The 57,671-nt window shown below is 69.5% G+C and carries 51 protein-coding genes and 1 pseudogene (1 of these 52 running past the window's edge); 26 read left to right on the top strand and 26 right to left on the bottom strand.

Features of this window, described 5'->3' with window-relative positions:
• Positions 1-1,557, top strand: partial view of a serine/threonine-protein kinase gene (locus PT931_RS29855; protein ID WP_456249052.1) — the 3' portion only. Its footprint begins 120 nt before the window's first position; only the last 1,557 of its 1,677 coding nucleotides appear in the window; its start codon lies off the left edge, out of view; the stop codon is at positions 1,555-1,557.
• A 162-nt stretch (positions 1,558-1,719) separates the two neighbouring features.
• Here the strand turns inward: PT931_RS29855 and PT931_RS29850 are convergent, their stop codons facing one another.
• The 3 genes from PT931_RS29850 to PT931_RS29840 all read right to left on the bottom strand — a co-directional run bounded on the left by PT931_RS29850 (position 1,720) and on the right by PT931_RS29840 (position 5,137).
• Positions 1,720-2,871, bottom strand: a complete 1,152-nt coding sequence (locus PT931_RS29850; protein WP_456249051.1) for an agmatine deiminase family protein — start codon at positions 2,869-2,871, stop codon at positions 1,720-1,722.
• Positions 2,872-3,357: 486 nt separating this feature from the next.
• Positions 3,358-3,960, bottom strand: coding sequence for a TetR/AcrR family transcriptional regulator (locus PT931_RS29845; RefSeq protein ID WP_456249050.1), 603 nt, complete (start codon positions 3,958-3,960; stop codon positions 3,358-3,360).
• A gap of 133 nt (positions 3,961-4,093) precedes the next feature.
• Positions 4,094-5,137 (bottom strand): agmatine deiminase family protein, encoded by a 1,044-nt coding sequence (locus tag PT931_RS29840; RefSeq protein WP_456249049.1) that lies wholly within the window; start codon positions 5,135-5,137, stop codon positions 4,094-4,096.
• Positions 5,138-5,218: 81 nt separating this feature from the next.
• On the opposite strand from PT931_RS29840, the gene PT931_RS29835 reads away from it, so the two are divergent.
• Together PT931_RS29835 and PT931_RS29830 are read left to right on the top strand one after the other, a co-directional pair.
• Positions 5,219-5,848: a DUF3885 domain-containing protein gene (locus PT931_RS29835; protein WP_456249048.1), complete on the top strand. Its 630-nt coding sequence runs from the start codon at positions 5,219-5,221 to the stop codon at positions 5,846-5,848.
• A gap of 6 nt (positions 5,849-5,854) precedes the next feature.
• The gene (locus PT931_RS29830; protein WP_456249047.1) at positions 5,855-7,210 is read left to right on the top strand and encodes an NAD-binding protein; all 1,356 of its coding nucleotides are present in this window, start codon (positions 5,855-5,857) and stop codon (positions 7,208-7,210) included.
• Between the two features lie 180 nt (positions 7,211-7,390).
• On the opposite strand, the gene PT931_RS29825 is transcribed toward PT931_RS29830, so the two are convergent.
• Entirely contained in the window at positions 7,391-8,221 is an 831-nt protein-coding gene (locus PT931_RS29825) for a hypothetical protein (protein WP_456249046.1), read from the bottom strand.
• A gap of 255 nt (positions 8,222-8,476) precedes the next feature.
• On the opposite strand from PT931_RS29825, the gene PT931_RS29820 reads away from it, so the two are divergent.
• Positions 8,477-8,971, top strand: coding sequence for a hypothetical protein (locus PT931_RS29820; RefSeq protein ID WP_456249045.1), 495 nt, complete (start codon positions 8,477-8,479; stop codon positions 8,969-8,971).
• A gap of 95 nt (positions 8,972-9,066) precedes the next feature.
• Here PT931_RS29820 and PT931_RS29815 read toward each other — a convergent pair whose 3' ends face one another.
• The 4 genes from PT931_RS29815 to PT931_RS29800 all read right to left on the bottom strand — a co-directional run bounded on the left by PT931_RS29815 (position 9,067) and on the right by PT931_RS29800 (position 17,923).
• The gene (locus PT931_RS29815; RefSeq protein WP_456249044.1) at positions 9,067-10,005 is read right to left on the bottom strand and encodes a phosphorothioated DNA-binding restriction endonuclease; all 939 of its coding nucleotides are present in this window, start codon (positions 10,003-10,005) and stop codon (positions 9,067-9,069) included.
• 1,230 nt (positions 10,006-11,235) lie between these two features.
• Positions 11,236-12,309: a hypothetical protein gene (locus tag PT931_RS29810; RefSeq protein ID WP_456249043.1), complete on the bottom strand. Its 1,074-nt coding sequence runs from the start codon at positions 12,307-12,309 to the stop codon at positions 11,236-11,238.
• Positions 12,310-12,634: 325 nt separating this feature from the next.
• Positions 12,635-16,135, bottom strand: a complete 3,501-nt coding sequence (locus tag PT931_RS29805) for an NACHT domain-containing protein (RefSeq protein ID WP_456249042.1) — start codon at positions 16,133-16,135, stop codon at positions 12,635-12,637.
• Between the two features lie 303 nt (positions 16,136-16,438).
• A complete protein-coding gene (locus tag PT931_RS29800) occupies positions 16,439-17,923 on the bottom strand; it encodes a hypothetical protein (protein WP_456249041.1) in 1,485 nt (494 codons plus the stop codon).
• Between the two features lie 801 nt (positions 17,924-18,724).
• Here PT931_RS29800 and PT931_RS29795 point away from each other — a divergent pair.
• Positions 18,725-19,045 (top strand): hypothetical protein, encoded by a 321-nt coding sequence (locus PT931_RS29795; RefSeq protein ID WP_456249040.1) that lies wholly within the window; start codon positions 18,725-18,727, stop codon positions 19,043-19,045.
• A gap of 1,414 nt (positions 19,046-20,459) precedes the next feature.
• Here the strand turns inward: PT931_RS29795 and PT931_RS29790 are convergent.
• Positions 20,460-20,942, bottom strand: a complete 483-nt coding sequence (locus PT931_RS29790) for an Hsp20/alpha crystallin family protein (protein ID WP_456249039.1) — start codon at positions 20,940-20,942, stop codon at positions 20,460-20,462.
• Positions 20,943-22,414: 1,472 nt separating this feature from the next.
• On the opposite strand from PT931_RS29790, the gene PT931_RS29785 reads away from it, so the two are divergent.
• The 3 genes from PT931_RS29785 to PT931_RS29775 all read left to right on the top strand — a co-directional run bounded on the left by PT931_RS29785 (position 22,415) and on the right by PT931_RS29775 (position 24,925).
• Entirely contained in the window at positions 22,415-22,669 is a 255-nt protein-coding gene (locus PT931_RS29785) for a helix-turn-helix domain-containing protein (RefSeq protein WP_456249337.1), read from the top strand.
• A 137-nt stretch (positions 22,670-22,806) separates the two neighbouring features.
• A complete protein-coding gene (locus PT931_RS29780) occupies positions 22,807-23,145 on the top strand; it encodes an STAS domain-containing protein (RefSeq protein WP_456249038.1) in 339 nt (112 codons plus the stop codon).
• A gap of 484 nt (positions 23,146-23,629) precedes the next feature.
• Positions 23,630-24,925, top strand: a complete 1,296-nt coding sequence (locus PT931_RS29775) for an ice-binding family protein (RefSeq protein ID WP_456249037.1) — start codon at positions 23,630-23,632, stop codon at positions 24,923-24,925.
• Between the two features lie 157 nt (positions 24,926-25,082).
• On the opposite strand, the gene PT931_RS29770 is transcribed toward PT931_RS29775, so the two are convergent.
• The 8 genes from PT931_RS29770 to PT931_RS29735 all read right to left on the bottom strand — a co-directional run bounded on the left by PT931_RS29770 (position 25,083) and on the right by PT931_RS29735 (position 31,939).
• Positions 25,083-26,399: a PP2C family protein-serine/threonine phosphatase gene (locus PT931_RS29770; protein WP_456249036.1), complete on the bottom strand. Its 1,317-nt coding sequence runs from the start codon at positions 26,397-26,399 to the stop codon at positions 25,083-25,085.
• The gene (locus tag PT931_RS29765; RefSeq protein WP_456249336.1) at positions 26,396-26,911 is read right to left on the bottom strand and encodes a sigma-70 domain-containing protein; all 516 of its coding nucleotides are present in this window, start codon (positions 26,909-26,911) and stop codon (positions 26,396-26,398) included. The genes PT931_RS29770 and PT931_RS29765 overlap by 4 nt, the downstream gene beginning before the upstream one ends.
• Positions 26,912-27,340: 429 nt before the next feature.
• Complete coding sequence (locus PT931_RS29760; protein WP_456249335.1) at positions 27,341-27,805, bottom strand: ANTAR domain-containing protein; 465 nt, start codon at positions 27,803-27,805, stop codon at positions 27,341-27,343.
• A 330-nt stretch (positions 27,806-28,135) separates the two neighbouring features.
• A complete protein-coding gene (locus PT931_RS29755; protein ID WP_456249035.1) occupies positions 28,136-28,864 on the bottom strand; it encodes a GAF domain-containing protein in 729 nt (242 codons plus the stop codon).
• Between the two features lie 214 nt (positions 28,865-29,078).
• Positions 29,079-29,351, bottom strand: a complete 273-nt coding sequence (locus tag PT931_RS29750; RefSeq protein WP_456249034.1) for a GlsB/YeaQ/YmgE family stress response membrane protein — start codon at positions 29,349-29,351, stop codon at positions 29,079-29,081.
• 44 nt (positions 29,352-29,395) lie between these two features.
• Positions 29,396-29,566 (bottom strand): CsbD family protein, encoded by a 171-nt coding sequence (locus PT931_RS29745; RefSeq protein WP_456249033.1) that lies wholly within the window; start codon positions 29,564-29,566, stop codon positions 29,396-29,398.
• 179 nt (positions 29,567-29,745) lie between these two features.
• A complete protein-coding gene (locus tag PT931_RS29740) occupies positions 29,746-30,987 on the bottom strand; it encodes a metal-dependent hydrolase (RefSeq protein ID WP_456249032.1) in 1,242 nt (413 codons plus the stop codon).
• A gap of 226 nt (positions 30,988-31,213) precedes the next feature.
• Complete coding sequence (locus PT931_RS29735) at positions 31,214-31,939, bottom strand: TetR/AcrR family transcriptional regulator (RefSeq protein ID WP_456249031.1); 726 nt, start codon at positions 31,937-31,939, stop codon at positions 31,214-31,216.
• A 90-nt stretch (positions 31,940-32,029) separates the two neighbouring features.
• On the opposite strand from PT931_RS29735, the gene PT931_RS29730 reads away from it, so the two are divergent.
• Complete coding sequence (locus PT931_RS29730; protein WP_456249030.1) at positions 32,030-33,109, top strand: alpha/beta fold hydrolase; 1,080 nt, start codon at positions 32,030-32,032, stop codon at positions 33,107-33,109.
• A gap of 105 nt (positions 33,110-33,214) precedes the next feature.
• On the top strand, positions 33,215-33,682 hold the full coding sequence (locus tag PT931_RS29725; RefSeq protein ID WP_456249029.1) for a cupin domain-containing protein: 468 nt from the start codon (positions 33,215-33,217) through the stop codon (positions 33,680-33,682).
• Here the strand turns inward: PT931_RS29725 and PT931_RS29720 are convergent, their stop codons facing one another.
• Together PT931_RS29720 and PT931_RS29715 are read right to left on the bottom strand one after the other, a co-directional pair.
• On the bottom strand, positions 33,683-33,964 hold the full coding sequence (locus PT931_RS29720; RefSeq protein WP_456249334.1) for an amidohydrolase family protein: 282 nt from the start codon (positions 33,962-33,964) through the stop codon (positions 33,683-33,685).
• Between the two features lie 45 nt (positions 33,965-34,009).
• Positions 34,010-34,303 carry a SemiSWEET family sugar transporter gene (locus tag PT931_RS29715; protein WP_456249028.1) on the bottom strand — a complete coding sequence of 98 codons (294 nt, stop codon included), beginning with the start codon at positions 34,301-34,303 and terminating at the stop codon, positions 34,010-34,012.
• Positions 34,304-34,597: 294 nt separating this feature from the next.
• Between PT931_RS29715 and PT931_RS29710 the strand changes: the two genes are divergently transcribed.
• Genes PT931_RS29710 through PT931_RS29700 form a run of 3 tightly spaced genes read left to right on the top strand, consistent with a single transcriptional unit; the run spans position 34,598 to position 36,396 of the window.
• Complete coding sequence (locus tag PT931_RS29710) at positions 34,598-34,990, top strand: AI-2E family transporter (protein WP_456249027.1); 393 nt, start codon at positions 34,598-34,600, stop codon at positions 34,988-34,990.
• Between the two features lie 21 nt (positions 34,991-35,011).
• Complete coding sequence (locus tag PT931_RS29705; RefSeq protein WP_456249026.1) at positions 35,012-36,037, top strand: iron-containing redox enzyme family protein; 1,026 nt, start codon at positions 35,012-35,014, stop codon at positions 36,035-36,037.
• Positions 36,034-36,396, top strand: coding sequence for a CDGSH iron-sulfur domain-containing protein (locus PT931_RS29700; protein WP_456249025.1), 363 nt, complete (start codon positions 36,034-36,036; stop codon positions 36,394-36,396). The genes PT931_RS29705 and PT931_RS29700 overlap by 4 nt, the downstream gene beginning before the upstream one ends.
• 128 nt (positions 36,397-36,524) lie before the next feature.
• Here the strand turns inward: PT931_RS29700 and PT931_RS29695 are convergent, their stop codons facing one another.
• Positions 36,525-39,689 (bottom strand): S41 family peptidase, encoded by a 3,165-nt coding sequence (locus tag PT931_RS29695; RefSeq protein ID WP_456249024.1) that lies wholly within the window; start codon positions 39,687-39,689, stop codon positions 36,525-36,527.
• A 530-nt stretch (positions 39,690-40,219) separates the two neighbouring features.
• Here PT931_RS29695 and PT931_RS29690 point away from each other — a divergent pair.
• The 4 genes and pseudogenes from PT931_RS29690 to PT931_RS29675 all read left to right on the top strand — a co-directional run.
• Positions 40,220-40,399 (top strand): CsbD family protein, encoded by a 180-nt coding sequence (locus tag PT931_RS29690; RefSeq protein ID WP_456249023.1) that lies wholly within the window; start codon positions 40,220-40,222, stop codon positions 40,397-40,399.
• A gap of 264 nt (positions 40,400-40,663) precedes the next feature.
• Positions 40,664-41,041 (top strand): PRC-barrel domain-containing protein, encoded by a 378-nt coding sequence (locus PT931_RS29685; protein WP_456249022.1) that lies wholly within the window; start codon positions 40,664-40,666, stop codon positions 41,039-41,041.
• Between the two features lie 232 nt (positions 41,042-41,273).
• Positions 41,274-41,495, top strand: coding sequence for a DUF6458 family protein (locus PT931_RS29680; protein ID WP_456249021.1), 222 nt, complete (start codon positions 41,274-41,276; stop codon positions 41,493-41,495).
• A gap of 70 nt (positions 41,496-41,565) precedes the next feature.
• Positions 41,566-41,727: pseudogene (locus PT931_RS29675) on the top strand (DUF2625 family protein); the annotation flags it as partial.
• 18 nt (positions 41,728-41,745) lie between these two features.
• Here the strand turns inward: PT931_RS29675 and PT931_RS29670 are convergent.
• Complete coding sequence (locus PT931_RS29670; protein ID WP_456249020.1) at positions 41,746-42,912, bottom strand: hypothetical protein; 1,167 nt, start codon at positions 42,910-42,912, stop codon at positions 41,746-41,748.
• Positions 42,913-43,038: 126 nt separating this feature from the next.
• Between PT931_RS29670 and PT931_RS29665 the strand changes: the two genes are divergently transcribed.
• A complete protein-coding gene (locus PT931_RS29665; RefSeq protein WP_456249019.1) occupies positions 43,039-44,010 on the top strand; it encodes a LuxR C-terminal-related transcriptional regulator in 972 nt (323 codons plus the stop codon).
• 57 nt (positions 44,011-44,067) lie between these two features.
• Complete coding sequence (locus tag PT931_RS29660) at positions 44,068-44,913, top strand: alpha/beta fold hydrolase (protein WP_456249018.1); 846 nt, start codon at positions 44,068-44,070, stop codon at positions 44,911-44,913.
• A gap of 171 nt (positions 44,914-45,084) precedes the next feature.
• On the opposite strand, the gene PT931_RS29655 is transcribed toward PT931_RS29660, so the two are convergent.
• From PT931_RS29655 to PT931_RS29645, 3 genes are all read right to left on the bottom strand, one after another.
• On the bottom strand, positions 45,085-45,831 hold the full coding sequence (locus PT931_RS29655; RefSeq protein ID WP_456249017.1) for an SDR family NAD(P)-dependent oxidoreductase: 747 nt from the start codon (positions 45,829-45,831) through the stop codon (positions 45,085-45,087).
• A 316-nt stretch (positions 45,832-46,147) separates the two neighbouring features.
• Entirely contained in the window at positions 46,148-47,119 is a 972-nt protein-coding gene (locus PT931_RS29650) for an ROK family protein (protein ID WP_456249016.1), read from the bottom strand.
• Between the two features lie 42 nt (positions 47,120-47,161).
• A complete protein-coding gene (locus PT931_RS29645; protein WP_456249015.1) occupies positions 47,162-48,709 on the bottom strand; it encodes an ROK family protein in 1,548 nt (515 codons plus the stop codon).
• Between the two features lie 109 nt (positions 48,710-48,818).
• Here PT931_RS29645 and PT931_RS29640 point away from each other — a divergent pair, with 109 nt between their 5' ends.
• On the top strand, positions 48,819-49,559 hold the full coding sequence (locus PT931_RS29640) for a hypothetical protein (RefSeq protein ID WP_456249014.1): 741 nt from the start codon (positions 48,819-48,821) through the stop codon (positions 49,557-49,559).
• On the opposite strand, the gene PT931_RS29635 is transcribed toward PT931_RS29640, so the two are convergent.
• The gene (locus tag PT931_RS29635) at positions 49,504-49,809 is read right to left on the bottom strand and encodes a hypothetical protein (RefSeq protein ID WP_456249013.1); all 306 of its coding nucleotides are present in this window, start codon (positions 49,807-49,809) and stop codon (positions 49,504-49,506) included. The two genes, PT931_RS29640 and PT931_RS29635, sit on opposite strands and share 56 nt — an antisense overlap.
• Before the next feature lie 144 nt (positions 49,810-49,953).
• Positions 49,954-50,652, bottom strand: coding sequence for a flavodoxin family protein (locus tag PT931_RS29630; protein WP_456249012.1), 699 nt, complete (start codon positions 50,650-50,652; stop codon positions 49,954-49,956).
• Between the two features lie 488 nt (positions 50,653-51,140).
• Here PT931_RS29630 and PT931_RS29625 point away from each other — a divergent pair, with 488 nt between their 5' ends.
• The 6 genes from PT931_RS29625 (at position 51,141) to PT931_RS29600 (ending at position 57,546) form a co-directional block, all read left to right on the top strand.
• Positions 51,141-51,689 (top strand): TetR/AcrR family transcriptional regulator, encoded by a 549-nt coding sequence (locus tag PT931_RS29625; RefSeq protein ID WP_456249011.1) that lies wholly within the window; start codon positions 51,141-51,143, stop codon positions 51,687-51,689.
• A gap of 80 nt (positions 51,690-51,769) precedes the next feature.
• Positions 51,770-53,230: an MFS transporter gene (locus PT931_RS29620; protein ID WP_456249010.1), complete on the top strand. Its 1,461-nt coding sequence runs from the start codon at positions 51,770-51,772 to the stop codon at positions 53,228-53,230.
• Complete coding sequence (locus PT931_RS29615) at positions 53,227-54,576, top strand: carotenoid oxygenase family protein (protein ID WP_456249009.1); 1,350 nt, start codon at positions 53,227-53,229, stop codon at positions 54,574-54,576. Before PT931_RS29620 ends, PT931_RS29615 begins: the two co-directional genes overlap by 4 nt.
• On the top strand, positions 54,576-55,010 hold the full coding sequence (locus PT931_RS29610; protein WP_456249008.1) for an SRPBCC family protein: 435 nt from the start codon (positions 54,576-54,578) through the stop codon (positions 55,008-55,010). The genes PT931_RS29615 and PT931_RS29610 overlap by 1 nt, the downstream gene beginning before the upstream one ends.
• A 249-nt stretch (positions 55,011-55,259) precedes the next feature.
• Positions 55,260-56,492: an FAD-dependent oxidoreductase gene (locus PT931_RS29605; protein ID WP_456249007.1), complete on the top strand. Its 1,233-nt coding sequence runs from the start codon at positions 55,260-55,262 to the stop codon at positions 56,490-56,492.
• Positions 56,493-56,631: 139 nt separating this feature from the next.
• Positions 56,632-57,546, top strand: a complete 915-nt coding sequence (locus PT931_RS29600; protein ID WP_456249006.1) for a zinc metalloprotease — start codon at positions 56,632-56,634, stop codon at positions 57,544-57,546.
• The last annotated feature ends 125 nt before the right edge of the window (positions 57,547-57,671 follow it).

Genomic DNA, 57,671 nt, shown 5'->3' with positions numbered 1-57,671 from the left:
ATGGGGCGGGTGTACCTGGCGTACACCCCGGGTGGGCGGCCGGTGGCCCTGAAGACGGTGCGCCCGGAGTTCGCCGAGGACCCGGACTTCCGGGCCCGGTTCGCGCACGAGGTCGCCAACGCCCGACGCGTCCACGGCCTCTACACGGCACAGGTGCTCGACTCCGGCACGGACGCCGACGTGCCCTGGGTGGCCACCGCGTACGTGCCTGGCCCGTCGGTACAGCAGGTCGTGCGCGACCACGGGGCACTGCCGACGCGCACGGTGCTGCTGCTGATGGGCGGCATCGCGGAGGCCTTGCAGGCCGTCCACCGCGCCGGGGTGGTGCACCGCGACCTCAAACCCGCCAACGTGCTGATCGCCGCCGACGGCCCGCGCGTCATCGACTTCGGGATCGCCCGTGCGGCCGACACGGTCGCGCTCACCGGCACCGGGCTCCTGATCGGCTCTCCCGCGTACATGGCCCCCGAACAGGTCCTCAATCTGCCCGTCTCGCCCGCCGCAGACATCTTCGCCCTCGGCGCGCTGGCCGGGTTCGCAGCCGGCGGGACACCGCCGTTCTCCGGTGGACCGGACAGTGCGGCACTGTACCGGGTGGTGCACGAGCCGCCCGACCTCCACCGGGTGCCCGGAGCGTTGCGCGGGCTGCTGGCACGGTGCCTGGCCAAGCATCCGGGGGACCGGCCGACGCCTGCCGAGATCATCGACATCGCGCGCAGCCACCCGGAGGTGGGCGGACACCTGCGGTTCGGCGATGACTGGCTGCCTGCGCGGGTCAGCGCCGACGTCACCCGGCGCGCGGACCCACCACCGCACCTTCCGACCGTGGTCTCACCCGCGCCGACCGCGAGTGCACCGACCAGGGTGCCCGTGCCGCACGCGACCGCCCGGATGCCCGCGGGCCGATGGGGTGCGCGACCTGCGGAGCCGCGCCGGGCGGACCGGGCAGTGATGACCTCCGGGTCCGGCCGTCGCCGGAAGAACTCCTCGTGGAAGGCCATGATCCTGGTGGCGGCGGTCACCGCCGTGGTCGGCGCGGTCGGCGGTGTCGTACTGACCGATAGCCTGGACCGGTTCCTCGACGGCCCGGGGACGACCGCTCCCCCTGATACGTTGGCCCCTCTGTCGACCAGGAGCGCCCCGTCACCGGGTGGCGAATCCGCCGCGGCGCCGCCCACCGCGGCCGGATACACCGCCGTGTACACCGGTGTGACGCTGTCCTCCCCTGACGACTCCTACGACTTCGACATCGGGACCGGCACGCTGACCCCCGCGGAGTCGACCCAGTGGGCGCTGGGACACACCGGCGGCGAGTTCCTGGCCCCTGACGCCAGCGACGCGTACATCGCCGGCCATAGCCAGTTGAGTGTCGCGGAGTGTTCCGCCGCTGTCGGGCAGCGTCCCGTCACGACGCTCGCGTTCATCGATCTGCCGCCCGGTCGGGCGTTCTGCGTGCGGTCGCGGACCACCCGCGACATCGTCGTGGTGCGGGTGGTCGAGGCGAGCGCCGGTGGCCCCGTGACCGTCTCGATGGACTACTACCGCGCCGCCGGCTGACCGACTGACCCGAGGCGGGCCACGGTACCTCGAGGCACGGCGTCTCGGCGAGACCTGGCGCTGGCTCGGCACCGGGTCGCCCGGACAGGTCACCGAACGGGTGCCGTTGCCGTCCGTCCGTCCCTTCCGCGCGCGGCCCCGCGCCGAAGGGACGGACACTCGCTACGCCAGCGGCTCCTGCATGGTGACGCAGTGCCCGCCGCCGCCGCCCTCGCCGTGGAGCTGGTCGAGGTTGAGCTGGATGACGGTCTTGCCGGGGAACGCCGCGCCGATCGCGGCCTTCGCCGCCGCGTCCTTGGCGGTGTCGCCGAACTGGGCCGTGATGACGGTGCTGTTGGTCTCGACCCAGTTGACGTAGGAGTTGAGGAAGGTGTCCCAGCGGCTGCGCGGCCAGCGGGGCAGCGTGTCCGGGTTCTGCAGGGTCAGTACCTGGAGGCGGCGGCCCTTCGCGTCGGTCGCGTTGACGAGGGTGTTGTGGATCGCGCGGGCGTTCGTGGCCCACGGGCCGGTCGCCCCTGGTGCGGGCAGCTGCGCCATGACGACGCCGGGCCGGACGAACCGGGCCGTCGCGTCGATGTGGTCGTCGGTGATGTCGTTCGGGTCGAGGTAGCCCGGGCACCAGATCATCTTCGTGGCGCCGAACATGTACAGGAGTTCGGCCTCGATCTCCGCGCGGGACCAGCCGGGGTTGCGGTTGGAGTTCACCCAGCAGGTCTCGGTGGCGAAGAGCGTGCCGTCGCCGTCGTACTCGAGCCCGCCGCCCTCGCCCGTGACGTACGACGGGGTGAACGGGGACACGCCGGCGTAGGACGCGGCGCGCTGGGCGACGTACTTGTCCTTGGTGACCGTCTGTTTGCCGCCCCAGCCGTTGAAGTTCAGGCCGATGGCGTCGCGCCCGCCCGCGCCGTTGAGCCGGAACAGCGGGCCGGAGTCGCGCATCCAGCAGTCGTTGACCGGGATCGAGCTGATCACGGTGACCGTCGAACCGCACGCGCTGCGGGCCTTAGAGGCGTTCGTCGTGCCGTCGGCGCACATGACGACCGGCTCGTACTTGGCGATCTCCTTGGCGAGCTTCGCGATGTCACCCTGGATCTTGGTCAGCAGCGTGCTGCCCCAGATCGAGGTGCTCGACGGCCAGGACATCCAGGTGCGCTTGTGGGGGGCGTGTTCTCCGGGGACGACGAACGTCCCGGCGGCTGCCAGTCGACCGGAGTGCGCCGGCCGACCCGCGGATGCCGGGCGTCCGGAGAACAGTGCGTCGCCGGCGACCCCGGCCACGACACCGGCGGCGGCCGTCGCGCCCACAGCGGTCATGAACGACCTTCTGCTGAAGCCGGGGCTGGGGTCCCGTTCTGAGTTGACCATCCGTCTCTCCTCTTGGGCGTCCCGCTCCGCCTGAGGGGTAGCTTCTAGGACGCCGTACTAGATTGAGTATCATGAGTGCCCCGGCCTGCGTCAATGCCAATCTTGGTTGACAACCTAGAATTTCGGGGAGAGCCAGAAGCTGGTAAGAATCCTTCGAGAAACTGGGATCGAGGTACGGTGCCGCAGCGGACCGAAGAGGTCCGGGAACCAGGTGGGTGCGGCGGGTCCGGGGCGCAGGATCAAGCCCTGCCGCCCTGGCGGACCCAGGAAGAGCACTGACGGGTACCCATCCGCGCGCGTTCCGCCGGGACGTCGTGAACGAGCCACGGCCGGAGAAGTTCGCGCATGCCACCGACAGGGTCAGGGCCGGACGGCCACGACCCGGGGACCGGACCCTCGTCGCGCTCGGGTCACCGACAGAGGTGAGGCCGCCCTCTACTCCGCGCGCACCCCGAGCAGCGTCCGGGCCGCCCCGCGAACCAGTCGGAGCAGGTCGACCCGGGTGAACCCTGGCGCCCCGAGCGTGAGCTTGATCGACAGCCCGTCGATCATGGCAGACAACGACACGGCCACCGCGACGTGGTCCGCGGCGACGAAGGCTCCGCGCCCGACCCCGTACCCGATGACGTCCACCAGGATGTCCCGCCACCGCGCGTCCAGCTCGTCCAGGACCTTGGCGACCTCCCCGTCGAGGGCCGCCTCGAGCCACACCTGCAGCCACAGGACCCAGCCGGGATCGCGGATGCCCTGGGCGGCGGACAGTTCGACGAGCCGGTCGAGCCGGTCCCACGGATCGCTGATGTCGGCCAGCTGGCGGGCGGCCTCGGCCGCGAGTTCCTCCTCGCTGGCCCGGATCGCCCGCATGAGCATGTCGATCTTGGACGGGAAGTAGTAGGTGACGTGACCGGGGCTCATCCCGGCCCGTTCCGCGACGTCGGCGACCCGGACGTTGGCCAGGCCCCGCTCGGCGATCACCTGGGCCGCCGCCCTGATGACGAGCTCCTCGCGCTCCTTGCCCTTCGAACGTCGTGCGGTCACCGGCACCTCTCCTCCAAGACAGTTTCACATCCTAGGACCGGCCCGGCCGGATGCCGCAGGCCCGCCGGGACCGTCACCGCGGGTCACCCGACACCGGGGCCCTACCCACACGTCTCCGCGCTCCGGCCACCCGTCACCGCAGGGCGGAGATGTCCACGCCCTCCGGCACCTGCTGCGTGATGCAGTGCGGCCCGCCGCCGCCGAGCGCGATGGTCGCCCCGGGCACCGCGACGATCTCCCGTCCCGGGTACACCTCGGCGAGGGTTTTGAGGGCTGCCTCGTCCGTGCCGTCGCCGTTCACCGGCACGATCACCGCGCCGTTGGCCAGGTAGTGGTTGGCGTAGGACACGGAAGCGTCGGGGCCCGGGTCGAGCAGGCTGACCCGGAAGGTGCGCCCCGCGGCGTCCGGCGTCGAGCGCAGGGCCGCCAGGTTGTCCCGCGAACGGGCGTACTCCGAGGCTTCAACGGCCGCCGGCGCCTCCAGCAGCACATGCCCGGGCCCGACCAGTTGCGCCACCCCGTCGATGTGGCCGTCCGTGCCTTCGGGGCCGACGTCGAAACTGTGCCCGAACGGCAGCCAGACGACCGTGCTGGCCCCGAGGTAGTCGCACAGGCCGCGCTCGATGTCGTACCTGTCAAGCTCCGGATTGCGGTTGGGGTTGAGCAGGCACTGCTCGGTCGTCAGCACTGTGCCCTCGCCGTCGACGTAGAACGCGCCGCCTTCCAGGACGAACGGAGCGTGGAACACCCGCAGGCCGAGGCGTTCGCCGATCCGGGTGGCCAGGCGCGCGTCGTCGTCATGGGGGTGCCAGCGCCCGCCCCAGGCGTTGAACCCGAACTGCACGACCGCGACCTCACCGGCGGGGTCGCGCACGAACACGGGTCCACTGTCCCGGCTCCACGAGTCGTTGATCGGGATCTCCACCGGAGAGATGTCGGCGGTTCCGCACCGGTCACGGACCTCGGAGGCCGTGCCGGGCTGGCAGACCATCACGACGGGCTCGAAGTCGGCGATGGCACGGGCCACCGCCGCGTAGTCCCCCTTCACCTTGTCGAGACTCTCGCCCCACAGCTCCGGTCTGGCCGGCCAGGCCATGAGGCAGGCGGCGTGCCGCGCCCACTCCGGTGGCATCCGGAAACCCGCCTCAGCGGGCGTGATCTTCGGGTTCTGGACCATCGTGCGTCTCCCTTGCCTCGGCATCGCGGTCACTATATCTTGGATGACAACCAAGAAAGTCGCCACAAGCTAGGGGACGCCATGAACCTGGGACCAGCGGCACGGCCACCGGCCCCCGGCCAGGGCATCGAGCCCGCGACGCTCACGGAACAATGGGCCGCGCGATGGCCGGAGTGCGCGCCCGTGCCCACCCGGCTCAGGCCCGCGTACCCGGATCGATGGGTCAGGTTCCGCACCCTCCCGGAGGGCCGACGCTGTCCGGACACCGAGGAGGAGTACGCGACGGCCCTCTACCGGCACAACACCACGCTGGGCGACCTGGCTGCGGGCGGTCAGGTGCTCGTGATGACCGCCGGCTACTCCGAGACGCTTCCGCCCCGCCCCGGCGACCGCGAGCCGGCGATCGAGGCCCTGCACCCGGACGGCGTGTACTGGACGAGCGTGCTCCTCGCGGACCGGCGCACGGGATACGAGATCCACCAGCACCTGTACGCGAGCCGGATCAGCTGGTCGCCCGGTTGCCTGGACCCCCTGCTGCGCAAGGTCGCCGACGACCTGTCCGCCACCGTCCTCGTGGCGGACTCCGAACTTCGTTGGCTGTACCACCCGTTCGCCGGGGGGATGGACGTGATCATGCCGACGCACGGGCAGCGGGACGCGCTGGCCGCCCGCCACACCGCGTGGATGTCCCCCAGCGCCCCGGGCCGGTAGCCGCGCATGCCCCCACCGACCGGCGCCGACCTCCGCCCCTTCGTCGTCATCGGCACGACGGTCGTCGCCAAACGCGTCTGCGGCACCCTCGCGAGCCTGGGCGAGGAGGTCCTGCACCTCGCCGATCCCACCGAGGACGACCTGCGCGCCGCGACCGCGCGCCGACCACGCGGCGTAGCGATCCTGGTCCACGACGACGTCGCGTGTCTCCGGTACGCCCTGACCGTGGCGCACATGCGACCACAGGTCCGACTCGTCGTGTCGATCTTCGACCGCACGGTCGCCGACCAGCTCAGGCGCGTCATGCCCGCCTGCGTCGTCGCCTCCCCCGCCGACGTGGCCGCCCCCACCCTGGCCGCCGCGTGCCTGAACACCGACCTGCTCGCCGTGTGGGGGTCCGAGACCGGCCCGACCGGGGTGCGCAGGACCGGCGACGAGCTCACCGTGACCGGCTACCCCCTGCCGGGCCGGTGGCGTACCCGGCTGGGCCGTCTGCGCGGGCAGCTCCGGCCGCACGACAGCGGATCCCGGATGCTGCTCGCCGGCCTCGCCGGTCTGGCGTGCGTGCTGTCGGCGGACTGGCTCTGGCTGCTCCTGCGCCACCACCTCGACCCCGTCACCGCCCTGTACGAGGCCGTCCGCGTGGTGGCAACCGTCGGCCCGGCCTCAGACCCCGGGGCCTCCACCCGCTACCGGCTCTTCGCGTCGGCCGCCATGCTGGCCACGATCGGCTTCACTGCGGTCTTCACGGCCGGCATCGTGCACCGCGCCCTCAACGGCAGAACCTTCGGGCTCATCGGACACCGCGCACCACCCGTCGACGGGCACGTCGTGGTAGTCGGCATGGGCCAAGTCGGTCTCCGGCTGTGCCTGGCGCTGAAACACCTCGGGATCGGCGTCGTCGCCGTGGAACGCGATCCCGACGCCGACAACCTGAGAATCGCCAAACAGAGCCGCATCCCGGTACTGGTAGCGCACGGCAGCGACCGCCGGGTACTGACCCGCCTCCGCCTGCACCGGGCCATCGCATTGGCCGTCGTCGGCTCCGACGAGCTGGACAACATCGCCGTCGCCCTGACCGGGCTCGCCGTCGCGCCCCACGTCCGGGTCGTCCTACGCGCCGGCGACAGCGAGGCGATGGCCGAGACCCGGTCGCTGTTCCGCATCGCCGAGATCCGGGACGTCACCGCCATGTCCGCCACGTTCGTGGTGCTGGCCCTGCGGCGTGTGGACCCGGTCAACCTGTGCAGCGACGGCCTGCACGTCTACGCCCAACTCGGCGGCGCCGACTTCACCGAGTGCACCTCAGGGGTGGCCACCGCGTGCCGACACCTCGAACTCGCCCCTGGACCCACCACATGACATCCCCACCGTCCTTGCCCGCACCCACGGGGTGACACTCAGCGCGCTCCTGCAGGACCACATTGGCCCTTGCCTCGGTTCGGCCTCCGGGGCCCCTTCCGCCGTACCCGAAGGAGTGACACCGCTACCCACCCTCCGGCAGGAAGCCATGCAGCGGAGTCGTACATGCCGACCCGCGTGTCAGGCGGTCTTTGTCCAGGCCCCGCATCCTTCGCTGACAAACCCCTCGCCGGAACGGATCGTCACCGTGACGCCTTGGGGCGCGAAAGTCACGAAGTCGTTAGCGATGACACCCCCGCCGGACGTCGTCCGCTCCCAGTAACAGTCCTTCGCCTCCGGTGCGGTCTTGTACGTTCCCGGGGCGATGATCTTTCCGACGACATACGTCCCGTCACGAAACGACGTCAGTGGGCCGGCCGTCGGGTAGCTACCGGTCTTCGCGCGCGCCAGGATCGGGGCATGCTGCGGGCAGACGTACTGGACGGTCAGGTCGATGATCTGAGCATTGCGCGTGCCCTTACCCACCTCTTCGTTCTCAACCAGGTACTGCTCGGCAGTGCGTCCAGGGAATCCGCCCTCCGGATTTGCCGGCACCCCGCCGTCGGTGAGGTGCCGGCAGACTCCTCGCGCTGATCCGAGCAAGGAGTACTCATCGAGGCGTGCACCCGTGGACTGGATGTCGAGGCCAGCCTTGGTGATCTCAGTGAGGAACTTGCGTTCCATCTCCACCTGGGTCGGCGGAGGCGGCGTGTAGGTGGTGACGGGCGGGAACGTCAGGTCAGTGCGCGGGATCGTTGGAGGTTGCGGTGAGTACGTCACCTCGGCAGTCACCGACGGCGACACCAAAGGCAGGGGTTGGGCGACATCGACAGGCTCAGGCACTCCGCCGGGGAGACTGAGTGCGACTGTCGTCGCGACCACAACGGCTACTACGGATGCTGCCAGGATGACGACGGTCTTCCTGCTCTTGAAGGCTGCCCGGGCAATCTCTGCAGCCTGCGTCTTATCCATGGAAGCAGACGCTACGGACGCCCATCACCGACGGTTCCGCCGCGACAACAATCCGACACCGGTACTCTCCTGTCGCGACTCGCTGTACAACCTGCATACAAACCCGGCACTCTCCTCGAACAACTCGGAGAGCCAGGCCCGTGAAACCTTGACGGAGGCGATGCCTCTGAAAGACAGTGCTGTTGCCGCACAGCGGTTCGGGCGGACCCGTAGATCAGGGCCCGCTGCCACGCGCCTGCCGACCATAATCGACATATGTCTGCTCATGACGAGATGCGCTCAGCCCGGCAACTCGCCAGCCAGGCTCACATCGTCGCACGCTCCTCCGGAAGGGAACCGCTCCGCGAGGTCCTCCAGTGGATCAGCCGCGGACGGCTGGGCAAGCGCCAGGGACGGCCCGTGCCGCCCGACCTGGGCACACCCTGGCAAGACACCCTCTCCGGCGAACGCCCCGGCTGGAGGGAACGTTCCGCTCACCTCGAAGGCGACGTCGCATTCGCCGTGGACTACCAGGTGTGCCGACGATGCAGGATCGGCTGGGTCGAACAGCCCTACACCATCCCGCAGTACCAACGCTGCGGGCTCGCTTCAGCGGGCCTCGCCGCACTGCGGGCCGAGCATCCGGGGGTGTCCTGGCATACGCTCGGCGGGCACTTCCGCGACTCCCGGGACTTCTGGGCCGCTGCCGGGACCGGCGTGGCAGGTGGATACCGGCAGCGCCACACATGCGAGCACATCCAGAACAGTTGAAGACTCCCACGAGCGCACTATTGCTCGCTCGATGGAGCGAGAATGGATCCTCTCGGCAGGCTGGGCGGTGTCGGGTGCCTGACGCTGTGGATCCGTCAGACGGTCAACGGCTGGCCTTTGAACACCTGCTCGCGGTGCCAGGTGAGATGCGGGTCGGCGGGGTGTGGTGTTCCTGGGCGGCCCTGGATCGCCTGGCCATGCAGACCGTAGACGGACTTTCCTGCTGGAGTGCGGGCTGTGAAGGTCATCGACACGCAGATATTCAGGTTGGTGTCGATCCCGAGCACGCCCCTGTCGAAGAGCTTGTGATGCAGGGTGCACAGCGCAAGTCCGTTGTCGAGATCGTCCGGGCCGTCGAAGGCGAACCAGCGGACGTGGGCGGCGTCGATGCCGACGGTCCCGCCGAACAGTTGGCCGTCGAAGCCGCAGAACGCGCACTGCCGATCCCATGCCTGAATGACCGCCGCTCGCCACCGCGGATCACGCCGGCGTTTGGCAGTGGCGTCGGCCGGTACGGTGTTCGGCGCGTGCAGCACGGCGTCGGCGTCGAGGCCGACCGCGGCGAGCACGTCCGGTGCGATCGAATCCGGGAAGTGGCTTTCCACCAGAGCGCGGGCCGCCGACGCGATCAGCGCGGGCTCGGACGCGAGAGCCTTTTCCATCGCGGGGGCGAATTGGCCGGTGACCTGCTCGGTGTTGAGCGGGCCGACGTTGTCCATGGGCACGTCGCGATCGAGTACCCAGATCCCGTCGGAGCGCAGCCGGGTGAACGGGTAGGCCGCGCTCTGAGCCTGCCCGGCATGAGAAGCAGGACCGAACTCCGCAAGCAGATTGCCCAGGTCCGACCTCGCCTCGGTCCAACTGATCCGACTGGTGCCAGTTGAGGACAGGCGACCGAGCGCGAGCAGGACCAACAGTGGCTTATGCGGAGACCGCAGACCGCCCCGCTGGTGTTGGCGAAGGCCGGCGAGCCTGGCCAGCACCTGGTCGTGTTCGCTGCCTTCGCCATCGGTCACGATCGGATTCTCCAGCATTCCCCGCCCGCGCTCCAACCCGAACGATGCGACAGCACTTTTCAGGATGCCGCCAGGTGGGGTAGGCCCAGCCCCGTCAGGTCAGGCGAGTCGGCTCCGTTCATCGCCCCTGCTAGTTGGCACCCAAGAATCCTTCAAGCGACACCGACCCGCAGGCGAGGTTGAGAGTGTCGGCGCGGCAGTGCCAGGTCCCGGTACAGCAGTCAACGAACCGAAAGTTGATCTGCCATCGCAGCCAACCGCCTTCCGGCAGGCTTTACCAGGGCAAATCCCGAGCCACCGCTACAGTGAGCCGGTGACTGCGCCCCCAGTGCCCTGGCATGATGTGTGGACGCGGGTAGACGCGCTGATGGATGAACACCTGCGGGCCGGCCGGGGCCACCTTCTCACCGAGGACACGCTCCGATTCGCCACTGTCCTGGCCCTCCAGGAGCACGGCATTGCCGCGCAACAACTCCAGGTCGAAGTACCTATGCCCGGCCTGGCCGGCGGAAAACTCGACCTCCTCGTTCGATTCGACGACGACCGCGACGTTGTATTGGAGTTCAAGTTCCCTCGCGACGCCCGCGGTCCAGTCTCACCCGACACGATGACGCTCGGTGAGCTGCTCAACGACTTTCATCGGGTGAGCCGCGTCAAGGCCGCAGACCGGTGGGTCGTCCAGCTGGTCGGAGCCCGACTGCTCGGGTACCTGCGCCGCGTAAGCGAGCGCTACCCACTGCATTGGGTAACCACGTCCGGGCAGGACTTCGCTCTCGATGGCGCCATCGTCCTCAGCCTGCCGAAGACGGCCCGGGAAAAAACTGATCGGATGGTCCGACCTGTATACGGTCACGGCCCGCTGCGAGTACGAGGCCGAACTCAGCACAGGACTACTGCTTCTGGCGTACAGAGTGGCCGCCGACCCGTCCGCGAAGTGACTTCAACGGACTCTCCGACCAGTTCCCCATGGCCTGAAACTCGGGCCCAGAAGAGCTGGCGCGGCTTCGCGGATCACCAGGGCCCGCATCGACCCTGCCGAACGCGACGCCACCGCCGTTGACCTGGCCGCTCGGCTCGGCCTGTCCGCCGATGAGCTCCGTCTCGCCCTCGACGCAGCCGCGAACAGGTGAGCGCCCGTCCAAACGTCCTCACCGGAGCACTGATCGGCTGCGTTCACGGAGCAGGGGCCGCCGAACGGCGCGCGGTGAAGTTAGCGTGCTGCGAGCCTGACCTGCCGAGCTTCCCCTCCTAGGATTCGCCGTCTTCGTCCTCGAATGCCTCGGCTGGACGCCAATCGGCGGGAAGTCCGAACAGCATGCTGGGCGGCTGTCGTGCGGGCGCCACCTTCGCCTTCGGCGCGTCAACCTCGACTTGCGCTAGCCAAGTTGGTTGCGTGGCCAAAGGGACCCCGGGCTCGAGCGTGCTCCACAGTCTTGGTTTCACACTGTTGACCAACCAGGGTTTGAGGTCTTGCACTGCGATAACCTGTGGGGCGTGGCCGCAACGCCAGCCTTTTCGTGTAAGCCAATGGCCGTCCTCGCGCAGCCGGGCCGCATGCAGCGCGGCCAGTGCCGGGCGCCAAGCCGACAGGCCAAAGAGGGCTTGCTCTACTTCCCGGTCGTCTGTGGGGTAGTCGGTGTTTGACATGACCGCGATGACCAGGGGCGCGTCAAGGACTCCGTACTTCTTCGCCTTCGAACTCAGGGCCTTACGAAGTCCAGTTACGTTGTCAACGATCTGCGCCTCCCCTTCGCCGTGCATACCGACGAGGCGACCAGGTTTCCCGTATGCCTCTGGCTTCAGCGGCAACGCTTCGATCTCGAGCCTCCAGCCATCGACCTCGTGCACGAGTTTGGGCAAATCCTGATAGAAGCCCTTAGCGAGATCATCTGCGACAGCGACAGGGTCGAGTGAACCCAGCCATCGCTTGACTTGCTCTCGCAATTTGGTGGTTGGCAAGGGGCGCGGCCCGATCGAGTAGTGCGAGAGACCGATCATGAAACGATCGGGGCTCATCTGGTCGAGGACGGCATGGACCTCGTTGAGGCGACGCGTCTCTGCAACTTTGTGCGCAGCTATACCAACTCGCACTGCTTCAAGATAAAAACGACCAGTTTCTCCTTCAACAAGGAAATCGGGGTGAAATGACGAATTTGGTAAGTCTGGGTGAATCGATACCTGATGACCGGACCGTCGGTAGGCCTCATGTAGGTACAACTCCCAGAACGCCGAGTCGAACGCATGGTTGTCACCCGACTTGATGCTTCCCAGCAGGGACCTTCGGTCGGTCGTTGGCACGTTATCTAGCCAGTCCATCAGCACTTGCCGGACCTCAGCGAAGAACGGTCTCGCGGAACGTTCAAGAAATTGATAAACGCTCTCATTGGGCCGCGCAGGAGAGTGGTCCCACCGACGATGACTACCGAACAGGGATTCCAAGCATCACCTCCAATAACTCCTCAATCGCCAAGTCTTCCGCGGGACGCACTAAAAAGCTACCGAGATGCGGCTGGGCTTCGGCTGCGGTGCCGGTGAACGGTGCCCTCCGCCACCTCGTCGGCGCCGAGGGCACACCAAGGCGGTTAGAGCGCCGCCCGAACACCCGTAAAAGATCCGCGGATGTGCGGACTGGAAGCCGCCATCGCTTTCAGTCGCTGTCAACATCGGACTCGTCCTCGAAACGAGGGAATGAACTTAGCTCGCATCCGGCGCAGTCAGGTTCAGTGAGCGCATTTTCGCGGCCACACCACTGACATGACCAAAATCTGGCCGATACCTCTGAGGTGACGATCCCTGCCTTGTTTTTCCTTCCGAGAGCGGCTCTTCTCACCGTGAGATCTTCGTCGGAGGCAAGGCGGGTAAGCAACTCCAACTCCACTCCGGTGGAGTAACTGCCTACGATGAGCGCGTCTGCTGCCCCGGCGCGAGTTGCGGATTCCGGCGCTGCGACCAAAAGGGACGTGACACCTTCCGCGTCTTCGGCAACGAGAGCCGCAGCCATCGCGATCGTCCTGTCCGAGCGATGGCGGCCGGTGGGCAGAAGGGCCAACAGGCGCTGGGATGCCGCAGGAAATGGGCTATTGGCGAGGACCTCGGCGGCTGACCACGCGATCCACCAGGAGTGCGCGGTCAGGCAACTGATCAGAGCATCCTGCTCTTCCTCGAGTAGCTCGACGTTCTCACAAAGTGTGACTTCCTTTGAGGGGTCAATGGTTATCAGATGCCACAGGTCCGCATTGTTCGGTGAGGCTAGGATGCTGCGAGCTTGTGCTGCGGCGACGGCCGGATCGATGTTGTAGGTCTTGGCAAGTACGCTGAGCCATCTCCGCCTCAGTTCCTCCGTGTCGTACCTGAATGCGGCACGAAAATCCTGATACGAGATCGTGGCGTAGCCCGTGACTGCGACGAGATTTCCGACTTCGGCGAGAGACCACCGATCATCCCTGCCTAGCTCAACAGCCACGCTGCTGATCGACGCAATGTCTTCCAAGAGAATCAGTTCTTCGCGAGTATCGTCGAATCCTTCCCTGAGCGCCGCCATCACCTTGTGAAGACCCTCGTCCCGCTTCCAGGGCAAAATGTCCACACCCGCGACCTTCAAATCGTGCTGGATGTGGACAGACTCATAACGGCTGGATTTACGCCCAAGGTCATAAATTGCCTTCGGGGAACGCTCTTCAAGTTGCCCTAGATAGGCAATTGCATGTCTTGCTAGCGTGGGTAGGCCGGAAATAACGGGCGTGTCGGTAAGCATGCGGAATCGACGTCCATTTTCACGGACACCCCTAGGTTCCGCGGGGAGAGGAAGGTCCAGCGCAGCCTGGATCGCGCGAACTTCGTCCGCGTCCAGTGCTCGCTGCTCGTTCTGAGCTCGTCCAACTGCGACTAACGCCGTTGCCACAGCCAGAACGTCAGTAGGCAAGGGCACTTGTGTGAGTGCGCGAATCCGGGCGTCGTTTCCCTCCCCTGGAGGAAGGCTCAATTGCGACAGCCTCCTGACAAACGGCCAGGCTGGAGAATGGACCGTTTCCCGTCCGAGGGCGGCGTCCAAAAATGCGCCGACCTTACTGGGCCTGCGCCGAGGTCGGGCGTGAGTCCCTGCGCCAACGGGCGCTTCTTGCGCACGAAGGGCGAGCTGGACGGCCAGTTCGTCCAATTGCGAGGCGTCGAGAATGATCTTTCCCTCGATCACCACGTCGGCAAGAATTGTCGGCGCGTTTGTGAACACGGGAAGCTTGCCGAGTTCCAGGATTGCCGCTACTGCGTGCACGTTGAGCCCCAGGGCAAGGCTTAGGGCCCCTTCCGACTCTAGGAACGCAAGATGCTCCCGCACCCATTCGATGAGCTGTGGGTACGTCATTCTCAACGTTGCCATCGCTTCCGCTACCTCGACGAAAATCTGGCTCCGGCTGCTCAGATTTCCATCAACGCCGACCACGAACACGCCGACATGGTCGTCCCAGAAGTCCAGTACCTGCTCGGCCGTCTCCTCGGCCTCGGCTGGCGCTTGGCGCCAGCGGTCTCCAGAGAAGTATTCAACCAAGGCCGCCAGCGCCTCCATGCTCGATGGGGCGACTCTGGAGCCAAGTTCTGACCCGATAACGGTGAACCCGTCGAGTAGCATTTTTCCAGAGGGTGCTCGCTTGTTGGGCCAGCGGGCTGCAGCGAACGTTCGTTGACTCTCCCAGGTTTGGACGGAGTCTTGCACTGCCCGATGCAGCAGGATCGCCCGCTCACGAGGAAGATCATCGTCCCTGGCCTCCGCCGCAACGAGGGCGAGGAGGATGGCCAAGAGCGGCACCTCCAGCAGTGCCCGGTGACCGCTGTCGGCATCGCTCAGCCATCTCTCGCGGACAGTGAGCCATGCCGCCCGGTCTCCGGACTGCACTCGCCGATCGGCACATGCCTTCAGCACCAGCTTCAGCGTCGAACGTAGGTCGCCAGGAGTCTTCAGCGTCGCGGTTGGCAAGCCCAGCTTTGCCGCGGCCAAGGCGGCACTGGACCTTGTGGCCAAGACGAGCCCCACGCCCTCCGGAAGCTCCGACAGGACCCGCCTTAGCTGCTCACTCACCCAGCCCGCTCGGTCACCGCACTCATCGAGCCCGTCGCACAGAAACACGACCTCACCGGCCTCGGCAAGCTCGGTGAGCCCCAGAGTTAGAGCGGGACGCTGGTCCAAGGACACTCGCTCGGTGGCTCCGGCCAGCAGGTCGTGCAGACCTAGCGGGCTGCCAAGGTCCCGGTCGGCGAAGGTTCGCAGTGAAACCTGAACCGGGGTCGGAGCCAACTCATCGCCAGCGAAGGTTCCTGCGAGCTCGCGCAGCGCCACCGACTTCCCGGCACCCGGAAGCCCGAAGAGAACCAAACGCCCCCACCGCCGAACAACGCTAAGGATTGGCTGTCCCGACGACGATCGATCGTCTTTGACCAGTACGCCAATGCCGTCAAGCATGTCGACCACAGTCAGCGCCGGTAGATCGGCCGCAAGAAGCGAAAGATCCAAAGATCCCAGAGGCTCCTGCAGAACCTCGCGGTACTGTTCCAGACCCCGCTGGCGGGCCGCGATCTGTGCTCCCATCGGCCCCTTGAGATCGGCGAAAACCTGAATCCCTTTCGCACGCAGGGCCCGTACCCACTCCTGCAACGTGCTCCCGGTCGCAGTGGCCGCTTGGTCGTGGAACGACTTGGCAAGCAGATCGAGCACCGACCCACCCGAGCCGAACCAGACCAGGTTCCCCTCGAGTTGCCCAATGAACTGCTCACGATCAAGCAATCCCGCGGCCGACGCAGGAACTACAAGCACACGCGCCGCGTCCTGCACTCGCTCACGGACATCCGGATCCAAGTCGACCAGCAGGGCGTCGAATGCCTTCAACGCCCTTCTCTCACCGGCCGAGGAACCACCCAGCCCCCTCCTGCGACGGTCCAGCGCGTCCGGAAGCCACTTGATGTCGCCCTTCAACTCCCTGGACGCGAGCACAAGCAGATCTAGATCGTTCAACCGCGCGACTTGGAGCGCCCAACCCCTCACCGTGTCGCGAAGTTGTTGATCATTCCCGACCGCCAACTTGGCCGATATGTATGCCGCCTCACCCGCAGACATCCGACAGGTGATGTCGTCGGTAGCCTCATCGGTCTCAAACTCCAAGGCTGCGGGATAGGAATCGCATCCCACTCCGAAGGCTGGCACCTCCCGACCGAGGAGACCTCGGACAGCCAGGTAAGTGGCTACCGATTCACGAAAGACACTGCCGGCTTCGTTGGCTTGGCCACCTCGCGAATTCATCCCCTGAGGGTAGTCTCGATCACAGGCTCCGTGGCCGCTAGGCCGTCCGCACCGACCGCCAGATATGGCTGAAATATCCTAGATCGACTCGGCGACAGGCAGCGGTGGTCACCGTCGCGTTCGATGCACAGCGCACCACAGTGGCCGTATCCTCACAGAGTTCGACTACGCCACGCCCGGCTCCACTGGGCGCTCGACTGCCTCATGAGCGTCAATAGAAGCAAGGGTGTCTCGCCACGCATTGCGCCACTTCACACGACCGGCATCGTCTGCGAGGGTCGCATCGACTTCACCATCCGCCCCCAGCGACCACAGGGGAACGTCGCCGGCAGCAAGTCCGATGCGAACTAGCAGACTGCGGCGCACCAGATCACGCAAACGTTCCACCGCGTGAGCTGCCAGCTCACGGTCACTGAGCGGGACGTCGGGAACTGTCGTAATCTTCCGCACGGCCCGGCCGAGCGCCTTTGCCGTCATCTCACCACCGTGCACCAGCGTCGATCGCAGGCCATAGAGATGGCCGATGTCATTGAAGATCGCGGCAGAGGAGTCGCGGTCAGTAGCAAGAAGAGCTGCCGCGCGCGTCTTCAGCCGCAGAGTCACATCGTCACGACCGGCACCCGACAGCGCAGCCTCGAAAGCTGTAGCCAGATCGACAATCTGCTCATACCAGGCGTGAGAGTGGTATGACAAAATGAACTTCTGCTGCGCCATTGCGAACGAGGTGAAAACCATTCCCGGACGTTCCTGCTGCGCGCCACCAAGCAGTCGCCCCAGGCCTTCGACGCGACCGACGTCACCAGTACACAGAGTGACTACCCGCGGAGCGAGCTGAGTCGGAGAGAAGGAACTAGCCCCTTCGCCACGGAATCGCACCAAGGTCGGATTGAATCGACGCACCAGCCGAGTCTCGCCCTGAACCTCCAGCATTGACTCGCTCGTTCCGGACCGGAGCAGCCGAACAAGAAGCAGAAACCGCTCAATCCGCCCCGAGATCGACTCGCTCAACCCGAACGGGTCCACTCCGCGCCCCTTCGCGATGAGCACACTCTCCGGCGGAGCAAACCCCTCCGGGTACGCTCGGCTGTACGCACTCACCGCACCCGGAATCACCTCCCCGATGATCCTGTTCACCTGACGCCGGTGCTCACTGGGCTCCGCGATCACGGGGACGACATGAACGTCGGTGAAGTCAATGGGCTGTCCATCGGCGGTGGTCATGTAGGAAACAAGTCGACTGCAGGCCACCTCAACTGAGTCCGCATGGATCGCTTCCCCCAGGTGACGCAGCGCCTCATCGACAACCCGGCTGTCGGAAGAGAAGGTCTCGCCATCGATCGTCAGACGCGCGATGAACGTCTCCAGGAAGCTGAAGATGTACCCGGCAGGAAACCGCCGATTCATCAGGGGCACTGCATCATCGAACCTCGGATGGGAAGCCTTGATCACTTCCTCAAGTCCCCGATACTCCGGCAGCCACGAAAGATCGGCACCGAAGTAGTCTCGGCCGACCTCAACGTAGGGGTGAAACCTCGGAGGTGGAACAACCCGCTGAGACAACAGAACACGCCACGCCGCCGACAGGAACGCGCGCCCAGCCTCGGCGAGACGGCTCGCTCCGCCGTCCAGACCGCCTGCGTCGTCTACCACCGAAGCTCCTACATACCTAGACAAGACCACCCATGACTCAAACACAACGAAGACTGGCGTCAGGCTGCCGAGATGCCCAACCCTTTGAGTTGTTGTCGGGGAGACTGGTGACGCTCTGTACCCGCTCAGGTTCGCACATCTTGGTCCGCGATCGGAACCAATTTCGCACCCACCACATTGGATCTTGGCGCGCACGAACTGAGTGACATGCAGGGAGCACTAGGCATCTGGGGCCAGCTTCAGGGTTCCTGATCAGTCATTGTCCCAACGTCGATGGCCGCGCTCACACCAGCCACGTCTCGTTGCGCTGCAAGTACCAAGGCAACGAGGTCCTTTCCAGCGAGTGCGCGGGCAGCTCAACCGAGCCGATCCGCACGGGCTCGACGTTCAGCGGACTAAGCCCCGAGGGCACGGCTGTAGTCATCGAGCGCAGTCGCCTCCGCCAGCTCCGACCCGTCGCCGACAACGGCGCCGGCTCGGGGCTAGTACAGAAGTCCCTCCCGTTGCTCTGCACCCGCGTGCGGGCGGCGACAGCACGGTCGGCGACATGACGGTGGGGCATGCTCGCCCTCGACAGGGATAGCGATCGATCCGGTCGAGGCGGTCAACCTCGCCCCAAAATCGGGGCAGCAGCTCGACGACCAGATCGACGGCAGCGGTGCTTCTAAGCACGGCGTCATCTCTTGCTGTCAGGGACCCCGCATGTCGTCGGCAGATATGGCAGTGCCCGGCCAGGGGAGGGCCTCAGCGTGCGAACAACCGATATGGTTTCGGCGTGCATCCCACCCGCGAGAACTCGCGATGACCGACGAAGATCTCTGCGAGCATCGATGGTGGGGCAACCCGACCGACATCGTTTGCACTCGCTGCAAAGCGCACAAGCCGTACCCGCCGTCGTCCTGGTACTGGGCTTGGACCTACTGGATGCCCAAGAGCGAGCGAGGAAAAACGGCGTTCGGATTCGTCGCCCTGCTCGGGGTAGTCACATCGGTCGTGGCACTGTGCTGCGGAGTGGGTTGGTGGTCACTCACGGCCCCGCCCTGGGCGCAGAAGTTGCTCGCCGTTCCGATCATCATTCTCGGGCTGCTGTTTGGCTACGGGCAACTGAGGCGTGGCCGGTAGCCTCGCTGGAACGCCCAGACTTGGCCGGTGCGGTTGCTGCGGCGCTTGTCCAGCGTTCCGGAGGCGATCAGTTCCCGGCGGGCGAGTCAGGATCCGACTGCGCAGACGGCCAAGTCGACGCGGCGTTCGCTCGACCGGTTCTCTTTGCCGAGCGAGACACCCCAGCGGTTCGTGCGGCTGCGGGCGTTGAGGACGTGCCGGCGCAACTGGGGGTCGCCATCATGGGACAAGGCCCGGTCGCCGAGGTCGACGACGAACCGTTCTGTGGCGGTGAGGTCCTTTCTTGGTGCGCGTGTCCCAAGCGACAGGGTGCGCGGCGCGCCGGTGGTCGCCAGGAAGAGCGGGACTTCGCCATACTCGGTGCTCCAGTCGTCGACGACCAGGACGGCCCAGGATTTCAGGATGTCTCCTCGGACTGGGCAACGTGCAGGTTTCTCCGCAGCGAGAGGTTGCGGATGACGGACTCAATCGGTCAAGAGTCCGCCTTTGGGACTCAGCCACGTATGCAAACCCTGCCCGCAGAGCCACGCCCGCAACCGAGCGCGAATCCACATCCGTCGAGAGGCAGCAAGCACCTACGTCCCTTGCCCTACGGTTTCGACCACTCAGGATGGAACAGAGAAAGGTAGGCATCGGCCAAGAACAACGAATTTTTCGAGGCTCCCAGTGGATGACGCCACTTAGCTCGACAGCGTTCGCGTCGTTGAAAACCCCTACCAGGTAACGTATTCTAAGCCACATGAACACCCGCCACATGTGGCGGATCCCAGCCGTAGGGGTTCAAGTCCCCCCTCGGACACCAGATCGCGGCATTCGTGCCGCGATTCGTGTTTAAGTGCTTGGGTGGCTATTGCCACCCAGCCACGGCACGTGACCCACACACTGATCCCCGGCACCGCCCATTTGGGCGGTGGCCCCGGTGGGAGATCACTCTCCGATCGCCCCGTTGGCGATCCCCAACTGGCCCAGATGGGCGAGATCATCCGCGAGGAGCGCGTTCGACGGCGCAACGGTCAACGCCGTGGCGGCCGAGTCGGGCAATGATCCGGCGCTGGACAGCCTGACAATGCGGCTGCGTACGGAGACCGCCTGCCGGTGCGGCGGGGCCTTGGCGTTGCGGCCCGTGGACCTGGACGTGCATCAGGCCACCTGACTGCCGTGACCGGGCGTGGAAACCTCTTCCTGCGCCTGAACCGCCACGCTGAAGCTCCCAGGTCGGCGGCGGCGCTCATCGCGTACGCGGGTTACGCGCGGTCGTCCAACGCGCCCCTCGGGATCGGATCGTTCACCTGGTGTCTCCTCGCGGAGCGAAGTGTCGAGAGGGTGCGGGGCCCGCCCGGAGCAGTCGGGCGGGCCCCGCCGTCGCGCACGACGGCCCGGACTCGGGGGGCGAGGGCCGTGCGTACGTCGCCGGTCAGGCGCCGACGGCTGCCGGCTGGCCCTTTCGGTCGTGGGCGGTGCCGCCGCTGATCACCTTGTGTCCCTCGTGCCGGGAGGGGGTGCGCTCGACGGAGATCTGGCGGGGCTTGGCGTGCTCGGCCACCGGGATCGTCACCGTCAGGACACCGTCGGTGTAGCCGGCGGAGATCGCGGCCAGGTCCAGGCCGTTGGACAGGGCGATCTGCCGCTGGAACACCCCCACCGGGCGTTCGGCCACCAGGTACGCGGCGCCCTCGGGGCGTTCCGCGCGGCGCTCGGCGCGCACCGTCAGGGTGGTGTTCTCCGCGGTCACCTGCAGGGAGGACTCGTCCACCCCGGGCAGGTCGAAGCGCAGCACGTAGTTCTCGCCTTCGCGGAATGCGTCCAGGGGCATCGGACGGGGCGTGCGCGCCGTGCCCAGCACCTCACTCGTGAACCGGTCCAGCTCACGGAACGGGTCAAACCGCAACGAGCTCATGATCCTCTCCTCGTGACGACTCGTGTCCAACAACCAACAGGTCACCCCGCGCGAAGGCATCCGGCCGCCATCCAGGAGACGGCGAGGACCAGGGACTTCCTGCGCGAGGCGATGCTCGCCATCAGGCGACAGAAATATTAGAACAGCGCCTACAGATTTGTGAAGCCCCAGAGGGCAGATACTTGAGTCGATCACGCGCAACCATGCCTGCGCCCACTTCGCGGCGCCTCTGGCGACAAGTACCGCAGACAGCGACGCCGCAGGGCTCTCAGCACCTGCGCAGCCCTGGCCGCCGCAGGAAGCTACCACCACGTCCGAGCGCGCACGGTGCCCGACCGGGGCTGGCTGACGCGCCAGGCTTCCGACCGCGCAAACGCGAAGCCCTCGCACTCCCCGGCTCGCTCCCACCGCGCCTGTCGCGACAGGCCGCACGAACACGCCGAAGAAAATCTGTAGGGGTTGCGGTAGACATGCCTTCCGGTACGTGTTAGCTTTGCTCTCGTTGAAGCGAGCAAGAGTCCATGCGGGGCGACAGAGACTAGTTGCCCGTTCGAGTGGATAGGCAGGTCAGGCGTGTTGGGGCCGGGTTAGTGCACGGGGCTCCGGGCGGTGACACTGCCGGCGGCCACCAGGGCCGTGAACGGATCAGCAGTACGGCACAGCGGTATCGCACGACGTAAGACAGCACGAGGCGCAAGGAACTGTTCGACCAGGCGTGTAGTGCACGCGTGTCAGGGCCGGGTTCGATGTCAGGGTCCTGACCGGTGAGAGGCGGAGAAGTTCCGGACCGCCCGACAGGCACGCGGAGATCCACAGGTCGGACGTGTCGGGACCAGGTTCGATGTGAGGGTTCCGGCCGAGACCAAGGCGGCCAGCAGGTAGGGCCGTGAGGTACCGGGGCGGTGTTGTTCCAGACCGCCCGTAGAGAAAGCAGAAGTATCCAGGTCAGGCGTGTCGGAGCCAAGGTCGATGTGTGGGCTCTGATCGAGGCCAAGGCGGCCAGCGTGTGGGGCCGTGAACGCGCAAGTGCACGTAGCAGTTCGTGAGGGTCAGGCGTTTCGGGACCAAGTTCGACGTGAGGGTCCCGATCGAGACCAAGGCGGTCAGCGAAGTAGGGCCGTGTGGAAAACGCAGTACCAGTAGTAATGGGAAAGGGGTTTCGACGCCATCGCAGATCGCCCGTGCCGGCTTGAGCTGTCGCCGCACGGACACCGCAGTCCCACGGATAGGAAGGTGGTCTACGGTCACGATTACGCGATCGCGCTCCAGCCGCCGGTACGGGGTTGGGACGCAAGATGACACCGGTGCTCGTTGTCGGTAGATGGTGTTGGACGGACTCCGGGCCCCGGCGCAACCGCGCCGGGGCCCCTCGCCGCGTTGGAAGGGCATTTGTGGGACAACCAGCACACACCCCCGCCGAGGGGGCCAGCACCGATGACAAGCTCGACGACGACGACTACCCCGCCTACACGATGGGCCGGGCCGCGGAGATGCTCGGCGTGACGCAGGCGTTCCTGCGCAGCCTCGACACTGCGAACCTCATCACCCCGCAACGCTCCGGCGGCGGACACCGCCGCTACTCCCGCTACCAACTCCGCCTCGCGGCCCGTGCCCGCGAACTCGTCGACAGCGGCACCGCTCTCGACGCGGCGTGTCGGATCATCGTCCTCGAGGACCAGCTCGCCGAGGCCCTGCGTATCAACGCCGAGCACGGAAGCGCACCCTGAAACCGCGACCGCTTCGTTTCCGTACCGGCAGAACGGGGGAACGCCGTGCGCGTTGTCGCATCCGGGGCCCCGGTGGGCGTGTGACGTCGCCGGCGCGGGTCACGGTCACAGCGCACGGGCCGGTGTCGGTGGTGTCGGTGGCTGGGGAGATCGACCTGGCCACCGCCCCGCTCCTGCAACGCCATCTCACCGACCTCATCGACGCGGGCAGGGTTCGGCTGGTCCTGGATCTGTCGGAGCTGACGTTCTGCGACTCCGTGGGACTGGGCCTGTTCGTCGGCGCCGCCCGCCGCCTCGCCGACCACGGCCAGCTGCTGCACCTCACGGGCCTGCGACCGGGAACGATGCTGCTGGTGTCCGTCACCGGCGCCACCGGGATCTTCGCCCTCCACAACGACCTCGCCACCGCCCAGGCCGCCGCAGCCGGACCGGGCTCAACGCCTGGCCCCGACCGCCGTGAGCTACCCGCCCAGTAAGTGCTCGAACCCCGACCGGGCCGGCGCGGTGATTGTCACCGGAAAGCCGGTTTGCCACCCGCTACAGGTCCCTGCGGTCATAGAGCCGCACGGCTGGGCGTCTGGATCAGCGCCCGCCGCGACGGGACAGCCGGCGTCGATTCCGGTGCGGAGGGTTGTCCCGCAGGTGTCGTGGCTGCGGGACCGACGGGGTCGGGGCCCGAAGGGGCGGGATCAGACACCACGACTACCTCGAAAGAGTCCGCTTCGTCAGGCGCGGCCCGGCGAACGACCCGTGCCGCCGACCAAGTGGACTGCGGTCGGGCCCGCGAGGATCGCCGCACGTCGGCCCGGATGATCCCGAAATGGAATGAATGCATTTTGGGAAAAATCATCATGAGGTTAGGCAGCCTCCATATTGTGGTTCAATGAGTCTTATTGGCCATATGAGCCTTTCTTCTGTTTTCATGCATTTCAGTCGTATGCCGTCACGGATGGCCGCGCTGTGACCCGCAACGTTCACGCCCGTCGCGCAGTCGCGCCGGTACTCGCCGGACTGGCCGCAGCCGGGGTGGCGGCCACGATGGTCCTGTCCTACCCGAACGGGGCCAGCGCCGCCGACGCACCCGTGGGCCTCGGGACCGCCGCGAACTTCTCCGTCCTGGCAGGGTCCACCGTCACCAACACCGGCACGACGACCATGGCCCAGAGCCTCGGGATCCATCCCGGCAGCGCGGTCACGGGCTCCCCCGTCGTCGGCGGGGAGACGCACCTGGCCGACGACGTGGCCCTGGTCGCCAAGAACGACCTGACCACCGCCTACAACGACGCGGCGGGGCGTACCCCGTTCATCCGGCACGTCAACGAGCTCGGCGGCGACACCCTCACCCCCGGCGTCTACCGCATCGCCGAAGCCCAGGTCACCGGGGCGCTGACCCTCAACGCCCAAGGCAACCCGCAGGCCGTGTTCATCTTCCAGGTCGACTCGACCCTGATCACCGCACCGAACAGCAGCGTCGTGTTCATCAACGGCTCCGCGCCCTGCAACGTGTACTGGAAGGTCGGCAGTTCCGCCACCCTCGACACCGGCACGTCCTTCATCGGCAACATCCTCGCCTCGGCCTCGATCGCCATGAAGACCGGCGCCACCCTGCAGGGCCGCGCCTTGGCCCAGACCGCAGCAGTCACCCTCGACACCAACACCATCACCGCACCCGTGTGCGCCCAACCCACACCGAGCCCCAGCCCCACAACGGGCCCGACAGCCACACCCACAGTGACACCCACAGCGGGCCCCACGTCAACACCGACGGCCGGACCGACCGCGACACCCACTGCGGGCCCGACCGTAGGGCCCACTGTCACCCCGACCGCCGGACCGACCATGACGCCCACCGCGGGTCCGACGCCATCGCCCACTCTCACACCGACGAGCAGCCCCACCGCCAGCCCCACTGCTACACCGACAGCCTCCACTTCCCCCACGGCCGGTCCGACCATGGGACCCACCACGAGCCCGAGCTCCACGCCCACCCCCGGTCCCACCATGAGCCCGACGGCACGACCCACCGCCTCGCACACCGCGACACCGTCGGCCACCCCGACCAGGAGCGCGACGCCCGTTCCGGGCCCTGCCGACGACACCTCGCCGGGTGCCGGGCCCGGCCACCGCCCACACGGGAAGCTGCCGACCACCGGCGGCGGGACGGTACCGATCCTGATGGGTACGGGAACGGCCCTGCTCACCGTGGGTGCGACCGTCCTCATCGCCCTCTACCTGCGACGTACACGCCAGTCGTGAAAAGTGGCCCGGCCGGCACCCAGCCGGCCGGGCCAGCGACACTCGCGCACAACGAGTGAAAGGGCAGCCGTGTACCTGCGGCTGCGGTCGGCAACGCCGTGGGCAGCCACCCGACGTGTCCGCGCACCGGGCCGTCGGCAGGTCGGCGGCCACGCCGTCACCGACCACCACCGGGCTCGGGTACGGACAGGGCCAGGATGGCGATGTCGTCCCGGGCGGGGCCGATCGCCTGGACGACATCCTTCAGGGCGGCGACGGCGGTGCCGGCGGTGTGACGGCGGCCGCGTAGGCAGTCGAGGAGGCTCTCCGTGCCGAGCCACTGGTCATGGTGGCGGAGGTCGGTGATGCCGTCGGTGTAGAACACGACCGTGTCCGCCCGCGCCAGATGCACGGTGCTGGTGGTGAACGAGCCGGGTTCGACGGTCGGGAGCAGGCCGATCGCGGGCCCGGAGACCACGATGGATTCGGCGGTGCCGTCGGACCGGATGAGTATGGGCTGGGGGTGCCCGCCTGCGGCCACGTGCAGGAGCCAGCCCGGTCCGTGGGGCTGGAGTGTGGCGTACACGGCGGTGCAGTAGCTGTGGTCATCGAGGTCAGGGTCCAGCCCCAGGGTGTTGTGCAGGTGGCTGAGGACTCTCGCCGGATCGGGTTCGATGATCGACACGGCGCGCAGTGTGTACCGGATCAGCGATGTGACGGCCGCCGCGCGCGTTCCCTTGCCGCACACGTCGCCGAGGAACACGCCCCATCGGCCGTCGTCGTCGATCGGGAACAGGTCGTAGAAGTCCCCGCCCAGGTTGTCGGCGGAGAAGGGTTGGAAGTGGGCCTCGGAGTGCAGGTTCACCACGGTGGGCAGCTTGGATGGAACGAGGCTCTGACCGAGGGTGGTGGCGATGTCCTGGGCCCGGAGCCGTTCGGCTTCCAGGTGTCGGCGTGCCCGCGCCTCGACGGCGGCCTGGTCGCGGACGGCGAGGCGCAGTTCGAGCTCGTCCATGATGATCGCGGCCAGGTCGGTCAGGGTGGCCAGTTCCCGGTCGGTGATCTTGCGGGGGTCGGTGTCGATGACGTTGACGGTGCCGAGGCGGTGCCCGTCGGCGGTGACGAGCGGCACTGCGGCGTAGAAGCGCAGTTTCAGCCCGCCCCGCACCAGCGGGTGGTTCAGGGTGCGCGGGTCGAGGTCGGCGTCGCGGACGACGTACGGTCCGTCGGTGAGGATCGCCGAGGCACACAGGCCGAGGTCGCGGTCGATGTGGGTACCGGCCGGGAGCCCTACGGCGGCCTTGAACCAGATGCGGTCCTCGTCGACGATCGTGACCGTGGCGATGGGTACCCCGATGACGCGGGCGGCGATCGCGCACACCCTGTCGAACGCCCCCTCGGGTGGGGTGTCGAGGATCGCATAGCGGTGTACCGCCGCCAGCCGTGCCGTCTCCACCTGCACGCCGGCATCGACCGTGGTGAGCAGGCCGGTCACCGCGCCGACCTTCGTGACGGTAGTGTCGCGTGCCGGGTGGTGACGTCCTCACCCCTCGAGAGGACGTCACCACCCGGCTCCGTGGGCTGAGTAGCGTCGTGCAGATCCCTGCCGAGGCGCGCGACGGTGGCCCTCACGAGTTCGACAACGTCCATTCGGGACGGCCCGGCGGCGGGATCGCGTTGTTCCCCGGATCCGCCTGCGATCGTCGCGGCCCACCGGCTCCGAGGTGTCGGGCGGGTGATGAATCGGCCCGGATACGACCCGATCCCGACTCCCAACGGGCCCGGATCCGGAAGGTCGACCCGCCAGGGGCCCTCCAGGTGGTGCGCGTTGAGCGCCGTCAGGAAAGCCGCCTGCGCCGCGCCGAGCGCGGTTGCCAGTTCGTGAGGGTCGACGCCGAGATGGGTGGCGATCTCCGCAGTCGTCGGCGTGCGGTGGAGTTTCCGTGCGAGCCCGGTGGTAGCCGCCGCCACGGCGAGCGACAACGGTTCCCGCACGAACTGGAGCATCAGCACGGGGGCTCCGAGAGCTCGGGAACCGGCATGGAACGCCGGACCGCCGCCGGAATGAGCATCAGGATCCCCGGTCGGGTCGGTCGGCGACATGACTCGCTTCGGAGAGCGGTACGGATCAGCCGCAGCCGGAAGTCCGGAAGAAATGGGCCGTAACGGTTGCAGAAGCATGTTTCATCGCCCTTGGGCAGGACACGCCGCAGGTGTGCCCGCAGGACCCTGCGCTCTGTTGAACGCGAGGGACTGGCAGGTGACAACCGCGGGGTCCGGGCGGCGAGAACACGCGCCGTCGCCGGCCCGAAGGATCGGCGTTGCGATACGTCTCTCGGTCACCACTCTACGCCGCCAAGGCCTCGCACGAGCCCCCGCCGAGGTGGCCGCTTCGCGGCGCCAACCGGTCTCCGACACAGAGACGCTGGTCGCAGCTCAGAGGGTCTCGGTCCCTTCGACGATCGCCCGGCACAGATCGGACAGCCGCCGGCTGCTGCCGCGCGCGGTGTCCCGCAGTAGCGCGAAGGAGGTGTCCATGTCGATTTTCCGGCGTTCGGAGATGACGCCCTTGGCCTGTTCGAGGACCACCCGGTTGTTCAGAGCCGTCTGGAGCTGTTCGGCGAGGGTCTCGTAGTGGTCGATGGCCCGGGCCTGCAGGATGCCGATCGTGGCGACATCGGCCAGGGCCTGCCCCAACAACAGTGTCTCCGTGGCCAGGGTCCCGCGTTGGGTGTTGAAGAGGTTGAGGGTGCCGATGGTGTCCGACCGCAGCCGCATCGGCAGGGCGTGCACCGAGACGAACCCGCACAGCGCCGCCTGCTCGGCGAAACGCGGCCAGCGGGCGGCCTCGGCGGGCAGGTCCTCCACGGTGACGGCGTGCCCGGTGCGGAAGCAGTCCAGACAGGGCCCTTCGTCCGTCTGGACCTGCAGGAGCTCCAGACCCTGGTCGCCTCCGTGGACGCCGCCACGACCCGCAGCGCGCCGCGCTGATCGGTGAGCAGCACCCCGGCGGCGGTGACATCGAGGACCTGGGCACAGCGCACCGTGACCTGGTGCAGGAAGTCCACCACGTCGAAGTCGTCGACCAGGGTGTCGGCGAGCTCGACGAAAGCCTCAGCCAGCAGTTGTTGGGTCATGATCGCCTCGTCCTCGTCCTCGGGTAGCCCCCGCCGCGAAGGGTGAGGGAAGCGCTCGCAGGTCGCGGGCATCGACTGAATCCGTTACTCACTCTCATTCTCCATCCCCCGCCACAGGCTCCGGCTCGAACCGGAGACGACGTTCGACCACATCCCGGGCGACATCGCCCAGGCGGCGGTCATGGGCGTAGGCGTGGGCGCGCAGCCGGGCGAACGCGGCGGCGGCGCTGACCCCCAACTGGGCCAGGATCATGCCGGTGGCCTGGTGCACCTCGGCCTGGTGGGCGGTGGGGTCCTCATCCTGCCAGGCGTCCTCGGGCTGAACCCTCCCAGCTGACCGGTCCAGCAGGAGAGCGCCCGCCACGTCCGCGAACGCCAGCGCGTCGGCCACCTCGTCACGATCCAGTGCGCCTGGGCGCCTGCGGTACAGGGCCAGCACGCCGAGGCGGATCGCGCCCACCTGCAGAGGCAGGGCGAACACGGCGCCGGCACCGCTGCTGGCCGCGGCAGGGGTGAACGCTGGCCACCGGGCGGCCAGCGCCGGGGTGTGCAGGTCCGCGACGAGCACCGGCCCGCCGGTGGCGAACGCGTCCACACACGGCCCCTGCCCGAAGGTGAGCTGCCACTCCTCCAGCTCGGCGGCGACGCTGTCGGTCACGTGCACCGCGTCGCGGACGGTGGGGCTGACCATGATGGTCAGCGACGCGCCATCGACCTCGACGGCGGCCACCACCGCGGCGCACACATGCGCGACCGACACCGGGGATCCGAGTGACTCCTCGGCGATCAGGCCCCAGATCCGGGCCGTCCGCCCGCTGGTCACTACGGCGTCACCGCCGACATGTTCTTCACGGAGCCTCCCGGCGCAGGTGTGTGACTCGTGCATCGCCGGGGTCCGGAGCGAACTGTCCCCCGAGCCTACTCCTGCCCGATTCCTTTCATTCGCCCCATACGCCACCGGTCGAGTGGTATCCGTGGCAGCGCTGAGGGCCCGCCGGGTCACCCGGCGGGCCCTCAGCCGCTACGAGGAGGCGCGGTCAGTGCACCGCGCGTCGGCCGGAGACCCCGGCGACGACCGCGACGCCGACGGCGGCGAGCAGTACCTGGATGAGGATCTCGGTCCAGTCCACGCCCGGGGTGTCGGCGATGCCCATGCCGCGGGCGATGGCGGTGCCGACGAGGGCGGCGATGACACCGACGACCATGGTGAGCCAGATCGGGATGTTCTGCTTCCCGGGCAGGACCAGCCTGCCGAGGGCGCCGATGATGAGGCCCACGATGAGGGCGGAGATGATGCCAGCGACGGTCATGGTGCACCTTCCGATCGTGTCGACGTCATGCGAACGAGGTGGTACTAGTCGAGAGCGTCCTTGACGTCCTCGACCGTCTCCTTCACATGCCCCTTGGCGTTCTGGACGGCGCCCTCGACCTGAAGGTCCTCGTTGCCGGTCGCATCGCCGATCTTCTCCTTGGCGTCGCCGACGACCTTGTCCTTGATCGCGTCCGCCTTGTCATCCAGGCCCATCTGGCGCTCCCTCCGAAAGTGTTGTGACACAGCGATACCCGAACCGTGAGGCGTCAAACCGCCGGGCCGGGCGATCCGCCCGACGCGGTGTCGTGTCCAACCGGACGGCATCCGCGGTATGCGGGGGCAACGCTGACCGAGGAGTGCCTTGGAAGGGTGAGCCCAGCTTGTCGTAGCGGTCAGTCGCCGTGGAGGAGGTCGTGTCGGGGCGGTATCCACGGTGCCGTGAGGCGGGGGCACTGGTCGTGGCCCTGGCCGGTTTCGATCTCGGTGAGGCCGAGTCCGGGTTCCATGTCGTAGCGCAGGTCACCGATGATCCAGCCGTCGCCCTTCGCGGTCGCCGTCGGCACGCGAGCGAACTGCAACAGTGCTTTCGCGGCACAGGATTCGCCGCCGATGCCGGCCAGGAGTCCGGCGGGCATGGATAGTTCGCCGGCCCACACCAGCTCATCGGTGTCGGCCCGGGCGACAGGCGTGAGCTGCGCCGTGGTTTCGGTGCCACGGCGGACCAACGTCGCGCACCGGCTGGCGGGAACCCAGCCAGGGGCGAGGGAGTGGAAGACGCGGCGGACCACGTAGCGGTCCTGTTCCACCTGCACCGCGAGGACCTCCCGGCACACCGGGTTCACGGGCATCGGGGTGAGGACCGTGTCGAGGGTGCGGGCAGTCGGGAAACTGCGGGTGAGCGCGGTTTCGATGTCACCCCTCGCGGTCCAGCTGGTGCCGACGAAGGCCGCGGTCACCAGCAGCCAGGCCGCGATCCCGCTGGCCACAGCGACCCGGGGTGGGCAGAACCGACTCACGGCGGCCAGTCCCACCGTCAGCGCGGTCAGCATCAGGGCGAACGAGACCGGAACGAAGCCGGTGAACCAGGCGGCGGCGAGCCCAGCGAGCAGGAGGAATGCGATCAGCCCACGGATGACCCGGCTCGGCAGGACGAACAGCAGGACCGCGGCGCTAGCCCACAGGGCCGGTTCGATGATGAAGACCGCATCGCCGTAGTACCAGTGGTTGTCGACGGGCCACAACGGATGTACGCCGTAGCTGTTGGTGAAGTCCAATGCGATGTGCAGCAGAGGTGCGAGGACGGCGACCCCGGCGACGAACAGCAGGTCCGCCCGCGACGGTTTGACCTTCCTGAACCGCCACCAGAGCCGGACAGCCAGGAACAGCAACGCTGACAGGCCGAGCGCGCCGAGGATCGTGTGGGTATGCCCGCGATGGTGCAGCAGGTAGTCCATCGTCGTGCCGGCCCATCCGGTGTACGCCACGTCGATGTCGGGCAGGTTGCCGCCGACGGCCATGACCGTGAGTGCCACAGTCCGGCGGGCTCGGTCGCTCAGCACCGTCGACGGCCTGATGGACCGGTGCAGCGCCTCGCCGACCACGATGCTGATCAGCGTGTGCGTCACGTTGTCCATGGCCCGTGATCGTAATCGTCCTGCTCCGCGGCAACCTGGCTTTGTCCGCTGAGTCTGGGTTCTGTCTCGTGGATCGAGGCGGTGATGGCGCGTAGCGAACTCTCGGTACCCCACCGATACCCGCGACCGGCGCGCAGTTCCGACCCGCCGGCGCGTTGGCACACACCTGACATCGGGCAACCCGGATCTGCGACCACGGAGTGTCCGCGGCCACTCCCCCGGGTGTCTAGTCGTGGGGAGCCCGTTCGATGAGCGCCTGGACCCCGTCGAGGATCCGGTCGAGGCCGAACTCCAGGGTGTCGGCGCCGGCTGGCTCGAACGCGCCGGCCGCGATGGCCCGGGTGAGGGCGGGGAACCGTTCGGCGTCGCGGTCGAGGCGTTCGGCGGTCAGCCGGCCCCATTCGCGGGCGTAGTCGGCGTCGAAGTCGGTGGATTGCTGGATGGTCACCCGGACGTGTCCGATGACCAGGAGGAAGGCCTGGTGTTGCTGGGCGTGGGTGAGCCCGGTCAGCTCCAGGGCCGCGAGGGCGGTGTCCATCCAGCCGAACTGGCGGGGTCCGGTGACGTGTCGGCGCAGCGTCGTGGCCTTGATGAGCCAGGGATGGGCCTGGTAGATCGCGCGTATCGCCCGCGCCCAGGCGGTGATCCGGGGTCGCCAGTCCGGGCCTGCGTCGGTCAGGTCGGGGCGTTCGGCGAGCACGACCTCCACCATCAGGTCGATGAGTTCGTCCTTGCCGGGGACGTAGCGGTACAGCGCCATCCCTGACACGCCGAAGGTGGTGGCGACCTTCGCCATCGAGACGGCATCGAGTCCCTCGGCGTCGGCCACGGCGACGGCCGCCTCGGCGATCCGTGCCGGGGTCAGCGAGGGTTTGGGGCCGCGGGTGGGCTGGCCCTGCTCGCCCCACAGCAGCTCCACCGTCGAGCGTGCGCCGCCTGCGGTCTTGGGCATGGCGATCCTTCCGGGTTGACGTCCGAGGAGAACTGTATATGATTCAAACAGTTCTGCTTTAGCCATAAACAGTTTAAGGAAGAAACAGTCATGATCGCCACCGTCGCCCTCGCCTCCTCCGCCCTCCTGGCGGCCCCGCTCGCCGCAGCCGCCGGCTACCGCCACCTCAGGCGCGCCGCCAACGCCCGCACCCTGCGCATCACCACACCGCCCGGGATCGACGAGGCGGGCTTCGTGCGGATCGGCGGGATCGACCAGTGGGTGTCCGTCCGCGGCGACGACCGGCGCAACCCGGTGCTCCTGGAGATCCACGGCGGCCCGGGCGCGTCGAACCTGCCCTACAACACGCGCACCCGCGGCTGGGAACGCCACTTCACCGTCGTCCGCTGGGACCAGCGCGGCGCCGGCCGGACCTTCGGCCACGGCGGTCCGACCGGTCAGGGCGAGCTGACCCTGGCCCGGCTGGAGGCCGACGCGCTGGAGGTGACCGAGCACGTCCGTGCCCGCCTGGGCGTGGCGAAGGTCGCCCTGGTGGGCATGTCCTTCGGCTCCGTCATCGGCCTGCGCCTGGCCCGCCGCCACCCCGGGCTGTACTCCGCCTACATCGGCACCGACCAGAACATCAACGCCGGCGGACGCAACCAGGCCGCCTACCACGCACTCGTCGAACGCCTCACCACCGCCGGCAAGCGCAAGGAACTGGCGGCGGTCACCGCGATGGGTCCCGACCGCGCGACCTGGACGGTCGAGCAGCACTCGCAGAACAACAAGCACACCGTCGGCTCCGACCCGCTGACCCTGTCCACCGTCAAGACGGTCGTCATGGGCTCGCTACTGACCTCGCCGAACCACTCGCTGCGCGACATCGGCACCCTCATGAAGGGCATGGCCTGCTCCGAACGGCTGCACCTGGAAGCCGTCCACGTGGACGAGTGGGCCGAGGGGACCACCTTCCAGATCCCCGTCTTCCTCTTCCAGGGCGCACACGACGTCATCACACCCGCGGGGCCCGTCCGGGAGTTCCACGACGCCGTGACCGCACCGGTCAAGGACTTCGCCCTCATCGACGACGCCAGCCACTTCGCGGCGTTCCGCCATCCCGACCGGTTCCTGGACCTGCTCCTCACCAAGGTCCGCCCGATCCTGACCCGCGAGCCCGCCGCGTTCTAGCGCCGGTCGCGAGCCGACGTCCCCGCCCGTGACGCCCGTCATGATCACTAGACCTCGAGTCCACCTGAACTCGCACACTCTGAGAACCGAAACGAAGGAGCCATCATGACCCTGGTACGCGCAGCCCACGCCGAAGTCCTCGACGCCGACCCGGCCAGCGTGATCACCCTGCTGCTGGACCCCGAACACACCGGCGGGGCGCTCACGTCCAACCGCACCCTGCTCAAGGACGGCAACGTCGGCGCGCCTCCGCACCGGCACACAGGCTCCGGCGAACTGTTCTTCGTCATCGACGGCGCCCTCGACATGCTCGTCGACGACGAGGTCCACACCCTGCACGCCGGCGACACGATGTTCGTCCCGCCGGGCACCACCCACGCCTTCGCCCCCACCGCAGGACACGACGCCGACTTCCTCGTCGTCATCACCCCGGGCAAGCCGCGCTTCGACTACTACCGCCTCCTCGACAAGGTGCATGTCGGCGAGGCCACCTGGGACGAGGTCGGCGCGACCCAGGACCTCTACGACAACCACTACGCCGACAGCGACACGTGGGCCAACCGCAACGGCTGATCAGGTCAACGTCACTGAGGAGATCGCGACGATGTCGCGGGTCTCGGTCACGTCGGTGAGCGTCTCGCCTCGGACGAGGAGCAGGTCGGCGCGGCGTCCGGGTAGCACGCGACCTCGGCCATCGAGCCCGGATGTGGTCGCGGGGTTGGCGGTGGCGGCCGTGAGTGCGTCGGCCGGGGGAGGCCGAGTTCGGCCGTGGCGGCCGGCGCCGCCGGTCACGCCAGGGTTTCCGGTGTCGGTGCCCGTCAGGATTCGCATCCCGGCCCGACGCGGCGCGGCGATGTTGCGTCCGGCGATCCCGCCCGGCAGCCTGGTCCGGGCCGACCGCTATCGGGAGCGCGGCGCACTCTCGCGCGGGGTCCGACGGCGGTAGTACAGGCTGACCACGAGTGCCGCCGACGCGGTCAGCAGTGCCACGCTGTTGGGCACGATCAACGCCCAGTCGGCGAGGCTGACGCCGTAGGCGATCCACAGGACGAAGCCGACGATCAGGAGCCCGAAGTAGCCCGGGGACACCTCCTCGGCGCCGCCCGCGCGGATCATCTTGCGGATCTGCAGCACCGGCGCGGCGCCCATCACCACACCCCAACCCGCAGCCGCGACACCGACCCAACCCGCCATCGCACGCCTCCCGTGTTCGCCGGACGCGTCTTTGCTGGACGTGTCGCGTGGGGCGACACCGCCCAAGATGTCGCCCCACGGACCGTCGGCGAGGTCACCGCGCCACCCGCAGCCCCGCACACCACCAGCGGCGCCCCGGCGACCTCTCGGCCGGACATGTCCACGGCCACCTGACACGTATCCAGCAACCGACTGTTTCAAACCCGCTCGCCGAACATGCCCGCGGACCGGTGCGCCCGGCATGGATCGCTGCCCGGCGGGTAGTACCTCCACACCTCCCGCACCACCCCCGGAGTGCCCGCCCCACCCACCGGAGCACCACATTCCCGCACCCTGTGGGCCCGGGCCCGCCGCGTCCTCTGGCTCACCGCCACAGCCACCGTCGCGGTCGTCACCGTCCTGGTCATCGTGCGGGCCGTGTACCTGCTCGTCGGCCTGCTGACCCTCATCCTGGTGGCGTTGTTCATCGCGGTCAGCCTGGACCCGGCAGTGCGGTGGCTGACCCGGCGCGGCCTCGGCCGGCCCTGGGCGGTCGGGCTCATCGCCACGGTCATGTTCGCCACGGTGGCCGAATTCGTCGCCGCTGTCGTGCCCACGATGATCGACCAAGGGCAGAACCTCGTCTGGCGGACTCCGAGGTGCGTTTCCCGTATCCCTCTCGCGGGTAACAACAGCTGTCGATCATGACGTGAAACATTCGGGGGTGCGATGAGGTTGCCGACCGCACGGGGTCCCCTGTCCGAGTCGCTCCTCAGCACCCTGGGGACCGCTCCGGGCACGCACCCGGGCGACTGGCCAGTCGTGGGGAGCGCGGATCCCCTGACGGACGAGGATCTCCAGTTGGCCCTGTTCGTCTGCTACGAGCTGCACTACCGGGGCTGGGACGACGTGGCCGAGGACTGGGAATGGGACCCGGCCGTCCTGACGCTGCGGGCCCGACTGGAGGCACCCTTCGAGGCCGCGCTGCGCGCCGAGGCCGGCACCATCCCGGCCGTCACACCGACGGAACTCGCCGGACGGCTCACCGCCGCAGTGGGCACGTCCCGGGGTCCATCCCTGGCGGCGCACATGCGACGGCACGCCACCCTCGAGCAGTTCCGGGAGTTCGTGGCGCACCGGTCCGTCTACCACCTGCGCGAGGCCGACCCGCACTCGTGGGCCATCCCCCGGCTCGACGGCCGCCCCAAAGCCGCGCTCATCGAGATCCAAGCCGACGAGTACGGCGGCGGACGGCTCGAACGGATGCACTCCGAACTGTTCCGTACCACCATGAACGAGCTGGCCCTGGACTCCACCTACGGGGCCTACGTCGACACCGCGCCGGCCCCCACCCTCGCGCACAGCAACGTCATGTCCCTCCTCGGGCTGCACCGCCGGTTGCGGGGCGCGGCGCTGGGGCATCTGGCGGCGTTCGAGATGACGTCGTCGATGGCCAACCGGCGCTACGGCGACGGGCTACGCAGGCTCGGCGGCGGCCCCGTGGCCACCCGGTTCTACGACGAACACGTCGAGGCCGACGCGGTACACGAACAGATCGCCGTGCACGACCTGTGCGTCGCGTTCGCCGAACGGGAACCGCACCTGGCCGGCGACGTCCTCTTCGGGGCGGCCTGTGCCCAGATCGCCGGAAGCGTCACCACCACGCGCATGCTCGACCACTGGCAGGCCGGCCGGACCTCCCTCCGACACGCCCTGCCGCCCTGCCCCGACGACCTGCTGGGCGCGGCCGCGTGAACCGCCGACCTGCCGCGTTCGGCCTCGTGCGCCGGGCCACGAGCCGTTTCGGACAGATCCGCGACGCCGCCGCCCGGGGCCTGCGGCGCCTCGCGTCGACGGTGGAGGACCGCCCCGCCTCCCGGCCGCCAGCCGGGGACATCGTGCCGTACACCGACGGCCCGCTCCTCGTCCGTGGGGACGTGCCGCTGCACAGCGTCGACGGCCGGAACATCGATCCCGGCCGGGTCACCTACGCGTTGTGCAGGTGCGGCAAGTCGGGCACCAAGCCGTTCTGCGACGGCACCCACAAGGTCTCGGGGTTCCAGGCTCCCAGCGGCCGGCAGACCCCACAGCCGCGGACCCGCCAGGTGGACTGACCACGAGAACGGACCTGACCGGGGCCGGGTACCAGTCGACCTCCGGACAATCGTGGTGCTGCGGCCCGGCTTCGCCCAGGATCGCACGAGGTGCGGCGTCGACCAGGGTCCACAGTGCAGCCCGCTTCTCACCGAGGCGGCAATGCCGGAGGGGTCAGTCGGGGTCGGTCGGCCGGGTTGGGGGTGTGGGCCGGGAACCGTTCGAGGAGCAGGAGCGCCTCCACTATGGCGCGGTCGAGTTGGGCGTCGGCGCCGCGCGCGTAGTCCTGCGGGGTGATGTCGACGTCGATGTCGGGGTCGGTGCCGTAGTTCTCCACCCGCCAACCCACGTCGTCGAACGCGAAGGAGAACTCCGGCTGGGTGGTGACCGTGCCGTCGGCCAGTTCGTGGGACGGTGCGATCCCGATGACCCCGCCCCAGGTGCGTTTGCCGATCAACGGACCGAGTTCGTACGCCTTGAAGGCGTGGCTGAAGATGTCCCCGTCGGAGCCGGCGTGTTCGTTGGTGATGGCCACGAGGACGCCGCGGGGCGATTCGGGCGGGTAGGGCTCGGGGGCGCCCCACCGGGAGAAGTCGTAGCCGATCCGCCGGCGGGACAACTTCTCCACGAGGAGGGCGGAGACGTGCCCGCCGCCGTTGAACCGGACATCGACGATGAGGCCCTCCTTGTCGTACTCGGCGAGGAAGCCCCGGTGGAACTCCGCGAACCCGTCCGGCCCCATGTCGGGGATGTGCAGGTAACCGAGGCGGCCCGCGGAACGTTCCGCGACGAGTGCCCTGTTCGTGTCGACCCAGTCGCGGTAGCGCAGCGGTTCCTCGTCGGAGAGCGTGTGCACCGTGACGGTGCGGGGCTCGCCCTTGCCGGAGCGGACGGTCAGTTGGACCTCGATGCCGGCCTGGTTGACGAGGCGCTCAGCGGGGCTGGCGGCGTCGCCGACGGGCTGACCGTTGACCGCGAGCAGAGTGTCACCCTCCCGGATCCGAGCTCCGGGTTCCAGGAGCGGTGAGCGGGTGTCCGGGTCGGCGGGGTCCCCGGCGAGGATCCGGCCGAAGTGGTAGTCGTGGCCCTCCCTGGACCAGTCGACGCCGAGGAAGCCCTGCGTGTAGTGGGGACGGTACCGGTACGCGCCGCCCAGCTCGTAGGCGTGGGAGGTGCCCAGTTCACCCTGCATCTCCCACAGCAGGTCCGACAGTTCCGAGCGGGTGCTGACGAGTTCGACGAGGGGGAAGTACCGTTCGTAGACGCCGTTCCAGTCGATGCCGGCCATGTCGTCGGCCCAGAAGTGTTCGCGTTGCAGGCGCCACGCCTCGCGGAACATCTGGCACCATTCCGCGGCGGGCCGGACGGAGACCCGGACCCGGTCGAGGTCGATCCAGCCGCCCGCGCGGTCGGTGCCGTGGCTGTCGGGGGCCTTCTCGCCGGCCTTGATCACCCGCAGGCGCGAGCCGGAGCGGTACACGAGACTCTTGTCGTCCGGTCCGACCCGGAAGTCGCTGACCTCGTCGGTGACCTGCTCGGTCTTGCCGGTGTCCAGGTCGAACACCTGCAGGACCCCGTCGGCCGGCCGGTACCGGCGGCGCGCGCCGCGGACCGGGTGGGACAGCACCAGGATCTTGCCCGCGACGCCCCGCACCGCCGCGTACCGGGCCGGGACGAGCGGGAAGGGCACCATCCGGCCCTCGATGCCGTTGAGATCGATCACCAGCGGGCCACTGGCGGTGTCCGCCGTGCTGTCCGCACCGTCGAGGGGGCGGGGCCGCGAGGCGAACGGGGAGGGTACGTCCTCGCGGAGGGTGACGGCGTAGACGCGTCCGGCCTGCGGGAAGCTGAGGTCGAACTGGAGCTCGTCGTACACGGGGTTGAAGTCGCGCTCCCCCACGAAGTACAGATACCGGCCCGCCGGGTCGAAGCTCGGGGAGAAGTCGTGCAGGGCCGGGCGGGTCACGGGCGACACCTCGCCGCTCTCCGCCCGGCACACCTTGATCATCGTCGTCTGAGGGCTTACCGGGAAGGCGTAGGCGAGCCACGCGCCGTCCGGGGACCAGGCGAGATCCTTGGGTCGGCCGAAGCGGCTGTGGTCGACGCGCCGGGCCGCGTGCGGCTCCGCGTCGGCGTCGACGAGCCACACCTCGTTGCGGTGGTTGGTGATCGCGAGCGTCGCGCCGACGGGGGCGGCGGCCAGCTCGACGACGCGGCCCAGGTCCAGATCGTCGAAGACGCGCACGGGTTTGGCACCCGAGACAGCGGTGATGACCAGGTGCTCGTTCTCGCCGGTGTCGCTGGCCGCTCCCGCGAGCCGTTCGCTGTCGGCGAGCCAGGTCATCATCCGGTACCGCACGCCGTCGGGCTCGCCGTGCTGGCTGACCGGGCCCTCCCAGTTTCCGAACGAGTACGCCTTGCCCCGCGTGGTGATGGCCAGCCGGGATCCGTCCGGGCTGAGCCTGGCACTGTGCAGGTTGACCGAGGCGTCGGTGAACCTGCGCGCCCGTTGCGTGCGGGAACTGCCGACCCGGATGTCGATGCGACGGGAGGCCTCCGCCGGGTCGAGGACGTAGAGGGCCGCCCCGCAGTGGTACGCGAGCCGGTGGCCGTCGCCGGTGAGGTTGCGGGCGTAGAAGTCTTCGTGGTCGGTGTGCCGGAGCAGGTCGCCGCCGTCCGGCTGACACGAGTACACGTTGCCGGTGCCCTCGTGGTCGGACAGGAAGTAGATCCGGTCGCCGAGCCAGCACGGACCGGCCAGGTTGCCGGCGACCGTCACGAGCCGGTGGAACTCCCCGCCGCCGTCCGGATCGATCCACAGGTCGCCGACCGTGCCGCCCCGGTAGCGCTTCCACCGCGCGGGGTCGGCCGTGTTGCGCCCGAGCACGACCGCACCGCCGGGACCATAGGCGATCGTGCTGGCCAGCCCGTGCGGGAGCAGGATCGGCAGGCCACCGCCCGGGGGGACGGAGAAGAGCCGTTCGCGGTGGTGGGGCTGCCCGGCCGTGGACCCGTAGACGATGTCGCCCCCGGTGGACCAGGTCGTGACCGAGCACCGGGCGGCCTGGTAGGTGAGCCGCCGTGCGTCACCGCCGGCCGTCGGCATCACGTAGATCTCCGCCGGCCCCTCGTCGCTGCCCACGAACGCGATGGACGCGCCGTCCGGGGACAGTCTCGGGTAGTTGGCCTCCGCGATCCCCGCGGTCAGGCGCCACGCCCGGCCACCGGCGGCGGACACCGTCCACAGGTCGTCCTCACAGGCGAACACCACGGTGTCCCCGTGAATCGTAGGAAACCGGAAGTAGCCCGACATAGAAGCAATCTAACGTCCGTGGGACCCCGGGACAGGCGGTGCGCGGATTCCCGGGATCGGGCCCTGGCCGCAGCCATGCCCTGGAGGGGGCACCGGGGACGAGGGTGAGGCTTCGGGAGCTAGCTCTTTTCACCCGATGTGACCGGTGGGTAGCTCCTAGCGTTGACCCCGGCACGTAGGAGCCCAGCGAACACAGGAGGCCGTCATGACGACGCCGAAACGCGAAGATCCGCGCGACCCGCAGCGTGAGCAGCCCCGCCGCGAGGACCCGTCACGGCCGGCCCAGCCGGACCGCCAGCAGCCCGGACGCGACGACCCGGCCCGCAGGGAACCGGGGCGGCAGGAACCCGGCCGGCCGCAGCAGCCCGACAGGCCCGGCCAGCGACCAGGAACCGGTGAGCCCGGCACGCCCGGCCTCCGCGGAGGCTCCCCCCAGGGTGAATCCAACCTGTGACCTGCCCCGACCTCGTTTACGGCGATCCGTGAACGGGTAGCCAGCGCACCGCGGAGCACAGGAAGGAAGCACGGACATGAGCATGAAGGGCAAGAAGGACGAGATCATCGGCAAGGCCAAGGAAAAGATCGGCGACATGACCGACAACGAGAGCCTGCAGGCCAAGGGCATGGCCCAGGAGGCCAAGGGCAAGGTGGAGCAGGGCGCTGACAAGGTCCGCGACGCCGCCAGGGACATCAAGAAGAAGATGTCCTGACCGTCACCTGGAACGGCAGCGGCCGACCGGACCTTCGAGGCTTCCGGTCGGCCGCTGCCGTTCCAGCGGGCGATCGGACCGCCTCGCCAGCCCCCGACACGGACCACCCCCTCGTCGGTCATCTGTGTGCTCAGGGCCCGAGGCGCTCCCGAGCAGCCGGACTCAGCCGGGGAACCGCCCCGGGTGCCGGTTCCCCGGGGAGTTTGGGGCCGGGCTCGTCGGGTACGGACTTCTCATCCGATTGTTCAACCAAGAGGGGGAATCATGACGAGCATGGATCCGAACGCCAGCTTCGACGCCTGGAACTACGGCGCGCACAGCGGCTACACGGCGGGCACCACCGACCTGACCGGCTACCACGTCGAGGCCACCGACGGCAGCATCGGCAAGATCGACGAAGCGACCCACGAGGTCGACGGCAGCTACGTCGTGGTGGACACCGGGCCGTGGATCTTCGGCTCCAAGGTCCTCCTCCCGGCCGGCGTGATCCAGCGCGTCGACGCCGGCGAGGAGAAGGTCTACGTCGCCCAGACCAAGGACCAGATCAAGAACGCCCCCGGCTACGTCGCCGAGCAGCGCGACACCGACGCCTACCGCAACGACCTCGGCGGGTACTACAGCGGCGGCACGCCCCGCATCTGACCGCACGCACCGAGAGCCGACGCCGGCGCCCGCCGTCCCTGAGGGGGCGGCGGGCGCCGGCGTGTAACCGGACCCTCACGGATCACTGCGATGCGCCGCGCGCCGATCGTCCAGCCCTGCGAAGTATCTGCTGACAGGGAAGCGCACGACCAGTCGGGATGAGGTGGGGTCGGTCGCAGCCGTCGACCTGTCGGTTCGATTCAGGGTTCACGGATCTGGGTACATCTGGGGTATGGGTATTGGAGCTGGCATTTTTCTGATCGCGGTGGGGGCGATTCTCGCGTTCGCCGTGGACTGGCAGGTCGCCGGGATCGACATCCGACTCGTCGGCTGGATCCTGATGGCCGCCGGAGCGGCAGGGTTGATCTTCTTCTTCGCGTTCTGGAACCGACGCAGGGGCGCGGTGGTGACCGAGCGCCGCGAGTACGACGACCCGAACACTCCCCCGATGTAGCCACGAACGCCAATTCGGCGGGAGTGCGCCGTCGGCCGCGCAGTGAGACCCCGTCCGAGCACACGGCCAGTGGCTGTCGCGGATCGCCGCGGGTGGTACCACCGAGTTCTACGCGGACCTACGCTGGCCCGGCTGGGAGGAGGAGACCAGCCTGCTCGGCCTGGACCAGGGCCTGGCGGTGTACGGCCTCCCTCCACTGCGGGTGCGGTCCGCCGCGACCGTCGGGACGTGACAGCCGCGGCGGCCGAACTCACCTGTGCCCGTGCATCCGCGCCCAGTCGTGCTTGGTCATCTCCCGCAACCCCTCGTCGGTCCGCAGGCCCTGGCTCGATCCGCCTCCACCGACGGCGCCGCCGCCGAACACGATCGACGCCCAGTTGTCCTGCGCGGTGAGGGTCCTGACCCGGTTGTCGTCGTTGATGTCGGTCCGGGCCGTGTCGGCGGTGTCACCGTCGCAGTTCCAGTCGATGGGGCCGTTGGCCGCGCCGCTGGTCCGGGTCGTGCCGTTCGGGCAGATCCACTGGGTCCGCCAGCCGGACGCCTCGGGGGTGTTGAGGCCCAGGCTCTCGCGGAGGCTGGTCTCGTTCAGGGCCGGCGGGGCGAAGTCGGAATAGCCGAAGTAGGCGCTTCCGGACACCTTCGGCACACCCTCGAACTGGAAGGCGTAGTTCATGACGCTCAGGTAGTTCGGCTTGTAGTTCACGTGGTCGACGCCGCCGTGCATCAGCCCCAGGGTGTGCCCGAGCTCGTGGATGAACGTGCCGACGTTCATGTCCTCGGTCACGGTCCAGTCGCACCGCGGGCCCATCGTGACGATGAAGGTGTCGTTCGGGATCGCGAAGGCGTTGCCGCTGCTGCAACTGCCGTCGTAGTCGTCGGCCCAGAGCATGTAGTAGAAGACAGCGGCCCGTTTGGCGTCGAAGTTCGCGGTCTTGATGGTCTTGGTCTGCGACTCGGCCGGCTGCAGGTTGCTGTCGTAGGGCACCTGGTTGCCGCCGCCGAGGTTGTAGGCGGTGCCGCGCGCGGAACCCGCGTCGAGGTGCAGCTTGATGCCGGTGGTGCCGTCCGGGTTGCTCACCGGCGCGGCGGCGAAGACCGCCACGATCCGGTCCAACGCGGTGGCGGAGGCCAGCCGGCCGCTCATGAAGTCCATCTCGACGAAGATGTCCTTCTTGTTGGGTTTGGCGCCCATCGCCGGCAGGTTGACGTCGATGACGCCGTCGCCGTTGGCGTCGTAGCCGTTGGTCTCCCAACTGTCGGGCAGGGAGTCGCCGTCCGTGTCGACAGCGGCCACGGCGGCGGGCGGGGGTGCGGCGACCGCGCCCGGTGCGGACACGGCGTTCGTCAGGGTCGCAGCGATCACGATCGACGTGGCGCTGAGCGCGAGGAGGATTCTCCGGCGCGGTTTGTCTGCCATACTCGCGGTTCCTTCGCTTGAGGGGATCGCGGCAGCGTAGGGCCGCGAACGGGGGTCGCGGCAGGGGAGTTCCGGACATTGTCCGGAAGCGGCGGAGGAATGACTGTCGATGTCCGGAGGAGCCCGATGGCACACCTGCTGGAAGCACTCGGGGTCGGCGCCGTCGAGGACGCCGTCTACCGGGAGTTGCTGCGCCTCCGCCGGGGCGACGCGGCGGGCCTCGCGGCCGGCATGTCGTTGCCGTTCGACGCCGTGGCGGAGGCGCTCGACTCGCTGTCCGGTCACGGGCTCGTCCAACGGGCCTCGTACGACCGGCCGGACTTCGCTCCCGTCGACCCGGACATCGCCGTCACCCAGCTCATCCAGCAGCGCCGCCGGGAACTGCTCGACCTGCAACTGAAGGTCGAGGACCTGGCGGCCGACCTGCGCCCTGCGGCCTCGTCGACGGCGGACAGCCCGGTCGAGGTCGTGCGCGGGCGGGACGCGGTGCTCAGCGCGCTCGCGCTCGTGACGGGTACCGCCCGGTCCGAGGTCCTGCTGGTCGACTCGGCCCCCTACATCGACGCCCATCCCGCGCCCAACGACCTCGAACTGTCGGCGCTGGCGCGGGGGGTGGAGTTCCGGGCGGTCTACCACCCGTCGGCGCTCGTCGAGAGCGAGGCCAGAACGTTCATGCGGGACTGTGTCCGCGCCGGTGAGGAGGCCCGCCTGCACCGGCACGCGGGCCCGAAGATGACCATCGCCGACCGCCGGCTCGCCATCCTGCTCGCCTCCTCCAGCGACCCCGACCCCGAGGTCAGACTGCTGGTCCGGCCCTCACCGCTGCTCGACGCGCTGGTGGCGACGTTCGAGGACCTCTGGCGACGCGCCGCCCCGATCGGATCGGCCGGCCCCGGCGAGGAGCTGCCCGAGCGGGACCGGCACCTGTTGTCGCTGCTCGCCGCCGGCATGCGGGACCACGCGATCGCGCACACCCTCGGCGTCACGGAACGCACGGTCCGCCGCCGGGTCACCGAACTGATGGAGCGGCTCGACGCCGGTACCCGGTTCCGGGCCGGCATCCGCGCCGTCCAACGCGGGTGGATCCCGGCGGACTGAGCGGGAGCGTCGTACCCCGCGGATAGAGTCCTTGGCACGGCTGACGGAGAGGGGTCCGTGGTGGAGGTCAACGGTGTGGAACTGTGCGTGGAGTCCTTCGGGGCGCCGACCGACCCGGCGATCCTGCTGCTGCACGGGGCCGGCCACTCGCTGCTGGCCTGGGAGGACGACTTCGTCGACCGGCTGGTCGCGGGCGGCCGGTATGTCACCCGGTTCGACAGTCGCGACACCGGCCTGTCGACGACGTTCCCGGTCGGCGAGCCGGGCTACGGGCTCGGGGACCTGGTCACCGACGCAGCCGGCCTGATCACGGGGCTCGGCCTGACCGGCGGCGCGCACGTGCTCGGCATGTCGCAGGGCGCGGCGGTCAGCCAGCTGCTGGCGCTCGACCATCCCGACCTGGTCGCGTCGCTCACCCTCGCCTCGTCGACCCCCGGCGGGCCCGGGCACGAGAGCCCCGACCTGCCCGGGATCACCCAGGCGCTGCTGGACGTGTTCGCCGCCGGGTCCGGGCCCGGTCCGGACTGGACGGACCGGACCGCCGTGATCGAGTACCTGGTGGAGGCGGAGCGGCCCTTCATGGCCGAGTTCGACGAGGAAGCGGTGCGGGAGCAGGCCACCCGGGTCGCCGACCGCAGCGTGGACATCGCCGCGCAGCTGACCAACCCGTTCCTGATCGACGCGGGCGCGCCGTGGCGGGACCGGCTCGGGGCGATCACGGCGCCGACCCTGGTCCTGCACGGCACCGAGGATCCGCTGTTCCCCCTCGCGCACGGCCGGGCCCTGGCCGCGGAGATCCCGGGCGCGCGGCTCATCGAGCTGACGCGGACCGGTCACGAGGTGTTCCCCCGCGCGCAGTGGGACGTGGTCGTGCCGGCGATCCTCAAACACACCGCCCGATAGCCGGCCCGGTCTCCGGCACCTGACGGCCGGCGGCCCGACTGGCCGGGTAGAGCGGAACACCGGACGGGTACGGCGGTGCCGGTGGTCGGGCCTCTGCCCCGGCGCCACACCGCCCGCGCACGGGTACGGGGCGGACCCGGTGACGCGGCCCGCCCCGTACCCACCTCCGGCTCAGGGGAGCTTCTGCAGCCCTGCCCCGCTCAGCATGTACGCGGGAGCCACCGCCGCCGCGTCCGCCTGGACCAGTTCGATCAGCGCCGCGCCGGCGCCCTCCGGGGACACCAGCGGGCCCGCCGCCTGGAGGAACTCCTCCACCGACCGGCCGGCCCGGGCCGCGTACGCCCGCACCGCGGGTTCACCCACCCCGGTCGTCGGCGAGAACCTGGGCAGCACCGTCGTGAACGTGATGTCCAGGCCGGCACGGTTCGCCTCGTCCTGCGCGTACCCCGTGATGAAGCGCTGGGTCTGCTTGGCCCCGGCGTAGCCGCCGCTGAGCGGGGAACCGGCCAACGCCGCACCGCTGCTGACCACGATGACCCTGCTGCCGGGGCGCAGCGGCGTCAGCAGGACCTCGCGCAGCCAGTGGAACGTGATCCGCACGTCGGTCTCCCAGTTGACCGAGAACGTCTCCCACGTCTGCTCCTGCAACGGCCGCATGTGCGGGACGGCGCCGGCGACGATGACGACGACCTGCGGCTCGTACCGGTCGAGGAGGCTGGCCGGCACCGTGGCCCGACCGGCGTCGACGACCTCCGACTGGATGCTGCCGGCGCCGTTGGACGGCTCGGGAAACGTCACCGCCGTGCGGGACACGGCGACCACCGGGGCGCCGGCCTCGGCGAAGGCGGTGGCGATCCCACGGCCCACGCCGCGGCTCGCACCGACGACGATCGTGGTCCTGCCGGACAAGTCGCTCATGGTGTCCTCCCAGTCATGTTCGTTCCGCCATTTCCTGTCTTCCGGTCGCGGCGACCGCGAGCGGCCCCCGCGCTCTCAACGCGTCGACCGGCGCGGGGGTACGCCGCCCGCAACACGACTCCGGCTCCGGCCGGACGCGGGGCGCCTGGTACCGGAGCTCTCCCAGACTCCCAAACCCCGGCCCGCGGTTCTTCTTCCAGATTGACCACTTCGGCCGGATCGGCCAGGCCGGCGCCCGGGCCGGCGCCCGGGTCGGCACCACGGGAGAAGCCCCGCCCGTGGTCAGGGCCAACCCGCTCGGTCTCCGGACCCAGCGCTACGCGGTCAGGTCGAGGGCGAGCAGGCCCGCGCCCACCCAGCCGGCTTCGACGCCCAGCGTGGCCGGCGCGATGACGGGCTCGGTCCGGTGGCCGCGGGCGAACAGGAAGCGTTCCATGCTCTCCCTGGCCGGGGCGAACAGCAGCTCCCCGGCGGCGGCGACTCCCCCTCCGATGACGATCAGCTCCAGGTCGAAGAGGGTGACCAGGGACGCGAGGCCGATCCCGAGCCAGTCGCCGAGCCGCGCGTACAACGCGAGCGCCGTGGGGTCGCCCGCCCGCGCGGCGGCGAAGATCGCGTCGCCGGTCACGGCCGGCCCGGTGACGAGCGGGCCGCCCGGGCGCGCCAGCTCGGCCTCCATGCCGTAGCGCCGCAGCGCCGAGCCCGACGCCAGCGCCTCCAGGCAGCCGATGTTCCCGCACGGGCAGCGCACCCCGCCGTGCGGGTCGACGATCAGGTGCCCGACCTCGGTGCCGATCCCGGTCCGGCCCCGGAACAGCTCCCCGTCGAGGACCACGCCGCCGCCCACCCCGGTGCCCACGGTGAGGAACAGCATGTAGTCGGCCGACCTGCCGAGTCGGGCCTCGGCCCAGGCGGCGGTGTTCGCGTCGTTGTCGACGGTCGCGGGGAGCCCGCTGGCCTCCTCCAGGATCCGCCGCAGCGGCACCTTCTCGTACGCGTTGTTCGGGGCCCAGCGGATGTGCCCGTCGGGCCACTCGATGAGGCCGGCCGCCCCCACCCCGATCGCCTCGACCTCCGGATGGCGGTCCCGCAGCTCCGCGACCGTGCGGTGCAGCACGTCCAGCGTGCCCTCTTGGTCGCCGGGTGTCGGGACCGGTGGGAGCGTCTCCACCAGGGTGCCGGCCGCGGTGACGATCCCGCCCGCGATCTTCGTACCGCCGATGTCCAGGCCGATCGCGACCCTGTCCGGCCGGTTCCCTGCGGCGAGCTGCGCGCTCGAACGGTTCATCGAACCTCTCCCTACCTCTGGTGGTGCCGGGCGGTAGGACTGCTACCGGCGCGCGGACTGGCCGGTCCGGTCGGCCGTCGACTGCTGGAGGACCTGGTGGATGAGGCACGCGGCGGCGGCCCGCGCGCCCTGTTCGTCCGCGGTGGTGCGGACCCAGAACTGGCACTCGTCCGCCCCGTCGGAGAAGGCGTGGGTACGGATCGTCTCGACCATCGCCCCGGTGTACCGGGCGGCCAACCCCGTCCCGAAGTCCGCCGAGTCGATGTGGAACTTCCGGGCCCGGCCGATCAGCTCCGGCGGCGCGTAGATGACCACGGTCGTCGGGTTGAGCAGGTTGAGCACGGTGGCGATGCCCCGGCCGAGTCCCGCGCCGGCCCGGGCGAAGACCTGTTGGACGAGTTCCTCGTCGCCCCGGCGGAGCGCGGCCTGGAAGTCCCCGTCGAAGTCCCGCTCCCGCAGCGCGAGTTCGATCGCCCGCGGGGTGGCCACGCCCTCCAGGCAGCCCGGGTTCGTGCACCGGCAGCGGACGACGTCGGCCTCCTCGAACTCGACGGAGGTGTGCCCGAGCTCGCCGGCCATGCCCCGGCCGCCCCGGTACACCTGGCCGTTGAGGACCAGGCCGCACCCCAGCCCGAGGTGGGTCACGAGCACGACGGCGAAGTTGTCGTCGTCGATCCCGTGGAAGCTCGTCTCGTACAGCGCGAGGGAGTTGGCGTCGTTCTCCAGCGCGACCGGCAGGCGCAGGCTCTGGGCCAGCAGCTCGGCGAGCGGGAAGTGGTCCCAGGTCGCGTTGGCCGACCGGATCACCCGGCCCTGGTGCACGTGGCCGCCGATCTCCACCCCGACGCCGGACAGGTCCTCGTCCTCCCCGATGTGGGAGCGCAGCGAGTCGACCAGGGTGAGGATCTGCGCGAAGACGTGCGTCTCGTCGAGGCTGTCCAGGGGAAGTTCGAGCGGTCCGGCCACGATGTTGGCCAGCATGTCCGTGACCACGCCGACCAGCCGTTTGCGGGCGTCGGGCGCGTCGCCGATCACCCGGATGCCGATCGCGCGCTGGCGGAGGAACTGGCGGCCGGTGTGCCCACGGGGAACGGGGCGCGGCGCGAGGACCGGCCGTTCCGGCGCCACCGTCCCGGCGGCCGGTCCGGCGCCGAGGAAGCGGGCGACGCTCGACTCGACGAGGCTGTCCACCCAGCGGTCGCTCAGGGGCAGGAAGAGCGCGACGGCGACCCGGTCGCGGGTGACGACCAGGCGTTCCCCGGTACGGGCGGCCTCGACCAGGCGTTCGCCCCGCAGGTCGCGGATGCTCACCCGGGAGAACGGGGCCGGTCCGGTCCGGTCGCCGGGCGGTTCGTCGAGGAGGTCCGTCAGGTCGGTGGCCGGCTGCCCCGTGGCGAGCCCGACCTCCTCGGCGTGGACCCGGGCGGCGGTGCCCTCCGCGTCGAAGTCCGTCAGGCGTTGCAGGATCTCCGTGCTGAGCGGGACGAGGACCCCGGCGAGGGCGCCCTTGTTCGTGACGCCGAGGAACTCCCCCGGACCGATGTCGCCGATCACCTCGCCGGACAGGTCACGAACGCTGACTCTGCGCATGCGGCGCTCCTCTCGTGGACGGAAGCCGCCTTCCGGTCCGCAGTACCACCGTAGACCGTTGTCAACCGTTGTCAACGGTGTGTACGATCGCGGACAGGGGTGGTGCCACGTGCCGAACAACGATCCGGGCGGCCCCGAGGGCGTCGGCGGCTACGAACCCCAGCTCCAGTCGTTGCGCTCCGCCGTCAAGTGGCTGATCACCGCGTCGGCGGGCGTCGGCGCCGTGATGGTGGCGGGGCTCGGGCTCACCGACCTCGGCCAGTTGCCCGCCACGTCCTGGCGGTTGTACGTGGCCCTGGGCGCCGCGGTCGTCACGCTCGCCACGATCGCCCACCTGATCACGTCGGCGTCCGCCGTGCTGACCCACGAGTGGCTGACCCTGGCGAGCTTCACCGAGAAGACGTTCGGCCTGCCGGACCCCCGCCAGCGCGAACCCCGCGACCAGCTCGGCGTGATCGAGGAGAAGCTGGCGTTCTCCCGGCACGAGCTGTACGGGCACGTGGCCCGCTCCGTGCCCGACCTGCACGGGCGGCTGGCGGACGTGCACCGGGAACTCGCCCGGCCGGACCTCACCGCCGAGGCGCGGTCGGCCGCGACGGACCTGTCCGTCGAGCTGCGCCGGACGGCCCGCGCGGTGGTCCAGTGCGCCAACTACCACTACACGCTGTACCTGTTCCAGGGCCTCAGGACCCGACTGGCCTGGGCTGCGGCCGTCGTCATCGCGGGCATCATCGTCTTCGCCTACGCGGCGAGCCCGCCCGCCTCCCACGATCCGGTCGAGGTGCGGTTGGTCGCTAGCCGCCCAGCGCCCGCAGCAGCTGCTCCCCCGGCTCCGTCATGTCCACGATGAGGAAGCCGACATCCGCCCCGACCTCGTCGAGCTCGCGCCTGTCCTGCTTCTTGGACAACCGGCGACACGTGAACGTGTAGCCCTGCACCGAGTAGACGCCGAGACCGGGCTGACCCGGGACCGTCACGGCCGGCACCGGCGCGGAGTCGAGCTGGCGCAGCAGATCCTGGATGATGTCCCTTCTCAGGTCCACCTCGACGCACAGCAGCTTTTCCTTGACCCCGAGGGAAGCGCGCACATACTCAGGCACAGCCGTACCTCACTAGTCGCCAGTCTTCGTTCGCGTAACCGCAGGATGACAGAGGCGTGACTCCACACTAGATCGGTCGGGGACGTCCGACGGAGGTGTGACAGGAGCCCGACAGTGCACCGGTACGCGGTCGGCGGGCGGAGGCTAGCGGTATTCGGGGTTCGGGAAGTCGAAGCGGGCCCCGGCGTCCCAGGCCGAGCGCTGGTTGCCGTGCGCGGGAAAGCCCCCGGCGTCCTTGAGCATCCGGGCCAGGTGCAGCAGGTTCCACGTCATGAACGTGGTGTTGCGGTTGGTGAAGTCGTTCTCCGGACCACCGGAACCCGGATCCAGGTACGACGGGCCGGGGCCCGCCTCGCCGATCCAGCCGGCGTCGGCCTGCGGCGGGATCGCGTAGCCCAGGTGCTGGAGGCTGTAGAGCACGTTCATCGCGCAGTGCTTGACCCCGTCCTCGTTGCCGGTGATCAGGCAGCCGCCGACCCGGCCGTAGTACGCGTACTGGCCGGCGTCGTTGAGGAGGCTGGAGCACGCGTAGAGCCGTTCGATCACCCGCTTGGTGACGGAACTGTTGTCGCCCAGCCAGATCGGGCCGGCGATCACGAGGATGTCGGCGGCCATCACCCGCTCGTACAGCGCGGGCCACTCGTCGGTGGCCCAACCGTGTTCGGTCATGTCCGGCCACACGCCCGTGGCGATGTCGTGGTCGACGGCCCGGATCTCCGACACCGCCACCCCCTGCTTCGCCATGATCGCCCGGCTGATCCCGATCAGGCCGCCGGTGTGGCTCAGCTCCGGGGAGCGCTTCAAGGTGCAGTTGACGAACAGGGCGGTCAGGTCGTCGAACATACGCACCATCCCCACGACAGCGTCCGGCGGCCGGGCCGTCACCCGGCCGCCTTCGAGCCTAGGACACCGGCCGCCGGCCGGGCCCCGGATGTCACAGTTCGGTGGGCACCTGCCGGGGAGCGGACGGCATGGTCGAGCTGGGTGCCTCCGCCGCCGCGGCGGGTGCCTGTGGCGCGGTCGGTGCGTGTGGCGCGGCGGGTGTCTCTGGTGCGGCGCCGTGCGGGCCGAGTCCCGCTTCGGGTATCGGGCGTCGGGCGCGCGACCGGCCGAGTGCGCTCAGGTGCCACGGTGTGGTCGCCAGCGCGAGCAGCCCGACGATGTAGAAGACGATCGCCGCGACCCACGGGGTGGCGTCGGTCGGTCGCATGGGCCAGGCGCACCAGCGGGGTCGGCTGCCGTCGTCGAAGCCGAACCTTCAGGTTGAGCCCGGAGATCACCAAATTCGCTGCGGACTTGACAGGGGCATGTGTGAGTGGTTAATTACTCCCATGAGGAAGTTGTCCACCGCCGACGAGCGCCGCGCCGAGGTCCTGGCCGCCGCCGTGCAGGCGTTCGCCGCCCGGGGCTACTACGGCACCACCACCGCCGAGGTGGCCAAGGTCGCCGGCATCTCCCAGGCGTACGTCTACCGGCTGTTCCCCGACAAGGAGTCGCTGTTCGTCGCGGTGGTCGACCACTGCTCACGGCTGATCCGCGAGCGCCTCGCGGAGGGGGCGGCGGGGGCGACCGGCAGCACGCCCGGGGCCGTGCTCGGCGCGATGGGTAACGCGTACGCGCAGCTCATCGTGGACCGGGATGTGCTCATGGTGCTGATGCACGCCACGTGCGCCGCCTCGGAGCCGCCGATCCGGGTGGCCGTGCGGGACATGTACGCGCGGCTGGTCGAGTACGCCCGGGCGGCGTCCGGCGGCTCGGAGACCGAGGTGCAGGGCTTCTTCGCCACCGGTTTCCTGTGCAACATGACGATGGCGATGGGCGCCGAGGAGGTCGACGCGCCGTGGGCGCGCACCCTGCTCGCCGGCATCCGGCACTACTGAGTCTTCGAGGAGGTCGCTCCGGGCGGCCTTTTCTTTCGCCCATGGTGTGAGTAATCAACCACTCACAAGAAAGGTCCGTGATGAGTACTCGCCGGGGTCCCGCTCTCGCGGCACTCGCGACCGCACAGTTCCTGGTCGTGCTGTCCGTGTCCAGCGTCAACGTGGCGCTGCCCGATCTCCGCGCCGGGCTCGGCCTGGACGCCACCGCGCTGTCCTGGGTGGTCACCGCCTACGTCCTGGGCTTCGGGGCGCCGCTGCTGGCCGCCGGACGGCTGGCCGACCTGTACGGCCGCCGCAGGCTGTTCGCCCTGGGCCTGGCCGGGTTCGCGGTCGCCTCGCTGGCCGCCGGACTGGCCGAGGGGCCGACGCAACTGCTCGCGGCCCGGGCCGCCCAGGGCCTGGGGGCCGCCCTGCTCGCGCCGGCCGCGCTGGCCCTGGCCCTCGGGCTGTTCCCGCCCGGCGGGGGCGGACGGGCGCTCGGCGTGTGGGGGGCCGCCTCCGGGGCGGGCGGCGCAGCCGGGGTGCTGCTCGGCGGGCTGCTCACCGGGCCGTTCGGCTGGCAGTCGATCTTTCTGGTCACGGCGGGGCTCGCGGTGCCGCCGCTGGTCGCGGCCCTCCTGCTGCTGCCCGCCGACCGGCCCACCACCGCCCGGCGCGCCCTCGCACTGCCCGCCGACCGGCCCGGAACCCGCCAGCCCACCGGCGACCCGCGCACACCGGCCCGGCCCGGAACCGACCGTGCCGGCGACCGGCGGGCCCTCGACTGGCCCGGCGCGTTCGCCGTCACCGCCGGCCTGGTCGCCGTCACCTACGCCCTGTCGGCGGGCGGCACCCGGGGCTGGGGCTCCCCCGCGGTCCTCGGATCAGCGGTTCTCGGTCTGGCCGCGTTGGCCTGGTTCGTCCGGCGGCAACGGCGCGGCCCGGCCCCGCTCGTGCCGCCCCGGCTGCTGGCCACCGGCGCGACCACTCGTGCGAACGTGGCGATGACGCTGCTCGGCGCCGTGTGGGTGGGCCTGTTCTACTTCCTGCCGCTGTACCAGCAGCAGGTGCTCGGCCAGACCCCGCTGACCGCCGCCCTCGGCCAGCTCCCGCTCGCCGCCATGATCGTCGTCGGCTCCACCGTGGCCCCCCGGCTGCCCGCCCGGGCCGCCGTCACCGGTGCCCTCGCGGCGATCGCGCTCGGCCTGGCCTGGCTGTCCCGGGCACCCGTGGCCGGTACGTTCGCCGCCGATCTGCTCGGGCCGACCCTGCTGCTCGGCGCGGGGATCGGGGTCGCGTTCACCGGCCTCACCGGGCTGGCCACCCGCGACGCGGCCCCGGCGGACGCCGCGACGGCCGGCGGGCTGGTCAACACCACCCGGCAGGTCGGCGGCGCGCTCGGCCTGGCGCTGATGACCACGATCGCCCAGGCCGGCACCTCCGGGCTGCCCGAGGGCCCATCGACTCTCGCGGCCGGTCACGCCGCCGCGTTCCTGACCGGGGCGGTCCTCGCCGCGGTCGCCAGCCTCACCGTCGCCATCACCACGAGGAGAACCCGATGACCACCAAGCCGTACCTGACCGGGCACTACGAGCCGGTCGTCGACGAGATCACCGCCCAGGGCCTGACCGTGCGCGGCACCCTCCCGCCGGAGCTGTCCGGCCGCTACTTCCGCAACGGGCACAACCCGCTGCCCGGCGTCGTCCCGCCGCACTGGTTCAAGGGTTCGGGCATGGTGCACGGCCTGCGGCTGCGCGACGGGCGCGCCGAGTGGTACCGCAACCGCTGGGTGCGCACCCCGGCCCTGGACGGCGTGCCGTACATCGGTGCCGACGGGGTGCCGAACCTCGCGTCCAGCGGGGCAGCCACCAACGTCATCGGGCACGGCGGCCGGATCCTGGCGCTCCAGGAGGCCAACCTGCCCTTCGAGCTCACCCCCGAGCTGGACACCGTCGGGGCCTACGACTTCGGGGGCCGGCTGCGGACCGCGATGACGGCGCACCCCAAGGAGGACCCGGTCACCGGGGAACTGCACTTCTTCGGGTACGGCCCGTTCCCGCCGCACCTGACGTACCACGTGGCCGACGCGGCCGGGAACCTGATCCGCACCGAGGTGGTCGACGGCGCGGGGCCCTCGCTCATGCACGACTTCGGCCTCACCGCGAACCACGTGATCTGGCTGGACCTGCCGGTGGTGTTCGACCACGCCGAGCAGTCCGGCATCCCCTACCGGTGGAGCGACTCGTACACCCCCCGGATCGGGATCATGCCGCGCACCGGCCCGGCGAGGGTCCAGTGGTTCGAGGTGGGGCCCGGGGCGCTGCTGCACGTCGCCAACGCCTACGAGGACGCCGCCGGCCGGATCGTCCTGGACGGGCCGCGCTACGACCGCTCGGCGTGGGAGACGTCCTGGAAGTGGTGGGTCGGCGCGCCCGGCCACGGCGTGGAGCCCGGGGTCGGCTCCGTCGGGCACCGGTGGACGTTCGACCTGACGGCCGGCACGGTCCGCGAGGAGGCCACCGACGACCTGGTCACCGAGTTCCCCGCGATCAACGAGGGCCTGCTCGGCCACGCGCACCGGTACGGCTACGCGGTCGCCTTCCCGGGGGCCGGCCTCACGGAGTACCACATCGCGAAGTTCGATCTGGAGACCGGCGCCCGGCACCTGCTGCCGATCGGGCGGGACCGGATGCCCGGCGAGGCCGTGTTCGTGCCCGCCGCCGGTGCCACGGCGGAGGACGACGGGTACCTGCTCACCCTCGTCAGCGACCTCGCCCGCGACACCTCCGAACTGCTGGTGCTCGACGCCGGCGACCTGTCCGCCGCGCCGGTCGCGGTGGTGGAACTGCCCCGTCGGGTGCCGGCCGGCATCCACGGTTCCTGGATCGCCGACGAGGTGAAGAACTGATGACCGACATCGACCGCACCGCGCCCGTACTCGTCCGACACGAGGTCCTGATCGCGGCGGACCCGGCGGCCGTGTGGCGGCTGCACACCGACATCGCGGCCTGGCCGGCCTGGAACACCGACATCACCACCGCCCGGCTGGCCGGGCCCCTGGCCGAGGGCGCGACCTTCCACTGGCACACCCACGGCCTGGACATCGCCTCCACCGTGCTGGAGCTGGTCCCCGGCGCGCGGATCGTGTGGGGCGGGCCCGCGCACGGCATCGACGGGGTGCACGTGTGGACCTTCGCGCCGGCCGACGGCGGGACGCTGGTGACCACCGAGGAGTCCTGGGCCGGGCCGCCGGTCGACGCCGACCCCGTGGGGCTGCGCGCGGCCCTCGACGCCTCGCTGACGGCCTGGCTGGGGAACCTCAGGGTTGCGGCCGAGCGCTGACCGGGTCCGTGCCGAGGGCCGGCCCGTGCCGCCGGGCCGGCTCGGAGCACCGTGGTGATCAGTACCACTGAGGACGTTCCTGAGCGAAATTTGAGGAAATACTCCGGTGCTCTTAATACGAGGCAATTGATACTCGGCCCCCTGACCTGTCCGCCGCACCGGCGGCCGGACAGCCGTCGCGGCGACCACTCCGCGCGGACACCGACACGGGCGGCAACGGCGCCGCCCCGACTCAGGGACGGTTCCGGTTTGCACACGAGGCGGACGGCGGTCGTCGGCGGCGGGATCGGCGGCCTGGGGGTGGCCCTCGGACTGCTGGACAAGGGGCTGGTGGCCGGCCCCGAACTGACGGTCCTCGACGCGGAGCCGGGCAGCGGGCGGATCCAGACCCACACCAGCCCGCAGGGTGCGGTCTGCGACCTGGGCGCGGCGCGGTACACCCCGCTGCTCCATCCGTTGCTGCACGAGCTGCTGGGCCGGTTCGACGTTCGCACCAAGCCGTACGTCTACCGGGTCCGGCACCCCGGCGACGAGGTCGCGCGGTTCGCGGCGGCGGACCTGTCCGCGCTCGCCGGGCACGGGGGCAGCTTCCTGGAGGCGCTGTCCGAGGTGCTCGGGGCCCCGGCGGCCGACCGGTTCTGCGCGCTGACCGGGTACGGGCTGCTCCGCGACCACCGGTTCTCCGCGCCGTGGGGCCTGGAGATCGTCACGACCCATCCCGAGGTGTTCCGCGGCGAGGAGTACCGGAGGTCGTGGCGGACGCCGGTGGCGGGGCTCGGGGCGCTGGTGCGCGGGATCCGGGAGTACCTGCGCCTCGCCGGGGTGCGGTTCCTGCAGCCGGCGCGGCTCGTCGGGGTGCGGGACAGCACCCGGGGGCTGGACCTCGACATCCTGGCGGGGAACGGCTCCCGGCAGGTGCTGGCGGTGGAGCAGCTCGTCCTGGCGGTGCCGCCCGGCGCGGTCCCTGCGATCCGGCTGCCCGTGGACCCGGCCGGATTCGACTGGTACCCGCACCTGGTGGACGTGCCCATGTTCAAGGGGTACCTGGTGTTCCACGACGCGTGGTGGCACCGGTACGACCTCGACCAGGTCTGTGTCGTCGCCGACAACGAGCTGCAGAAGATCTTCTTCGACTCGGCGGGCCGGACCGTCTCGTTCTACTGCGACAGCGCGAACGCCGACCTGCTCAACCGGCTCCGGGCCGCCGACACCCGCACCTTCCACCGGGAGGTGGCCGCGCGGATCGAGCAGGCGGTGGGGCGCAGACTCCCGCAGTTGGTCGGCCTGACGGACCTGGTGTGCCGCTACTGGCCGGCGGGCGTCACGTACCTGGGGCGGGGCGCGCCCGCGGTCGGGCCCGGGTGCGTGCGGGTCGCGGAGCGGATCCTGCTCAGCACGTGCGCGTTCAGCAGGAACCCCGGGTGGGTCGAGGGCGCGCTGGACAATGCCGGGGACGTGGTCTCGCGGCTCGCGGAGGACTAGAGGATTTCCGTCGGATGGCGGGAATCCCCTGACATTCTATTGAGGATTCCATAAGGTGCCGTAAAGGCTGCGTTCCCTAGCGTGGGTACCTCGACCGTGGTCATCCCTCCAGCCACGGACACACGCACCAGGAGTCACCATGCGTCTTCCCCTCAGGGCGGCCCGACTGGCCGCCGTCACCAGTACCCTCGTGCTCGCTCTCGCCGGTGTCGGCGGCAGTGTCGCGACGGCCGGCACCGCGGCGGCGACCGGCGCCTGCGAGCCGGCCTCCACGCTGCGGCAGCTGCCCGGCTCGCAGGGCACGGAGCGCGGCCAGCTCACCCCCGCGCAGGTCCGCGACCACGAGGCCCGGACCGCGACGCTGCTGCGCGGCAGGACCTCGACGGGTACGGCCGGCCTGGCCGCGACCGTGACCGTGCCGACCGTCGTGCACGTGATCATGAAGGACCAGACCCGCGCCGGGGGCAATATCCCCCAGTCGCTGGTCACCTCGCAGATCAGCACCCTGAACGCCGCGTTCGCCTCGCACGGCTTCCAGTTCAGCCTGACGAAGACGACCCGCACCGTGAACAGCAGGTGGTACGACATGGACAAGTCCAGTGCCGAGTCCGGCGCCAAGCGGGCCCTGCACGAGGGCGGGATGGGCACCCTCAACCTGTACGTCACCGGGCTGAGCCGCAACCTGGGCTACGCCTGGCTGCCCGGCGAGGCCCCGAGCCTGGCCATGGACGGCGTCGTCATCCTCAACGAGAGCCTGCCCGGCGGCACGAAGACCAACTTCAACGAGGGTGACACCGCCACCCACGAGGTCGGGCACTGGATGGGGCTGTACCACACCTTCGACAACGGGTGCTCGCCCGGCGACTACGTCAGCGACACCCCGGCCGAGGCCAGCTCCGCCAGCGGTTGCCCGGCGGGCCGCGACACCTGCACCGCCGCCGGCCAGGACCCGATCCACAACTTCATGGACTACTCGCACGACCCGTGCATGTACGAGTTCACCCCCGGCCAGGGTTCCCGGATGCGCGCCCAGTGGGCGGCGTACCGCGCCTAGGACAGGTCTTCGCCTCCCCGGCGCGGGATCGCCGGGGCGGCGGGCCGGGCGGTGTCCCGGCGCCGGTGCGTCCCCGCGCTGACGAACGCGGGGGCGCCCCGGCGCGGGGCGGGCTCCGGCGCCGG

The sequence above is a fragment of the Longispora urticae genome (genome assembly GCF_053902585.1).
The sequence above is the reverse complement of the archived record's forward strand: the minus strand, read 5'-3'. Positions and strand labels throughout refer to the sequence as shown.

Coding starts and splice junctions, on each gene's coding strand:
- PT931_RS29850 (WP_456249051.1), bottom strand. CDS start 2,871: ATGACCGCTGTGGGCGCGACGGCCGCCGCCGGTGTCGTGGCCGGGGTC.
- PT931_RS29840 (WP_456249049.1), bottom strand. CDS start 5,137: ATGGTCCAGAACCCGAAGATCACGCCCGCTGAGGCGGGTTTCCGGATG.
- PT931_RS29835 (WP_456249048.1), top strand. CDS start 5,219: ATGAACCTGGGACCAGCGGCACGGCCACCGGCCCCCGGCCAGGGCATC.
- PT931_RS29830 (WP_456249047.1), top strand. CDS start 5,855: ATGCCCCCACCGACCGGCGCCGACCTCCGCCCCTTCGTCGTCATCGGC.
- PT931_RS29825 (WP_456249046.1), bottom strand. CDS start 8,221: ATGGATAAGACGCAGGCTGCAGAGATTGCCCGGGCAGCCTTCAAGAGC.
- PT931_RS29820 (WP_456249045.1), top strand. CDS start 8,477: ATGTCTGCTCATGACGAGATGCGCTCAGCCCGGCAACTCGCCAGCCAG.
- PT931_RS29815 (WP_456249044.1), bottom strand. CDS start 10,005: ATGCTGGAGAATCCGATCGTGACCGATGGCGAAGGCAGCGAACACGAC.
- PT931_RS29795 (WP_456249040.1), top strand. CDS start 18,725: ATGACCGACGAAGATCTCTGCGAGCATCGATGGTGGGGCAACCCGACC.
- PT931_RS29790 (WP_456249039.1), bottom strand. CDS start 20,942: ATGAGCTCGTTGCGGTTTGACCCGTTCCGTGAGCTGGACCGGTTCACG.
- PT931_RS29785 (WP_456249337.1), top strand. CDS start 22,415: ATGGGCCGGGCCGCGGAGATGCTCGGCGTGACGCAGGCGTTCCTGCGC.
- PT931_RS29765 (WP_456249336.1), bottom strand. CDS start 26,911: ATGCTCCAGTTCGTGCGGGAACCGTTGTCGCTCGCCGTGGCGGCGGCT.
- PT931_RS29750 (WP_456249034.1), bottom strand. CDS start 29,351: ATGACCGTCGCTGGCATCATCTCCGCCCTCATCGTGGGCCTCATCATC.
- PT931_RS29745 (WP_456249033.1), bottom strand. CDS start 29,566: ATGGGCCTGGATGACAAGGCGGACGCGATCAAGGACAAGGTCGTCGGC.
- PT931_RS29740 (WP_456249032.1), bottom strand. CDS start 30,987: ATGGACAACGTGACGCACACGCTGATCAGCATCGTGGTCGGCGAGGCG.
- PT931_RS29735 (WP_456249031.1), bottom strand. CDS start 31,939: ATGCCCAAGACCGCAGGCGGCGCACGCTCGACGGTGGAGCTGCTGTGG.
- PT931_RS29730 (WP_456249030.1), top strand. CDS start 32,030: ATGATCGCCACCGTCGCCCTCGCCTCCTCCGCCCTCCTGGCGGCCCCG.
- PT931_RS29725 (WP_456249029.1), top strand. CDS start 33,215: ATGACCCTGGTACGCGCAGCCCACGCCGAAGTCCTCGACGCCGACCCG.
- PT931_RS29715 (WP_456249028.1), bottom strand. CDS start 34,303: ATGGCGGGTTGGGTCGGTGTCGCGGCTGCGGGTTGGGGTGTGGTGATG.
- PT931_RS29705 (WP_456249026.1), top strand. CDS start 35,012: ATGAGGTTGCCGACCGCACGGGGTCCCCTGTCCGAGTCGCTCCTCAGC.
- PT931_RS29695 (WP_456249024.1), bottom strand. CDS start 39,689: ATGTCGGGCTACTTCCGGTTTCCTACGATTCACGGGGACACCGTGGTG.
- PT931_RS29690 (WP_456249023.1), top strand. CDS start 40,220: ATGAGCATGAAGGGCAAGAAGGACGAGATCATCGGCAAGGCCAAGGAA.
- PT931_RS29685 (WP_456249022.1), top strand. CDS start 40,664: ATGACGAGCATGGATCCGAACGCCAGCTTCGACGCCTGGAACTACGGC.
- PT931_RS29680 (WP_456249021.1), top strand. CDS start 41,274: ATGGGTATTGGAGCTGGCATTTTTCTGATCGCGGTGGGGGCGATTCTC.
- PT931_RS29670 (WP_456249020.1), bottom strand. CDS start 42,912: ATGGCAGACAAACCGCGCCGGAGAATCCTCCTCGCGCTCAGCGCCACG.
- PT931_RS29665 (WP_456249019.1), top strand. CDS start 43,039: ATGGCACACCTGCTGGAAGCACTCGGGGTCGGCGCCGTCGAGGACGCC.
- PT931_RS29655 (WP_456249017.1), bottom strand. CDS start 45,831: ATGAGCGACTTGTCCGGCAGGACCACGATCGTCGTCGGTGCGAGCCGC.
- PT931_RS29650 (WP_456249016.1), bottom strand. CDS start 47,119: ATGAACCGTTCGAGCGCGCAGCTCGCCGCAGGGAACCGGCCGGACAGG.
- PT931_RS29645 (WP_456249015.1), bottom strand. CDS start 48,709: ATGCGCAGAGTCAGCGTTCGTGACCTGTCCGGCGAGGTGATCGGCGAC.
- PT931_RS29630 (WP_456249012.1), bottom strand. CDS start 50,652: ATGTTCGACGACCTGACCGCCCTGTTCGTCAACTGCACCTTGAAGCGC.
- PT931_RS29625 (WP_456249011.1), top strand. CDS start 51,141: ATGAGGAAGTTGTCCACCGCCGACGAGCGCCGCGCCGAGGTCCTGGCC.
- PT931_RS29620 (WP_456249010.1), top strand. CDS start 51,770: ATGAGTACTCGCCGGGGTCCCGCTCTCGCGGCACTCGCGACCGCACAG.
- PT931_RS29615 (WP_456249009.1), top strand. CDS start 53,227: ATGACCACCAAGCCGTACCTGACCGGGCACTACGAGCCGGTCGTCGAC.
- PT931_RS29610 (WP_456249008.1), top strand. CDS start 54,576: ATGACCGACATCGACCGCACCGCGCCCGTACTCGTCCGACACGAGGTC.
- PT931_RS29600 (WP_456249006.1), top strand. CDS start 56,632: ATGCGTCTTCCCCTCAGGGCGGCCCGACTGGCCGCCGTCACCAGTACC.